The sequence below is a fragment of the Clostridium sp. ZS2-4 genome (genome assembly GCF_026719745.1).
Taxonomy (GTDB): Bacteria; Bacillota; Clostridia; order Clostridiales; family Clostridiaceae; genus Clostridium_H.
This window is the reverse complement of the sequence record NZ_JAPPRQ010000129.1, coordinates 1-44,675: the sequence shown is the minus strand read 5'-3', so window position 1 is coordinate 44,675 and position 44,675 is coordinate 1. Positions and strand designations below refer to the sequence as shown.

At 30.6% G+C, this 44,675-nt stretch carries 41 protein-coding genes, 6 tRNA genes and 4 other annotated features; of the genes, 36 read left to right on the top strand and 11 right to left on the bottom strand.

Annotated features, from left to right (window positions below; translation table 11 throughout):
- The first annotated feature begins 213 nt into the window (after window positions 1-213).
- From OIO11_RS14760 to OIO11_RS14750, 3 genes are all read left to right on the top strand, one after another.
- Window positions 214-1,041, top strand: coding sequence for a hypothetical protein (locus OIO11_RS14760; RefSeq protein ID WP_268072205.1), 828 nt, complete (start codon window positions 214-216; stop codon window positions 1,039-1,041).
- 128 nt (window positions 1,042-1,169) lie between these two features.
- Window positions 1,170-1,383 (top strand) — a binding site (T-box leader).
- Window positions 1,384-1,441: 58 nt separating this feature from the next.
- Window positions 1,442-4,081 (top strand): valine--tRNA ligase, encoded by a 2,640-nt coding sequence (locus tag OIO11_RS14755; RefSeq protein WP_268072204.1) that lies wholly within the window; start codon window positions 1,442-1,444, stop codon window positions 4,079-4,081.
- 142 nt (window positions 4,082-4,223) lie between these two features.
- Window positions 4,224-5,540 (top strand): bifunctional folylpolyglutamate synthase/dihydrofolate synthase, encoded by a 1,317-nt coding sequence (locus OIO11_RS14750; RefSeq protein ID WP_268072203.1) that lies wholly within the window; start codon window positions 4,224-4,226, stop codon window positions 5,538-5,540.
- Window positions 5,541-5,564: 24 nt separating this feature from the next.
- On the opposite strand, the gene OIO11_RS14745 is transcribed toward OIO11_RS14750, so the two are convergent.
- A complete protein-coding gene (locus OIO11_RS14745; protein ID WP_268072202.1) occupies window positions 5,565-6,674 on the bottom strand; it encodes an AI-2E family transporter in 1,110 nt (369 codons plus the stop codon).
- Between the two features lie 545 nt (window positions 6,675-7,219).
- Window positions 7,220-7,468: a TIGR03905 family TSCPD domain-containing protein gene (locus tag OIO11_RS14740; RefSeq protein WP_268072201.1), complete on the bottom strand. Its 249-nt coding sequence runs from the start codon at window positions 7,466-7,468 to the stop codon at window positions 7,220-7,222.
- Between the two features lie 171 nt (window positions 7,469-7,639).
- On the opposite strand from OIO11_RS14740, the gene OIO11_RS14735 reads away from it, so the two are divergent.
- The gene (locus OIO11_RS14735) at window positions 7,640-8,524 is read left to right on the top strand and encodes a YncE family protein (RefSeq protein ID WP_268072200.1); all 885 of its coding nucleotides are present in this window, start codon (window positions 7,640-7,642) and stop codon (window positions 8,522-8,524) included.
- Here OIO11_RS14735 and OIO11_RS14730 read toward each other — a convergent pair.
- Entirely contained in the window at window positions 8,521-9,045 is a 525-nt protein-coding gene (locus OIO11_RS14730; protein WP_268072199.1) for a DUF4364 family protein, read from the bottom strand. The two genes, OIO11_RS14735 and OIO11_RS14730, sit on opposite strands and share 4 nt — an antisense overlap.
- A gap of 115 nt (window positions 9,046-9,160) precedes the next feature.
- The gene (locus OIO11_RS14725; protein WP_268072198.1) at window positions 9,161-9,394 is read right to left on the bottom strand and encodes an alpha/beta-type small acid-soluble spore protein; all 234 of its coding nucleotides are present in this window, start codon (window positions 9,392-9,394) and stop codon (window positions 9,161-9,163) included.
- A 179-nt stretch (window positions 9,395-9,573) separates the two neighbouring features.
- Between OIO11_RS14725 and pdaB the strand changes: the two genes are divergently transcribed.
- The 3 genes from pdaB (at window position 9,574) to OIO11_RS14710 (ending at window position 11,793) form a co-directional block, all read left to right on the top strand.
- Window positions 9,574-10,344 carry a polysaccharide deacetylase family sporulation protein PdaB gene (gene pdaB / locus OIO11_RS14720; protein ID WP_268072197.1) on the top strand — a complete coding sequence of 257 codons (771 nt, stop codon included), beginning with the start codon at window positions 9,574-9,576 and terminating at the stop codon, window positions 10,342-10,344.
- A gap of 174 nt (window positions 10,345-10,518) precedes the next feature.
- Window positions 10,519-11,037, top strand: a complete 519-nt coding sequence (locus OIO11_RS14715) for a hypothetical protein (RefSeq protein ID WP_268072196.1) — start codon at window positions 10,519-10,521, stop codon at window positions 11,035-11,037.
- Between the two features lie 87 nt (window positions 11,038-11,124).
- Complete coding sequence (locus OIO11_RS14710; protein ID WP_268072195.1) at window positions 11,125-11,793, top strand: single-stranded DNA-binding protein; 669 nt, start codon at window positions 11,125-11,127, stop codon at window positions 11,791-11,793.
- A 42-nt stretch (window positions 11,794-11,835) separates the two neighbouring features.
- Here the strand turns inward: OIO11_RS14710 and dapD are convergent, their stop codons facing one another.
- A complete protein-coding gene (gene dapD / locus OIO11_RS14705) occupies window positions 11,836-12,546 on the bottom strand; it encodes a 2,3,4,5-tetrahydropyridine-2,6-dicarboxylate N-acetyltransferase (protein ID WP_268072194.1) in 711 nt (236 codons plus the stop codon).
- A gap of 202 nt (window positions 12,547-12,748) precedes the next feature.
- Here dapD and OIO11_RS14700 point away from each other — a divergent pair, with 202 nt between their 5' ends.
- Window positions 12,749-13,909 carry a pyridoxal phosphate-dependent aminotransferase gene (locus OIO11_RS14700; protein WP_268072193.1) on the top strand — a complete coding sequence of 387 codons (1,161 nt, stop codon included), beginning with the start codon at window positions 12,749-12,751 and terminating at the stop codon, window positions 13,907-13,909.
- A 93-nt stretch (window positions 13,910-14,002) separates the two neighbouring features.
- Here OIO11_RS14700 and dapB read toward each other — a convergent pair whose 3' ends face one another.
- The 3 genes from dapB to OIO11_RS14685 are packed head-to-tail and all read right to left on the bottom strand — an operon-like array spanning window position 14,003 to window position 16,665.
- Complete coding sequence (gene dapB / locus OIO11_RS14695; protein ID WP_268072192.1) at window positions 14,003-14,755, bottom strand: 4-hydroxy-tetrahydrodipicolinate reductase; 753 nt, start codon at window positions 14,753-14,755, stop codon at window positions 14,003-14,005.
- Window positions 14,756-14,771: 16 nt separating this feature from the next.
- Entirely contained in the window at window positions 14,772-15,650 is an 879-nt protein-coding gene (dapA, locus tag OIO11_RS14690; protein WP_268072191.1) for a 4-hydroxy-tetrahydrodipicolinate synthase, read from the bottom strand.
- A 22-nt stretch (window positions 15,651-15,672) separates the two neighbouring features.
- Window positions 15,673-16,665 carry an aspartate-semialdehyde dehydrogenase gene (locus tag OIO11_RS14685; protein WP_268072190.1) on the bottom strand — a complete coding sequence of 331 codons (993 nt, stop codon included), beginning with the start codon at window positions 16,663-16,665 and terminating at the stop codon, window positions 15,673-15,675.
- A gap of 282 nt (window positions 16,666-16,947) precedes the next feature.
- Between OIO11_RS14685 and OIO11_RS14680 the strand changes: the two genes are divergently transcribed.
- The 14 genes from OIO11_RS14680 to OIO11_RS14615 all read left to right on the top strand — a co-directional run bounded on the left by OIO11_RS14680 (window position 16,948) and on the right by OIO11_RS14615 (window position 26,187).
- Window positions 16,948-17,217, top strand: a complete 270-nt coding sequence (locus OIO11_RS14680; protein ID WP_268072189.1) for a small, acid-soluble spore protein, alpha/beta type — start codon at window positions 16,948-16,950, stop codon at window positions 17,215-17,217.
- Between the two features lie 114 nt (window positions 17,218-17,331).
- Complete coding sequence (locus OIO11_RS14675) at window positions 17,332-18,072, top strand: class I SAM-dependent DNA methyltransferase (protein WP_268072188.1); 741 nt, start codon at window positions 17,332-17,334, stop codon at window positions 18,070-18,072.
- Window positions 18,073-18,088: 16 nt separating this feature from the next.
- Window positions 18,089-18,967, top strand: a complete 879-nt coding sequence (hslO, locus tag OIO11_RS14670; RefSeq protein WP_268072187.1) for an Hsp33 family molecular chaperone HslO — start codon at window positions 18,089-18,091, stop codon at window positions 18,965-18,967.
- Window positions 18,968-19,306: 339 nt separating this feature from the next.
- The gene (locus tag OIO11_RS14665) at window positions 19,307-20,953 is read left to right on the top strand and encodes a peptide ABC transporter substrate-binding protein (RefSeq protein WP_268072186.1); all 1,647 of its coding nucleotides are present in this window, start codon (window positions 19,307-19,309) and stop codon (window positions 20,951-20,953) included.
- 232 nt (window positions 20,954-21,185) lie between these two features.
- Window positions 21,186-22,136 carry an ABC transporter permease gene (locus OIO11_RS14660; protein ID WP_268072185.1) on the top strand — a complete coding sequence of 317 codons (951 nt, stop codon included), beginning with the start codon at window positions 21,186-21,188 and terminating at the stop codon, window positions 22,134-22,136.
- Window positions 22,137-22,150: 14 nt separating this feature from the next.
- On the top strand, window positions 22,151-23,068 hold the full coding sequence (locus tag OIO11_RS14655) for an ABC transporter permease (protein WP_268072184.1): 918 nt from the start codon (window positions 22,151-22,153) through the stop codon (window positions 23,066-23,068).
- 12 nt (window positions 23,069-23,080) lie between these two features.
- On the top strand, window positions 23,081-24,106 hold the full coding sequence (locus tag OIO11_RS14650) for an ABC transporter ATP-binding protein (protein WP_268072183.1): 1,026 nt from the start codon (window positions 23,081-23,083) through the stop codon (window positions 24,104-24,106).
- Entirely contained in the window at window positions 24,099-25,091 is a 993-nt protein-coding gene (locus OIO11_RS14645) for an ABC transporter ATP-binding protein (RefSeq protein ID WP_268072182.1), read from the top strand. Before OIO11_RS14650 ends, OIO11_RS14645 begins: the two co-directional genes overlap by 8 nt.
- 537 nt (window positions 25,092-25,628) lie before the next feature.
- Window positions 25,629-25,704 (top strand) — tRNA-Val (locus tag OIO11_RS14640).
- A 6-nt stretch (window positions 25,705-25,710) separates the two neighbouring features.
- Window positions 25,711-25,787 (top strand) — tRNA-Asp (locus OIO11_RS14635).
- A gap of 2 nt (window positions 25,788-25,789) precedes the next feature.
- A tRNA-Phe gene (locus OIO11_RS14630) sits at window positions 25,790-25,865 on the top strand.
- Window positions 25,866-25,871: 6 nt separating this feature from the next.
- A tRNA-Gly gene (locus OIO11_RS14625) sits at window positions 25,872-25,946 on the top strand.
- 15 nt (window positions 25,947-25,961) lie between these two features.
- Window positions 25,962-26,035, top strand: a tRNA-Cys gene (locus OIO11_RS14620).
- A gap of 78 nt (window positions 26,036-26,113) precedes the next feature.
- Window positions 26,114-26,187 (top strand) — tRNA-Cys (locus tag OIO11_RS14615).
- 313 nt (window positions 26,188-26,500) lie between these two features.
- Here OIO11_RS14615 and OIO11_RS14610 read toward each other — a convergent pair.
- Window positions 26,501-27,208: a DUF6873 family GME fold protein gene (locus OIO11_RS14610; protein WP_268072181.1), complete on the bottom strand. Its 708-nt coding sequence runs from the start codon at window positions 27,206-27,208 to the stop codon at window positions 26,501-26,503.
- A 164-nt stretch (window positions 27,209-27,372) separates the two neighbouring features.
- Here OIO11_RS14610 and ytxC point away from each other — a divergent pair, with 164 nt between their 5' ends.
- The 12 genes from ytxC (at window position 27,373) to OIO11_RS14550 (ending at window position 40,640) form a co-directional block, all read left to right on the top strand.
- Window positions 27,373-28,272 (top strand): putative sporulation protein YtxC, encoded by a 900-nt coding sequence (gene ytxC / locus OIO11_RS14605; protein ID WP_268072180.1) that lies wholly within the window; start codon window positions 27,373-27,375, stop codon window positions 28,270-28,272.
- A gap of 59 nt (window positions 28,273-28,331) precedes the next feature.
- Window positions 28,332-28,561 (top strand) — a binding site (T-box leader).
- 92 nt (window positions 28,562-28,653) lie between these two features.
- The gene (thrS, locus tag OIO11_RS14600; protein ID WP_268072179.1) at window positions 28,654-30,567 is read left to right on the top strand and encodes a threonine--tRNA ligase; all 1,914 of its coding nucleotides are present in this window, start codon (window positions 28,654-28,656) and stop codon (window positions 30,565-30,567) included.
- Between the two features lie 40 nt (window positions 30,568-30,607).
- Window positions 30,608-30,738: a sequence feature (ribosomal protein L20 leader region), on the top strand.
- Between the two features lie 72 nt (window positions 30,739-30,810).
- Window positions 30,811-31,305 carry a translation initiation factor IF-3 gene (gene infC, locus OIO11_RS14595; protein ID WP_268072207.1) on the top strand — a complete coding sequence of 165 codons (495 nt, stop codon included), beginning with the start codon at window positions 30,811-30,813 and terminating at the stop codon, window positions 31,303-31,305.
- A gap of 19 nt (window positions 31,306-31,324) precedes the next feature.
- Complete coding sequence (gene rpmI / locus OIO11_RS14590) at window positions 31,325-31,522, top strand: 50S ribosomal protein L35 (RefSeq protein WP_268072178.1); 198 nt, start codon at window positions 31,325-31,327, stop codon at window positions 31,520-31,522.
- Window positions 31,523-31,556: 34 nt separating this feature from the next.
- Window positions 31,557-31,916, top strand: a complete 360-nt coding sequence (gene rplT, locus OIO11_RS14585; protein WP_268072177.1) for a 50S ribosomal protein L20 — start codon at window positions 31,557-31,559, stop codon at window positions 31,914-31,916.
- 79 nt (window positions 31,917-31,995) lie between these two features.
- Window positions 31,996-33,351, top strand: coding sequence for a TrkH family potassium uptake protein (locus OIO11_RS14580; protein ID WP_268072176.1), 1,356 nt, complete (start codon window positions 31,996-31,998; stop codon window positions 33,349-33,351).
- Window positions 33,352-33,363: 12 nt separating this feature from the next.
- Window positions 33,364-34,026, top strand: coding sequence for a potassium channel family protein (locus OIO11_RS14575; RefSeq protein WP_268072175.1), 663 nt, complete (start codon window positions 33,364-33,366; stop codon window positions 34,024-34,026).
- 13 nt (window positions 34,027-34,039) lie between these two features.
- The gene (locus OIO11_RS14570; RefSeq protein WP_268072174.1) at window positions 34,040-34,831 is read left to right on the top strand and encodes a TrmH family RNA methyltransferase; all 792 of its coding nucleotides are present in this window, start codon (window positions 34,040-34,042) and stop codon (window positions 34,829-34,831) included.
- Window positions 34,832-34,939: 108 nt separating this feature from the next.
- Window positions 34,940-35,155, top strand: a binding site (T-box leader).
- A gap of 51 nt (window positions 35,156-35,206) precedes the next feature.
- A complete protein-coding gene (gene pheS / locus OIO11_RS14565; protein ID WP_268072173.1) occupies window positions 35,207-36,226 on the top strand; it encodes a phenylalanine--tRNA ligase subunit alpha in 1,020 nt (339 codons plus the stop codon).
- Between the two features lie 31 nt (window positions 36,227-36,257).
- Complete coding sequence (pheT, locus tag OIO11_RS14560; protein WP_268072172.1) at window positions 36,258-38,636, top strand: phenylalanine--tRNA ligase subunit beta; 2,379 nt, start codon at window positions 36,258-36,260, stop codon at window positions 38,634-38,636.
- 93 nt (window positions 38,637-38,729) lie between these two features.
- Window positions 38,730-39,323 carry a cell division protein ZapA gene (gene zapA / locus OIO11_RS14555; RefSeq protein WP_268072171.1) on the top strand — a complete coding sequence of 198 codons (594 nt, stop codon included), beginning with the start codon at window positions 38,730-38,732 and terminating at the stop codon, window positions 39,321-39,323.
- Window positions 39,324-39,500: 177 nt separating this feature from the next.
- Window positions 39,501-40,640 (top strand): aminotransferase class V-fold PLP-dependent enzyme, encoded by a 1,140-nt coding sequence (locus OIO11_RS14550; RefSeq protein WP_268072170.1) that lies wholly within the window; start codon window positions 39,501-39,503, stop codon window positions 40,638-40,640.
- Between the two features lie 146 nt (window positions 40,641-40,786).
- Here the strand turns inward: OIO11_RS14550 and OIO11_RS14545 are convergent, their stop codons facing one another.
- A complete protein-coding gene (locus OIO11_RS14545) occupies window positions 40,787-41,029 on the bottom strand; it encodes a DUF3343 domain-containing protein (RefSeq protein ID WP_268072206.1) in 243 nt (80 codons plus the stop codon).
- A 191-nt stretch (window positions 41,030-41,220) separates the two neighbouring features.
- On the opposite strand from OIO11_RS14545, the gene OIO11_RS14540 reads away from it, so the two are divergent.
- On the top strand, window positions 41,221-41,670 hold the full coding sequence (locus tag OIO11_RS14540; protein WP_268072169.1) for a hypothetical protein: 450 nt from the start codon (window positions 41,221-41,223) through the stop codon (window positions 41,668-41,670).
- 114 nt (window positions 41,671-41,784) lie between these two features.
- Here the strand turns inward: OIO11_RS14540 and OIO11_RS14535 are convergent, their stop codons facing one another.
- Entirely contained in the window at window positions 41,785-42,642 is an 858-nt protein-coding gene (locus tag OIO11_RS14535) for a hypothetical protein (protein ID WP_268072168.1), read from the bottom strand.
- Window positions 42,643-43,043: 401 nt separating this feature from the next.
- On the opposite strand from OIO11_RS14535, the gene OIO11_RS14530 reads away from it, so the two are divergent.
- Window positions 43,044-44,456 carry a hypothetical protein gene (locus tag OIO11_RS14530; protein WP_268072167.1) on the top strand — a complete coding sequence of 471 codons (1,413 nt, stop codon included), beginning with the start codon at window positions 43,044-43,046 and terminating at the stop codon, window positions 44,454-44,456.
- Window positions 44,457-44,675: the final 219 nt, after the last annotated feature.

Sequence of the window (44,675 nt, the reverse complement as noted above, 5' to 3'; positions counted from 1 at the left end):
TTTTAGCACTATAGTTTCCATATAAAATCCTCACATAAATTCTTTTTTCTATTATTTTGGATTTTTATATAGGTTTATATTAATGGTATTTTAATACATGTATTTTCTAAAGTGAAACTTATATATTAAAAATATTTTTAGGAAGGTTTATTTGATAAATTAACAAAACAAAAATACATTTCATATAATGATACTAGCAAGGAGGTGAATTTTATGGATTATTACAATAATAGGTTACCCCTTTTTTTGATTTTAATAAAATTATTATCTGATGTATTTGAAGAAGTGGGGTTACAGAATAAGTGCATATCCAGAGCTTCTGTTAGCTCTAAGGGGAAAAAAAGTGATGGGTTTAATAAAGGTTATAAAACAGGCAAGCGTCCTGGAAATTCAGTGAAAAATTACAAAAATAAGTACAAAGATAAATTAATATGCGAATGTGCAACTGAATTATCTGGTAATTGCAAAACAGATAATTCTGATACAAAAGAAATTAATAACATAGGGTCTGATTCTGATAAAGATACTACATTGGAACTAACTGAAAACAACAAAAAAAGTATAGATTCAAGAGAACATTGCCGCATTGAACCAATGGCAAGAGTGTTGTATGTATTAAAGATTAAAGGATTAATAAAAGTAGACATTCATTTTGTAGACGGACAAGAATTTGAGGAAAATGTAAATATTGTAAGCGTTAATAATTATTTAGTTGAAGTTTTCAATCCACTAAGTGAGGAAAATATTATTATTGGAATTGATAAAATTGCAGCGGTACGTACAAAATCAGGGTCAACTCCTTCAATACCCCAAAATGCTTTGATAGATATTGAAACAAATGAAATTAATTGTTGTGAAGGTACGCTTAGTGAATTTTTAAGAAATAATATAGAAAATAAGGTTGTTGTTCAAATGTTTGGAGATTTGAATAATAATAGAGAGGAAATAACAGCGGTTGGAAAAGGAATAGTCGTATTAAATTATGATTTGGCAGTATCCACTTCTAAAATAAGAGCTGTTAAAATATATCCTCAAATATAAAAAAAAATAATTACAAAACATATTTATAAAACATATTTTTAACTGATGTATATGTATGGCAGAATTTAAATAAGTCTTGACAGTTTATGAAATAAAGTTATAATAAAAAATATATATTTAAATCTAATATAAAAGCTAAGAAAAAGAGGAGTAAAGATAGAGGAGTATTAAGAGAGGAAAGTTTATTAGCTGAGAGACTTTCTATACAAATTATCTTGAAGGTAGCTTTGGAGCTTCTCTGCTGAAGTAGTAGTAAGTAGAGCCGGTGGTCACATCGTTAATTTAAATGAGAGCCTGTATTATTCAGGAATTAAGGTGGTAACGCGCACTGTCGTCCTTTACAAGAGGATGTCAGTGCTTTTTTGTTGTCAATTGTCAAAAAAAATGGGAGGTAATATAAATGGCAGAAGTAAATATCGCTAAAACATATGATCCAAAAGAATTTGAAAATAAACTTTATAAGGAATGGGAAGGGAAAGGCTACTTTACTCCTAAAGTGGATGAAAATAAAAAACCATATACAATAATGATGCCGCCGCCAAATATAACTGGACAGCTTCATTTAGGGCATGCTCTTGATGGAACACTACAAGACTTCCTTATAAGAACAAAAAGAATGCAGGGATATAGCACTTTATGGCTTCCAGGAGAAGATCATGCAAGTATTGCAACTGAAGTAAGAGTTGAAAAGGAATTATTAACTCAAGGATTACATAAAAAAGAAATGGGAAGAGAAGCTTTCCTTGAAAAGGTTTGGGAATGGTCTGATACTTACAGAGAAAGAATTAAGACTCAGTACAAGAGATTGGGAATTTCAGCGGATTACACTAGAGAAAGATTTACAATGGATGAAGGTTTAAGTAATGCTGTTAAACAGGTATTTGTTGACCTTTATAATGAAGGGCTAATATACAGAGGAAATAGAATAGTAAACTGGTGTCCAAAATGTCAGACAGCTATATCAGATGCAGAAATAGAATATGAAGAACAAAATGGACATTTCTGGCATATAAAATATCCAGTAGTAGATAGTGATGAATATTTAGAAATTGCTACAACTAGACCTGAAACTATGCTTGGAGATACAGCTGTAGCTGTTAACCCAGAGGATGAAAGATATAAGCACTTGATAGGCAAAAAATTAATTTTACCATTAGTAGGAAGAGAAATACCAGTAGTTGCTGATGACTATGTTGGTATAGATTTTGGAACTGGAGCAGTTAAAATAACTCCAGCTCATGACCCTAACGATTATGAGGTAGGAAAGAGACATAATCTTCCTGAAATAGTTATTATGGATAAAAAAGGTGCCATAGTAGAAGGATATGGACAATATTCAGGAATGGACAGATATGAAGCAAGAAAAGCTATAGTTAAAGATTTAGAAGAACAAGGATATCTTGTAAAGATAAAAGATCATGCTCATAATGTTGGAACTCATGATAGATGTGGAACTACTATAGAACCTATAACATCCAAGCAGTGGTATGTTAAAATGAAACCTCTTGCAGAACCAGCAATAGATGTAGTAAGAGAAGGAAAGATTAAATTTGTACCTGACAGATTCTCAAAAATATATTTCAATTGGATGGAAAACATTCAAGACTGGTGTATTTCAAGACAGCTTTGGTGGGGACATAGAGTTCCAGTTTGGTATTGTGCAGATTGCGGAGAAATAACAGTATCAGTAGATGAACCAACAAAATGTAGTAAATGTTCAAGCGAAAATTTAAAACAGGATGAAGATGTTCTTGATACATGGTTCAGTTCAGCTTTATGGCCATTTTCAACATTAGGTTATCCTGAAAAAACTGATGATCTGAAATATTTCTATCCAACAGATACTTTAGTTACAGGATACGATATCATATTCTTCTGGGTAGCTAGAATGATATTCTCTGGACTTCACAGCATGGGTGACATACCGTTTAAGACAGTATTAATCCACGGAATAGTTAGAGACAGTGAAGGAAGAAAGATGTCTAAATCTCTAGGAAATGGTGTAGATCCATTAGAAGTTATAGAAAAATATGGTGCTGATGCCCTAAGATTTATGCTTATAACAGGTAATGCTCCAGGAAATGACATAAGATACTATGAAGAAAAAGTTGAAGCAGCTAGAAACTTCGCAAATAAAATATGGAATGCTTCAAGATTTGTTATGATGAATCTTGATGAAGGGTTAATGGATAAGTATAAAGATTGCAGAGAATACACTATTGCTGATAAATGGATATTATCAAGATTAAATACATTAGTTAAAGAGGTAACAGAAAATATTGATAAATTTGAATTAGGAATAGCTTCTCAAAAGGTATATGATTTCATGTGGACTGAATTCTGTGACTGGTATATTGAGTTAGTAAAACCTGTTTTATATGGAGAAGATGAAAAGGCTAAAGGAACAGTACTAAATGTTTTAAATGAAGTATTAACAACAGGATTACAACTACTGCATCCTGCAATGCCGTATATTACAGAAGAGATATATACTAATCTTCCAAATACAGATGAATCTATAGTTATATCTACATGGCCAACATATAGAGAAGAAGTGGAAAATAAAGAAGCAGAAGAAAATATGAATTATATAATAGAAGCTATAAAGGCTTTAAGAAATGTTAGAACTGAAATGAATGTTCCACCTTCAAGAAAGGCTAAAGTAACGATTTTTGCTGTAGAAGGCAGAGAAGCTTTTGAAGAAGGAAGAATTTACTTTGAAAAGCTTGCTTCTGCATCAGAAGTAGCTATTACTGAATCAAAGGATGAAATACCAGATAATTCAGTTTCTGCACTTACAAAAGGAGCAGAAATGTATATGCCTCTATTAGACTTGGTAGATATAGAAAAAGAGCTTGAAAGATTAAATAAAGAAAAGGAAAAGTTTCAAAAAGAAATTGAAAGAGTAGAAAAGAAACTTTCAAATGAGAAATTTATAAGTAAAGCTCCAGAGGCTGTTGTAAATGAAGAAAGAGAAAAAGGCAAAAAATATAAAGAAATGTATGATGCTGTTTTAGAAAGAATAAATAATTTAAAATAATTTTATGAAACATCTGCTGAAAAGCAGGTGTTTTTGTTTTGTGGACTTGATAAAAAAAATTGATAAACTTGTTGAAGTTTGATAAAATAAGCACTAAAGTTTAACTTATAAGAAAAATTATTTTAGATTGGGGAGAAGTGAATTGAATTATTCAGATGCAATGAAATATATAGAAGAAACAGCTAAATTTAGTATAAAACTGGGGCTTTCAAGAACAGAAAAAATACTTGAACTATTAGGTAATCCTCATGAAAAATTAAAATGTGTACACATAGCTGGAACTAATGGGAAAGGTTCTACTACTTCTATGATAGCTAGTATTCTTAAAGAAGCTGGTTATAAGGTTGGAATGTATACTTCTCCATTCATTGAAGAATTTGAAGAAAGAATACAGATAAATGGAGTTAATATAGATAAGGCTGAATTGGCAGAAGTTATTACTAAAGTTTCTAAAGCAATAGATGAGGTTGTTGAATTGGGATATGATAATCCAACTCAATTTGAGATAATAACCTGTGCAGGATTATTATATTTTTATGAAAAAAAAGTTGATTTTGCAGTTATAGAAGTAGGACTTGGAGGAAGACTAGATTCTACTAACGTAATAACTCCCATATTAAGTGTAATTACTTCTATTAGTTATGATCATATAGATATTCTTGGAGATACACTGTCCAAGATAGCATCGGAAAAGGCTGGAATAATTAAAGAAAATGTTCCAGTAGTATTATATCCTCAAGAAAGAGAAGCTGAAGAAATAATTCAAAAGGTTTGTAATGATAAAGATTGCCAACTCATAAATGTAAAAAAGGATTATGTTAAATTTTTAGGATGCACAGAAACAGAAAAAGATGGTGAATGTAAAATTCTTCAAAATATAACTGTTCAAGGGCAATCTGATGTATATGATATTAGTCTATCTTTATTAGGTAAGCATCAATTACTGAATTGTGCAGTTGCTATATACGTCATAGAAGCTTTGAAGCAGCAAGGAATAGCAATTGATAAAATGCATATTATTAAAGCCTTATCCAAAGTAAAGTGGATGGGAAGATTTGAAATAATGAAAACTAATCCTATAGTTGTAATAGATGGAGCACATAATATTGATGCAATATTAAAGTTGAAAGAAAGTGTAGAAGCTTATATAAAATATGATAGCTTAATTTTAATATTAGGAATACTTGCAGATAAGCAGGTGAAAGACATAGTTAAAACCCTTGCACCAATGGCAAAAAAAGTTATATGTGTGACTCCTCACAGTGATAGAGCAGAGATTGCAGATAAACTTAAGTTAGAAGTAGAAAAATATAATATACAATGTGAAGCTGTTGAAGATTATTCAGAAGCATATAAGCTTGGGCTAAAATACTGCAGTAAAAATGACTTATTATTAATTTCAGGATCATTATACATGATAGGAGATATGAGAAAAATAGTCAGTAAAAATGAGGATTAGCTTAGCTAGTCCTCGTTTTTTATTTTAAAGTTCTTTGATATTTTTATTTTTTAATCTCTTAGAAACAAATCTTTGCAGAGAGGTTTTTATAATAGCCATAATAGGTACTCCTAAAAACATACCAAGTACTCCAAAAGTACCACCACCAATAGTTATAGCTAGTATTATCCAAAAAGGACTTAATCCTACCTTATCTCCAAGTATTTTAGGACCAAGGAACCAACCATCAAATTGCTGCAGAATTAATATAAAGATTAGTACCCATAAAGCTTTTATTGGGCTATAGAATAAAGTTATTATAACAGCAGGTATCATTCCGATAAAAGGTCCAAAATAAGGTATCATATTTGTAAGACCAACTATGAAGCTAATAAGTAAAGCATATGGCATTTTTAATATGGTTAAGCCTGTAGCGCATAGTAGTCCTATTATTAATGAATCAATAAATTTACCAATTATATATTGAGAAAATAATATATTAACTTCATCTCCAAATATAAGAAAAGCTTCTACTGATTCTTCATCAAAAACAGCATACAAAAACCTTTTAATATTTTTCTTAAATATCTCCTTATCTTTCAGTATATAAATGGATATTATAAACCCAAAAATCATTTTAAGAAAGGATGAAGTAAAACTAATAGCTTTAGTAAGTACTGCATTAACTCCAGTATTTAAAACAGCTGTTAATTTATCCAAGGATGTAGTTAAAAAGTTGGTTATCCATTTTACCACATCGGAGTTATTTACTAAATTTAGTTTTGTCATATTGGCATTGAACCATGCTTCTGTTTGTCTGGCGTAATCTGGCATATTATCTACCAAATCACCTACATTGCTAGCTATGGTAGGTGAAACTATAGTTACAGTAAGAGTTATTAATCCTATAACTATCATATAAACAAGCAATATACTTAAGGATCTTTTAAATTTAAACCTTTTTTCAATATGAACCATAAGTGGATTTAATATATATGCTATTGAAAAAGCCCAAAAAAAAGGACTAAGTATTGAAATAAGAACCCAAAAACCTTCTGCTAAAAATTCAATATTATTTATAGCCTTAAAAAGCAAGAATGCAATTATTAAAATAGGTACTAAATCTAAGTGTGGAAATTTTTTGTTTTTAAACAAGTTTCGGTCCTCTCTTTCACATAGGTTATCAGCTAGATAGATTATAACACCAAATTATTCATCATTCTAGTATTTTTGACATTAATAAAAAATTTTAAAACTATATACATGAAAAATTAAAAGTTTATACATAGTTTTTATCCTAGGACTGATAATGCAATATTCCCTATTTAAAAATAGAGTGATTTTGAACTAGTAAAGCTCCTATAAATACTAAAAAAATGCGGTATATTTATAAAATATACCGCATTAACGTTAATTTTTATATGTGCTAGCAGCAACAACAGCAACAAGAAGGTAATGCACAACCTAATCCAGCGCCGCCGCCTAAGCCACAACAGCCTAAGCCGAATCCGCAGCCGCAGCAGCACAATATGACAATTAAGATGATAATTAATAATCCATCATCGAAAGAGCAGCCAGAGTAACCCATAAACAAGCCTCCCTTCATAAGGAGTTGACAGGGACATGCAGCTTGTCCTCTATCAATACTAGTATATGTGAAACTCATGAAAAATGTTTTTGTTTTTTGAAAAAAATAAAATTTACTTATTCAAAGTCAACTCTTCCAGTGCTTTAGAAAGTTGGTCAGGGCAAGAAGTAGATTTGCTTCCGCAGTTTATTCCTTTAAGTCTTTTAATAACTTCATTTATGTCCATTCCTTCTACCAGGCTAGAGAGTCCCTTTAAGTTTCCAGAACAACCACCAACAAAAGAAACATTTTTTACTTTATTGTTTTCAAAATCAAAGCTTATTTGTTTAGCACAAACTCCTTTAGGATTATAAGAATACATAAAATTCGTCCTTTCTTCAATAAAAATTACGTACTATTAAAAATTATAAGATATTAATTTCTTTTATTCAACTAAACAAAAACTAAATTTTGTTAAAAGTTTAGTTTCCGATATATATTTTATCTCAAATTTCAACTTCATCTCATATTATACTGTGAGGGGGTGAAAAAGATGAACTGGTTATATGTATGTAATACTTCTTCAGATAATATATCTGTGGTTGATGCAGAAAGTTTTGAAGAAAAATTTAAAATTCCTTTGAACTTATATACTATGGATAGGATAGGACCTCATGGAATATGTACCTATAAAGGAAAACTATTAGTTGCTAACAACTATAGTAATACTCTTTCAATAATTGATACCGAATTAAATAAAGAAGTACAAAGTCATTTTATAGGTATGCATTGTAATGATGCAGCTGTATATAATGATAATGCATATGTTATTTGTGGAGAGTCCAATTACGTTGCAGTTTTTAATTTGCTTACAAATAAAATCGATGAAGAGATCCCCTGTGGTAATATGCCGCATAGTATACAAATAAATAAACAAAAAAAGCTTATGTTAATATCAAATTTTGAAAATGACAGCATAACAATTGTAGACTTAGATGACAAAAAGAACATAAAAAATATAAGAGTTGGGGCATATCCTACAAAGGCATTATTCACAGTGGACGGAAATTGTGTTTTAATTTGTGAAAGTAATATAGGTACGGATACAAGAGGAAGTATCAGTATATTGTCTTTAAAAACTTGCAGGGTAGTAAATAAAATATTAGTGGGTAAATATCCTGTTGATATGTATGCAGATACGTCCTGTTGTTTTGTATCAAATTTTGGTGAAGGAAGCATTAGTATAGCCGATATAAATTTGTATAAAGAAATAAAGAAGATTAATGTTGGAGGAATGCCTAGAGGGATTATGAAAATGAGAGATTACATTTATATAGGGGATAATTATAGTGACCTGCTTATAAGAGTTCACATACAAAATGAAAATAAAAAAGTCATATCCATAGGGGGTGAGCCTACTGGAATGACAGTTGTTTAGCTATCTATAAGTATTTGTAATAACTTATTGTAAATTTCAGAAGAATTATTCTTCCATTTTGTGCACAAATCTTTTGCTTGCTTATTTGAGGCTACATTTAATTTCAAATCAATTAGTATGGAGTTATTTTCAATTGCTTTCAAATTAACAATATAATTATTGCCTTCAATTGTGTAGTCTGCAGATATAGCAATTTCTTTTTTTATACTTTCTATTTGCTTTTTCAGATAAGAATCTATTGCTTTAATTTTAACTTCAGATATTCTATTTCTAAATAAAGATAAAACCTTCAAACCACTATCAGATATAACAATTCTATGTTTACCTTCTTGTTCTATGTCATTTACAAAATCGGCATTTACCAATTCTGTTATGTATTGCTGGAGAGTGAAGTAGTTAATAAAATTATTTTCTAATATAATTTGAGTAATTTTATTATTTGAAATAGGAAGTTTAATTTTATGTAGTAAATAAAGCAAAAGAAGTTTATCTTCAGCTAATTCAGAGGTGCTACTATACATTGCCTCCACTCCTTTTATCAGATTACATAGAATATTATATCATAAAGTGAAACTTAATTCAGCTGAATTTTAGTTATATAATAAAAAGCACCGAAATGAATCGGTGCTTTTGTTTTCAAGCTTTTTTACCATTTACAAGCTCTTGTTCTGCTAAATTAACAAGTCTTTTAACCATTGTTCCTCCAACTCTGCCACAATTTTTGGCAGATACATCTCCCCAATAATCTTCTGAGCCTTCGTGAACTCCTAAATTTAATTCTTCAGCTATTTCATATTTCATTTTATCTAATATTTTATGGCAGTCAGGTACTACTTGAGTTCTACCACTGCCAGATTGTCCTAAAGCCATTAGTAAATCCTCCTTTATGTATTATTTGTATTAATAGTTTGTCTTGGAAAGGTGCTTTTATACTAGCGATATACAGGTAAAGGTGATGATTTCTGGTAAAAGTATAAGATTATTTTAGTAATATTTATGAAGTTATTTATATATAAATTCAATAGAGTAATTTTAAATTTGGAGGAGTTATGAAAGTACTAATAATTTTAAAAAGGAATAAGGTTAAAAATACTTTAAGAGTGATTATAGGACTTATAATAGTTGGACTTATTGCCGCTATGATTAATTATGGAAGTATAGGAGTATTTACAAAAGGTAAAAAATTACCTATATATTGTGTAGATACAAATGAGAAAAAAATAGCAATTTCTTTTGATGCTAGTTGGGGAGCAAATAATACAATTAAAATATTAGATATTCTAGATAAATACGATGTGAAAGCTACATTTTTTTTAGTAGGAAGGTGGGTCGATGAATTTCCAGAAGAGACAAAAGAAATTTATAAAAGGGGACATGAAATAGGTAATCACTCAAATTCTCATCCAGATATGACTACATTGTCAGATGATAGAATAGTTAAAGAAATAGCCGCAACAGATGCAAAACTAATGCAGCTCATTGGAACAGATACAAAGTTATTTAGGTTTCCATCAGGTTCTTATGATGATAGAAGCATACAAGCGATAGAAAACACTAATCATCGCTGCATACAATGGGATGTAGACAGTATAGACTGGAAAGAACAAGGTGCTGAGAAGGAGTATGGAAGAGTAATGAAAAAGGTTAAAAATGGATCAATAGTTTTGTTTCACAATGCAGCAAAATATACTCCAGAAAATTTACCAAAAATAATTGAAAAATTAAAATCAGAAGGATATCAATTTGTAAAAATATCTGATTTGATTTATAAGGAAAATTATCATATAGAGCATACAGGAAAACAAATATTAAATAATTGAAAAAAAACATTGAAATTTAACTCATAAATGTATTATAATGGAAACAAGACCAATTGAATTTTTGGAATATATGTAGGTAAATTGCTTTAAATATGGATACTCATAAAATTTTACTATCTGCTCAAACTATATTTAAGTAATTACATAAAATATTCTAAAGTTGGAGTTGGTTAAATGAAAACAATTGCATTTGTTGGTGAAAACAATGATAAGGTTTTTAAATCCAACCTGTTAGACCTTGTTGGGGATTTGGGACTTGAATATAAAGATATCAGTAGAGATGTGTTATATGATGAGAAATATAGTGACTATATTATTATAAATTCCTATGTTGATACAAAATCAATTAGGTTAAATTGTGGGTATTGTTTAGCTAATATGGATAATTTGTTTAAAAACCATATTAGTATTCATGGAAATTTAATTACTTATGGTTTTGGAGCTAAGAATACTGTAACTATTTCAAGTGTAGAAAATGAAGAATTTGTTTATTGTCTTCAAAGATGTATAAACATAAGCAATTCACAAGGTATTGAGCCACAAGAAATACCAGTAGCAATAGAGTTTCAACAACAGAAAGAGTTATATTTATATATGACGGCAATAACTATATGTTTAATAGAAAATGTAAATATTAAAAAAGTTATAGAAAAAAAATCAAGAAAATATTTATCTACAACAAATAATTTTTAAAAATGTGTTATATTTTTAAAAAAATGTGAATATTTATATTTCAGTAAGATAAATAAAAAAAGAAAACTAAGGGAGAGAGGGGTTACAATGGATAATTTAATGTTAAATAACAAAATTTATTTGGAAGGTACTTGTGTATCTGGACTAGAGTTCAGTCATGAAATGTATGGTGAGGGCTTTTATAGTTTTAAAATTGAGGTAAATAGACTAAGTGATGCTAAAGATATTTTGCCTATAACTGTTTCAGAAAGATTACTCACTGAAATAGATATTAAGATAGGAGCTGATTTGGTTATTGAAGGACAACTTAGATCCTATAATAAGTTTGTAGATGGTTCCAACAGATTAATACTTACGGTATTTGCAAGAGATATTCAACCTTGTATAGAAAGAAGTAAAAATCCAAATCAAATATTTTTAAATGGTTACATTTGTAAAGAGCCAGTTTATAGAACTACTCCATTTGGTAGGGAGATAGCAGATATATTACTTGCAGTTAACAGACCATACAATAAATCGGATTATATACCTACTATATCATGGGGAAGAAATTCAAGATTCTGTAAAACTTTAGGCGTTGGAGATAATATAAGAGTTTGGGGAAGACTACAAAGCAGACAGTATCAAAAAAAGGTATCAGAAAATGATGCAATAACTAAAACTGCTTATGAGGTTTCTATTTCAAAATTAGAAAAAGCAACAGATGGTGAAATAGAATCAGATGAAATTAATAATTGTGAAGATATAGCTGAATAAAATAAAACGTACTTGGCAATGCCAAGTACGTTTTATTTTATTCTATTTTCTTAAATCATCCATCAACTTTGTTTTTTCTTTAGTTTTAAGGTCTACATGTTTTATTATTTTTGCCGGGCTACCAGCCACAACAACATTATCAGGCACATCTTCTACAACAATGGAACCAGCAGCAACTACAGAATTAGGGCCAACCTTTACTCCTTCAAGGATAACGGCATTGGCACCTATCAATACATTGTCCCCAATTTCGCAAGGAGATTTACTTGGTGGTTCTAGTACTCCTGCAACAACAGCTCCTGCACCAAGATGAACATTTTTACCAAGTTTTGCACGAGCGCCTAATACAGCATTCATGTCTACCATAGTTCCTTCGCCGATTTCACAGCCTATGTTTATTACAGCTCCCATCATAATAACTGCATTTTTACCTATTGAAACTCTGTCTCTAATAATTGCACCAGGCTCTATTCTAGCTTCTAAATTCTTTATATCTAATAGAGGAATTGCAGAATTTCTTCTATCATGTTCTATTCTGAATTTTTCAATTTTATCTTTGTTATTTTCGATAAATTCTAATATTTCAATGCTTTCACCGAATAAAACATAGAAAGTTTTTTCACCAAAGTATTCTATATTGTTAAAATCACAGTTTTCAAGATTTCCACGGATGTATACTTTTAATGGAGTCGACTTTTCAGCTTCTTTTATGTATCGTGCTATTTCATATGGATCAGTAAAATCATAATTCATAGTTTAACCTCCCGTAAAATAATTAAATATAATCTATATTATAATAGATATTATCATCAAATCAAAGTAAAAATATGTTAATATGGAATAAAATTGCGCAGTAATTTTATTCCAAGGTACGAGCAATTAATTTTTAACTGGACATATAACCGTGACGTGGAGTACAATTTAAAGTAAAAATAGTTTACGAGGGGCGATATAAGTGAATAACGTAATTTCTAGAAATGTTCAGAACATAGAAATTTCTGGTATTAGAAAATTTTTTAATAAGGTATCTAAGGTTGATGGAGCAGTATCTCTTACTTTGGGACAGCCTGACTTCAGCGTGCCAGAAAGAATAAAGAAAGCTATGATAAATGCAATTGAGGAAAATAGGACTGGATATACATCTAATGCTGGTATAGAAGAACTAAGAATTGCTATATCTAATTATTTAAGCAAGTATTTTAATATAAATTTTGATAAAGACGAAATATGCTTAACAATAGGAGGAAGTGAAGGACTTTTATCTACCTTTACCGCTCTTATAAATAGTGGAGATAAGGTGTTGATACCTACCCCTGCATATCCAGCTTACGAGAGTTGTGTAAAGCTTCTAGGGGGTACGGTATTAAATTATTGTTTAAAAGAGGATTTTTCCATTGATTTTAATCAACTTGAGGATATTATTTTAAAAGAGAATCCTAAAATTATGGTTTTATCATATCCTTGCAATCCTACGGGTGCAGTATTAACGAAGGAAGATAGAGATAAATTATATACGCTGATAAAAGATAAGGATATTATGATTATATCTGATGAAATATATAGTTCTCTAGTTTTTGAAGATGAATATTATTCAATAGCTCAGTATGAAGATATTAAAGATAAGATTATACTTGTAAGTGGTTTTTCAAAGATGTTTTCAATGACAGGGTTAAGATTAGGTTATATTTGTGCATCACCTGCTGTAATGGAAAATATTATGAAAGTTCATCAATATAATGTATCTTGTGCTCCTTCTATTGTACAATGGGGAGCTTATGAGGGTATTAAGAGCTGCTTGGAAGATGTAGAACATATGAAAAGTGAGTTCATAAAAAGAAGAGATTATCTGTATAAAAGATTACTAGCATTAGGTTTCCAAGTTAATCTACCTAAAGGAGCATTTTATATTTTCCCGTCTATTAAGAATTTTAATATGAGTAGTGATGAATTTTGTGAGAAAGCTTTACATGAAGCTAAAGTAGCGATGGTGCCTGGATCTGCCTTTGGTAGTGGGGGAGAAGGATATATTCGTATATCTTATTCCTACAGCATGGGAGAACTACAAGAATCACTTGACAGATTGGAAAAATGGATTTTAAAAATTAAGGAGAAATAAGGGAATAAAGAAAAATATATATAAGAGATGAAAAGAGGAACAATTTAGCATGAATTGTTCCTCTTTTATTAAAACTTCTTTTCTTTATTTTTGTTATTTATTAATAACGTTGTCCATAGAGTACATGCCTTTTCCTTTTCCGTACATAAATTCACAAGCTTTAAGAGCACCTACTGCAAAAACTTCCCTTGACAAGGCTGAGTGTTTTAATTCAATAACTTCTCCTTGTCCTGCAAAAATTACGTCATGTTCTCCAACAATACTTCCACCGCGCACAGCATGAATACCTATTTCTTTATGTTCTCTTTTAGCTATACCATCTCTGCCTTTAGTATATATTGTTTCAGATGGAATTGCTTCCTTGATAGTATCTGCTAAGAGTAAAGCTGTACCACTTGGAGAATCTACCTTTTGGTTATGATGCTTCTCTATTATTTCAATGTCATAGTTTTCATAGAGCATAGCACTAATTTTCCTCAGAATATTATTTATAACATTAATACCTATTGACATATTAGCTGAGCGGAAAACAGGTATTTCATTACTGGCTTCTTCTATTAAAGCCAACTCCTCTTGTGAATATCCAGTTGTGCATAATACAAGAGGTGTATTTTTTCCTTTACAATATTGAAGTAGTGAGGACAATGTTTCCGGTCTTGAAAAGTCTAATACTACATCAGCTTCAGTGCTGCATTCTTGTATGCTTTTGTAAATAGGATATTTTACGGCAGCATCTTCATTTTTATCAATTCCAGCTACTATAGATAAGGATGGAAAATTTGATGCACTTTCTGAGATTACTTTTCCCATTTTCCCTAAGCAGCCACTTAGTATAATTCTTACCATGAAAATTAATCCTCCTTTATTTTTGAGTGTATTTTTCTAATTGTTCCTTTAAGATATTTAGATTGCTTTGTTCCATTTCACATAAAGGCAATCTTAAGTTTCCAACTTCCATATTTAAAACATTCATTGCAGTTTTAACAGGAATAGGATTAGTTTCTATAAATAGTGAATTTATTAAAGGAAGCATTTTTAATTGTAACTTTAAAGCTTCTGCATGATTTCCATTCATATAAAGCTGACAAATATCGTGAACATCTTTTGGAAATAAATTTGCAGCCACAGAAATTACTCCGATTCCTCCTAGAGATAATATAGGAATGATTTGATCATCATTTCCAGAATAAATATCTATTTTATCACCACATAATGCTTTCATTTCTACTATTTGGCTTATGTTGCCACTAGCTTCTTTTATAGCTACAATATTATTTAATTGGCATAGTTTAAGTAGTGTCTTAGGAGCTATATTTAACCCAGTTCTTCCAGGAACATTATATGCAATTATTGGTATGTTAACATTACTATCAATTGCTTTAAAATGCGCTACAATTCCTTTTTGGGTGGTTTTGTTATAGTAAGGAGTAATCACTAAAAGACCATCCACTCCTATACTTTCAGCCCACTTGCTCATACTAATAGCTGAAAGTGTATTATTGCTTCCTGTACCAGCAATTACAGGTATTCTTTTATTTATAACATCTACTGTGAATTTAATAACTTCTTTTTTTTCAGATTCTGACATGGTAGAAGCTTCACCTGTTGTACCACATATTATAATAGCGTCAGTGCAAGATTCTACGTGCCATTCTAAGAGTTCTTCTAATTTTTTAAAATTCACCTTGTCGTTAGTGAAAGGAGTAACTATTGCAACCCCAGACCCTTTAAATAATGTCATTTTAAATCCCCCTTAGGAATAATTATTTATTTTTTATAATATATTCTGCAATTTGAACAGCATTAGAAGCTGCTCCTTTTCTAATGTTATCAGCTACTACCCATAAGTTTAATCCTTTTTCAGTACTAAAATCTTTTCTTATTCTTCCAACATAAACTTCATCAGTACCCTCAGCATCAATAGGAGTTGGATATACTAAATTTTCAACGTCATCTTTTAAGATTACTCCAGGAGCGCTTTTATATAGTTCAAAAATATCATTCAGTTCAAAATCTTGTTCCAATTCTACATTGATACTTTCACTATGACCGTAGAAAACAGGAACTCTTACCGTAGTTGCGGTTATTTTTAAGGAGTCGTCATGAAGGATTTTTATGGTTTCATTTATCATTTTCATTTCTTCCTTAGTATATCCATTGTCTAAAAATACGTCTATATGAGGCAGTACGTTACCAGCAATAGGGTAAGGGAATTTTTTAGGTTCTGATCCATTGTATCCTTCCTGTAAGTCGTTAAAGCCTCCTACTCCAGCACCAGAAACAGCTTGATAAGTAGAGTAGATAATTCTATTAATTCCATATTTGTCGTGTAGTGGTTTTAAAGCAACTACTGCTTGAATTGTGGAACAGTTAGGGTTAGCAATTATGCCTTTATTCCATGCTATATCTTCAGGATTAACTTCAGGCACAACTAAAGGTACATTAGGATCCATTCTCCATGCACTACTATTATCTATAACAGTAGTATTATACTTTGCAAAAATTGGAGCATACTCTAAACTAATACTTCCACCAGCTGAAAATAGAGCAAAGTCTATTTGCTTGTTTTTAATATTTTCTTCTTTTAATTCTTCTACAATAACATCTTGTCCTTTAAAAGAAAGTGTTTTCCCCGCAGATCTTTTTGAAGCAAATAAATAAAGATTTTTAATTGGAAAGTTTCTTTCTGCCAAAACTTCTAAAAACTTATTTCCTACCATTCCGGTAGCGCCTACTACAGCTACATTATAAAACATCACAAATCCTCCTATAACAATTTATATTTTATTTACTACAGTTCAATTCAACAAATATATATTTCTTATAATTATATATCCTATACTACCGCAACACAATTTTTTTTTTTTGCTTATAGGTATTTAAAATTTAGTACTATACAATCATAATATGCAGATATTGATGAGATGATAAAATAATATGGTGCATTTTATAATATAAAACTTCTTTCCGTTTTGTTTTTGTATAAAAATCATAAATTTGAGGAATATATTATATATCAAGCTTTGGGAGGGTGAAAAATGGGGAAAACTCCACTGAAAAAAGTAATAAAATCAAAGTTGAAATCAAATAAAGAACTTAGTCAGTTAGAGCAGCTTAGAGAAAAAATGAAATATGAGATAGCAAAAGAATTAGGACTAAATGAAAAAGTGGATAAAGTAGGATGGGGAGGATTAACAGCAGAAGAAACAGGAAGAATAGGAGGAGTAATGACAAAAAGAAAGCGAGAATTAAAAATTCCTAAAAATGATGTTATTTTAGATATAAACCAAAAGAATATAGAAGAATGAATGATATAATATACTAATTCAGGTTGATTTTTTATAGCAAAGTATATAATATATTGTTTTGGGTATTGTTTTACATAAAATTTATTTAAAGTGTGGCTGAATGGGGGGGAAGCTATGAAGTGTTACAAAGATTTTGCAAAAATTTATGATCAGCTTATTTATGAAGATATAGATTATAAAAGCTTCGGCGAAGCAATAATCAAGATATGTAATGAGTATAATGTTGATAAAACTAATTATTTGGATTTAGCCTGTGGTACAGGTAATGTTACAAAAGAGGTAGGAAAAGAATTTAAAAATATTTGGGCAGTAGATTTGTCATATGATATGCTGACAGAAGCAGAAGAAAAGTTAAGAGAAGAAAAGTTAAAGGCAAAATTCATATGTCAAAATATGAGTGATTTAAATATAATGAAAAAATTCAATCTTATTACTTGTGTTCTTGATTCAACTAATTATATACTGAATGAACATGATCTGGAAAAATATTTTAGAGCAGTATATGAACATCTGGATGATAATGGCATATTTATTTTTGACATAAATTCTTATTACAAATTAACTCAAATTTTAGGAAATAATATATTTAACTATGATAATGAAGAGATAGTTTACATATGGGAAAATGTTTTAGAAAATAATATTGTTGATATGTACTTGACCTTTTTTATAAAGGATGGTGAAGTATATAGGAGATTTGATGAAGAGCATAAAGAAAGAGCTTATGAAGAAAAATTCTTAGACAAACTTTTAAATGACACAGGATTTGAAGTAATTAAAAAGTTAGACAATTATAAAGAAGAAAAAATTACATATGAAACCGAGAGAATAGTATATATTCTAACAAAAAAATAACTTGGGGGGAATAAAAATGAAGGATAAATTAATAAGAGCTATTGCAAAGGATGGACAGGTTAGAATTTTAGTAGCTACTACCACAAATATGGTTAATGAAGGTGTAAAAATACATAACTGTGCTCCGACTGCAGCAGCAGCATTAGGAAGAATGTTAACAGCTGGAAGTTTGATGGGTGCCTTGTTAAAATCTGATAAAGATGTGGTAACTTTAAAAATTTCAGGTGGTGGTCCAGCAAATGGAGTTACTGTTACTGCATATAGCAATAGTCATGTAAAAGGGTATATAGGAAATCCAACGGCGGATTTACCGGCAAATAACCTAGGTAAGCTGGATGTAAGTGGAATAATAGGAAAAAACGGCAATTTGTTAGTAATTAGAGATATGGGATTAAAAGAACCGTACGTAGGCCAAGTTCCTATTTATACTGGAGAAATTGGAGATGATATTGCTTACTATTTTACAGTGTCAGAACAAACGCCTACAGCAGTTGGGTTAGGAGTACTTGTAGATAAAGATTTAAGCATAAAACATTCAGGCGGATTAATTATACAAATGATGCCTGGTGCAGATGAAATGCTGGCGGATTTGATAACTTTCAGACTACAGGATATGGGTTCTATTACTAAGTTTATGTCAGAAGGAAAAAGTGCAGAAGATATATTAAATTTCTTGTTTGATGATATGGACTTAAAAGTATTAGATACTACAGAACCAAGATATGAATGTGACTGTTCAAGAGAAAAAGTGGAAAGAGCATTAATCAGCATTGGGAAAGAAGAATTGCAGAAAATATGTGATGAAGAGAAAAGTGAACAGTTAAAATGTCATTTTTGTAATAAGACCTATGAGTTTAAACATGATGAAATAAAAAAAATGATAAAAGAGTTATAATTTTGTTCATAAAAAAGAAAATATTTTATGTTTATTATCTTGAAAAGTATTCCTAAACATGGAACAAAATGGAATAAAATGTTTGACAAAGTTCAGGAAATATGCTAACATGATGAAGATTACGCAATTGTTAATCCTATGTATTTTTGGTTAAATTTTGATTAATATATCTTGTGAAAATTTAAAAAAGTTATTATTATAAATCATGTTGATTAAAAGATACTTAGTTATTAAAAATATACATATAAAATATTAGGATAATATACATATAAATCAGGATAATAAGTTAAACTTATTATATATAAACCATAAGTAAAATGATAACAAGGGGGAATTTCAGTGAAAAGGAAAAGAATACTAGCTTCACTTTTGGCGTCTGCAGTAGTAATGACTACATTATTATCTGGATGTGGAAAAAAAGAAGATGCCAAAAAAGGTACGGTTTTAAATTTAGACCTACCGGCTATAAAAACATTAGACTCAGCATTGGCTACTGACACAGCGTCATTTTGTGCTGTAAATGCTTGTTTTGAAGGTTTGGCTAGATCAAACAACGACAAACCGGAACCAGCAGGGGCTGAAAAATGGGAAGTTTCAGAAGATGGAAAGGTTTATACTTTTACTTTAAGAGATCAAAAATGGTCAGATGATAAGCCAGTAACAGCTAAGGATTATGAATATGCATGGAAGAGAATTTTAAATCCAGATACTAAATCAAACTATGCATTCTTCATAATGGGAATAAAAAATGCTTCAAAATACTATGAAGGAAAAGCAAAGGCTGAAGAGGTAGGAATAACAGCAGTAGATGATAAAACATTGAAAGTTGAACTTGAACAGCCAATACCATATTTCTTGCAATTAGTTTCTTTCCCATTACTTGTGCCACTAAGACAAGATATAGTGGAACCGCAAGGAGACAAATATGGAACTGATATAACTAAGATGGTGTTTAATGGACCATTCATAATGTCAGATTATCAAAAAGATGCAAAGCTTACTGTAAAGAAAAATGATAAATATTATGATGCAGCAAATGTAAAGTTAGATACAGCTAACTTTATGGTTATAAAGGAAATGCCTACTAAATATCAAATGTTATCTGGTGGAGAATTAGATGCTGTAAAGTTAACGGGAGAATATGTAGAAAAAGCTAAAAAAGATTCAGAAGCAGGAAAGATTGCGTTATTGAAAGAAGCAGCACCAACAGCTTTTTACATGGAATACAATTATGAAAGTAAAAATAAATTACTTACTAATCCAAAGATTAGACTTGCATTATCTTTAGCTATAAATAGAGAAGATTTTGTAAACAAGATTTATAAAAGCGGTTATGTGGCATATGGTCTTGTTCCAATGAAATTACTATGTGGAGACAAAGAATTCAGAAATGAAGTTGCAGAACCATTAAAAGCACTTGTTGATGAAAAGAAAGATCCAAAAGCTTTATTTGTAGAAGGACTAAAAGAACTTGGACTTGATCCGGATCCATCAAAACATACTATAAGATATTTACCACAAGACAGTAGTGCGCTAGAAAGACAAATAGCTGAATTCTTCCAAAATACTTGGAAGCAAAAAATAGGTGTAAATATTACTCTTGATTCAGCAGCTAACTTTTCAGATTATTTAGGAAAGATGCACACTGGACAGTTTGAAATAGGAATGTCAGGATGGGGTGCTGACTTCAATGATCCTGATACATTCATAGGTTTATTCCAAAAAGATAACGGAGCAAACTATGGAAAATATAATAGTCCTAAATATGAAGAAATTTTGAAGAAATTAAGTGGAGAAACTGATAACGCTAAGAGAATGGAATTATTCAAAGAAGCTGAAAAAGTACTACTTATTGAAGATGCTGGTATAGCTCCAATATACTACCAAGATAAAGCATATGCTACACAAAAACGTGTTGAGGGATTACAATACCCATCATTTGGTGGAAGGTTTGAACTTAGATGGGCTTCTGTAGGAGAAAAATAATTGTTTTTAAAGTAAATATTGTTACTAAAAAACAAATACTACAGCAGGATTTTCCTGTTGTAGTATTTGTATGATTAATGATATTATACATAATGTGCAATTAAAATTTAAAAATAAATTTTTGAGTTTAATTGCTGAAAGATTTTTATCTCATAAATTATTTATATATTAATTTTATGATACAACAGAGAAAACTCTGTTGTAGTGTTATTTGTAAGAAAGGAGGACAAACATGGCAAAGTATATACTTAAAAGAATAGGATATATGATATTAACATTATGGGTAGTTGTTACAGTGACATTTTTCTTGATGAACTCCATGCCAGGAGATCCTGTGACTCTTCAAACTCAAAAACTACCTGAGCAAATGCAAGCAAGTTTAAGAGAAAAATATGGTTTAAGTAAACCAATACAAGAGAGATATGTTATTTATTTAAAAAATATTATTAAAGGTGATTTGGGGGATTCCTTCGTAACACCAGGTTTTACAGTAGGAGATACGATTAAGGATAAGTTTCCAACTTCGGCAAGACTAGGATTTCAAGCTGTATTTGTTGGAGTTATAATCGGTGTAGTTTTAGGAATTATTGCTGCATTTAAAAGAAATACGAATGTAGACTATATAGTAATATTTTTGGCTATAGCAGGAGTATCAATTCCAAGCTTTGTACTTGCTGCTTTGCTTCAAAAGGGGTTAGGTGGAAAAATGGGATTGCCTATTGCAGGATGGTACAGTAGAGGGGACTTTTTTGGAGGATTCAGATATACTGTTTTACCAACAGTAGCTTTGTGTTTCAGCAGTATTGCAACTTATGCAAGATACATGAGGACTTCAGTTTTAGATGTAATCAGCCAAGATTATATTATTACTGCAGAGGCTAAAGGAGTATCAAAAAAAGCTATAGCTTGGAAACATATTGTAAGAAATGCTATTTTGCCTATTATAACAATATTAGGACCTCAAATTGCAGCTATTTTGACTGGTTCTATTGTTGTAGAAAGAATTTTCTCAATACCAGGACTTGGTAACTCTATGATTGATGCTATTATGACAAATGATTATAATATCATAATGGGACTTACAATTTTTTATTCTAGCTTATATATTATTTCATTATTAATAGTTGATATAATGTACTCTTTGGTAGATCCAAGAATAAGGCTAACTGGTGAAAAAAGATAGGAGGGCGCAAAGGAATGGCTGAATTAAATAAAGATATGTTTGAAATTATCGGTTGTGACAATCAAGATTCCGATGCCATAGTTAGACCTAATATTACCTATTGGCAGGATGCTTGGAGAAGATTAAAGCAAAACAAAGTTGCAATATTTTCTATGATTTTGTTGGCAATAGTAGCTGTTATGTGTGCTATTGGACCTTATATTACTAAGCACCCTTATACTCAACAAAACATGGATATGGTTAATGCTGCACCTAACTCAGAATACTGGTTTGGAACAGATAACTTAGGAAGAGATTTATTTTCAAGACTATGGATTGGTGGTAGAGTTTCTATAGCTATTGGAATAGTAGGAACTATAATTGAAGTTGTAATTGGATGTTTATATGGTGGAATTAGTGGATATTTCGGTGGAAGAATAGATAATATCATGATGAGAATAGTTGAAGTTTTAATGAGTATTCCATACATGATAGTGGTTATAGTTATCTCAGTTGTTTTGGAACGTGGAATAGTATCCCTGTTATTAGCGTTATGCTTGACAGGGTGGACTGGAATGGCTCGTATGGTTAGAGGGCAGGTTATGCAGTTAAAACAGTCAGAGTATGTACTTGCAGCTCAAGCTCTTGGAGCTAGTTCAAGCAGAATAATATTAAGACATTTGATACCAAATACTATAGGGATTATAATAGTTTATATGACTTTTGATATTCCAGGATTTATATTTGCTGAAGCATTTTTAAGTTTTATAGGATTAGGCATACAGCCTCCTAACACAAGCTGGGGAGCAATGTGTTCATTTGGGCAGGCTGTTATGGATTTTTATCCTCATGAGCTTTTATTCCCAGCAGCTGCAATATGTTTAACAATGCTAGCATTCAATTTACTAGGCGATGGTCTAAGAGATGCTTTAGATCCAAAGCTTCGTCAGTAAGGAGGGTAAGATATGACTAAATTACTTGAAGTAAACAATTTAAGAGTTTCTTTCCACACATATGCTGGTGAAGTTCAATCAGTTAGAGGAGTAAGCTTTGATTTAGAAAAAGGAGAAACTTTGGCTATAGTTGGAGAATCAGGTTGTGGAAAAACAGTTACGTCTAAAAGTATAATGAGATTAATTAAGATGCCTCCAGGAGAAATCAAGGAGGGTTCAGAAATATTATTTGAAGGAAAAGACATTGTAAAAATGTCAGAGGAAGAGTTGAGAAGTGTTAGAGGTGGGGAAATAAGTATGATTTTCCAAGATCCGATGACTTCTTTAAACCCTACAATGAAAACAGGAGATCAAATAGCTGAAAGTTTAATTATTCACAGAGGAATGAAAAAGGAAGAAGCTTTAAAAGAAGCTGTTGAAATGCTAAGGTTAGTTGGTATACCTAATCCTGAAAAGAGAGTTGATCAATATCCACATGAATTTTCAGGTGGTATGAGACAAAGAGTTATGATAGCCATAGCGCTTGCTTGTGATCCTAAAATATTGATTGCAGATGAGCCTACTACAGCTTTGGATGTTACTATTCAAGCACAGATAATGGATTTGATGAATGATTTACAGAAAAAATTAGGAACAGCCATTATATTGATAACTCATGATTTGGGAGTAGTTGCTAGTGTAGCACATAAAATACAAGTAATGTATGCAGGACAAATAATAGAAAAGGGAACTACCGATGAAGTGTTTTATAATCCTAAACACCCATATACATGGGCATTACTTCAATCTGTTCCTAGATTAGAAACAAAAAATAAAGATGCACTATATTCATTAAAGGGAACACCGCCAGATTTAATTAAGCCGCCAGTAGGATGTCCATTTGCTTCTAGATGCGAATACTGTATGAAAATTTGTAGAGAACAGATGCCAGAAATAACAAAAGTAAATGATATACATGAAGTTAGATGTTGGCTGCAGCATCCAATGGCACCAAAGGTTAAGTCACCAGTTGTAAGTGGAGGTGCACATGATGAATAAGGATAACTTAAAAAATAGGGTTAAAGATGAAGCTTTTATTGAAGTTAAAAACTTAAAAAAATATTTTAAAGTAGGAAAAAATGCAATATTAAAAGCGGTTGACGATGTTAGCTTTAGTATAAAAAGAGGAGAAACCTTAGGGTTAGTTGGAGAATCAGGATGCGGTAAGACTACTTGTGGTAGAACTGTTTTAGGACTTTATGATGCAACAGAAGGGGAATCATTATTTGAAGGTGTTGATATCCATAAATTAAAGGGTAAAGACAAAAAAGAGTTTAGTAAGAGTGCTCAAATAATATTTCAAGACCCATATGCATCATTAAACCCAAGAATGACTGTAGGAGACATAATTTCAGAGGGAATAGATATACATGGTTTGTATACTGGTAAGAAAAGAACGGAAAGAATATATAAGCTTTTAGAATTAGTAGGACTCAACAGAGAGCATGCTTCAAGATTTCCGCATGAATTCTCAGGTGGTCAGAGGCAAAGAATAGGTATAGCTAGAGCTTTAGCTGTAGAACCTAAATTTATTGTTTGTGATGAGCCAATTTCGGCTCTAGATGTTTCTATACAAGCACAAGTTGTAAATCTACTGATTGAACTACAAGAAAAACTTGGACTAACATACTTGTTTATAGCTCATGACTTATCTATGGTTAAACATATATCAGATAGAGTAGGGGTTATGTATTTAGGAACAATGGTTGAGTTAGCTGCTAGTGGAGAGTTATACGATAATCCACTGCACCCATATACTCAAGCATTACTTTCAGCTATTCCTGTTCCTGATCCGAATGTGGAAAAGAGTAGAAATAGAATTATGCTTGATGGGGAAGTACCAAGTCCAATAAATCCTAAGCCAGGATGCAGATTTGCACCAAGATGCAAGTATGTGAAACCTATATGTTTGGAACAAAGACCAGAATTCAAAGAAGTTGAAAAAGATCACTTTGTAGCTTGTCATTTGTTTAATGATAAATAAAAGTTTTTATGAAAAAGATAAAGCTCTGAAAAGGGCTTTATTTTTTTTTATAATATAAGAATGTTGCGAAGCAACATTCTTATATTCCCCAGTCGCCAATCACCAATCCCCAGAGTAAAGAAAAAAGATAAAAACAATTAAGAACAATTAGATAAAAATAAATCAAAATAGACTTAAAGATAGATTATATCTACTTTAAGTCTATTTTGATTTATTTTTATTTTAGTTTTGCATTAGCAAAACATCCTTCTCTGGTGACTGGGGATTGGGGATCGGTTAATAGAATAAAAATGGGTATATAAGAAAAAATGAGAATAATGAACCATATAAAAGCAAAACACAGATAAATTCACATAATTATGGTTTGAAGTGTTGACATTTATAGTGGAATTTTATATTATATTAATGCGCCAGGGAGTTACAGAAAAAACTTCCAAGGCAAAAGAGTCAAGAAAACAATCGAGAAAAAGATTGATAAAAAAAGTCTTGACAAAGTGGTTTGGGAGATGTATAATAGTACTTGTCGCTGTAAGATATGGGCGCATAGCTCAGCTGGGAGAGCACCTGCCTTACAAGCAGGGGGTCACAGGTTCGAGCCCTGTTGTGCCCACCATATCATGGCCTAGTGGCTCAGTTGGTTAGAGTACCGGCCTGTCACGCCGGGGGTCGAGGGTTCGAGTCCCTTCTAGGTCGCCAATGGCTTCATAGCTCAGTCGGTAGAGCAGAGGACTGAAAATCCTCGTGTCACTGGTTCGATTCCAGTTGAAGCCACCATAAAATGCGGGAGTGGCTCAGTGGTAGAGCGTCACCTTGCCAAGGTGAACGTCGCGAGTTCGAATCTCGTCTTCCGCTCCAAAACTTAATAAATGAGGCGCTATAGCCAAGTGGTAAGGCATGGGCCTGCAAAGCCTTGATCCCCGGTTCAAATCCGGGTGGCGCCTCCAAAAAAATAAATTGTAGAACAATTATGTGATTTAAATAATCCTTTTTAGAGGGTGAAACAAAAAAAGTTCATATTATATGGCGCTATAGCCAAGTGGTAAGGCATGGGCCTGCAAAGCCTTGATCCCCGGTTCAAATCCGGGTGGCGCCTCCAAAAGAAACACCTTAGTGGAATGCTGAGGTGTTTTTCGTTTGTTACAAAATACAAAAATGTTGCAACGCAACATTTTTGTATTCCCCAGTCGCCAATCACCAATCCCCAGAGTAAAGAAAAAAGATAAAAGCAATTAAGAACAATTAGATAAAAATAATTTAAAATAGACTTAAAGATAGATTATATCTACTTTAAGTCTATTTTGCTTTATTTTAATTTTAGTTTTGCATTAGCAAAACGTCATTGTCTGGGGACTGGGGATTGGCAACTGGTTAGTAGAATAAAATTGCTTCGCAATTTTATTCTACTATTCCTAAACTTCAATACTCAACAAGCTTCCTCTGTCAGTTAATTTTCCTTTTTTCAAAAAATAAGGCTCGACTTTATGCTTTTTCAAAAAAGATAGCACTTCTTTTCCGTAGGCATAGTGGTTCAGTTCACCAAAAAAAGCTAAGAGGTTATCTTCTATTAAGCCGCAGCAGCCTCCAATAAAACCATAATTTAATCCAGGAAGCTCTATATCGCCTGGAGGAAGTAGGAGAACATCAATATTTTCCTTATATAAGGCTTTTGCTATTCCTTTGTCGCTGGTCATTATTGCGTTAGAATTTACTATTGCAGTAGAACATTTAGTATATCCTTGTTTAATATTTATTAATTCCTTTCTTTCACTAACAAAGCTTAATAGCGTTGAATCGGTGTATTTCAAATAGTGCATAAAAAAGGTTGGGGTACTTACACCATTTAGAATTATATTTAGGGGGTAAGAAGAACCTAATTGTGATGAGGACAATATAACATTAAGGGATAGTTTTTCTAATTGTTTAATAAATTCAGTTTCCATGTCTTTATGAACTATGATATTTTTATCATCAATGATGTGTAATAATATATCAGGATGACCGCATACAGCATTGTACAAACTAGAGCATGGAGGACATATCAAATATTCATGCCCTAAAGTTAAAATTGATAATCTTTCTTCTTCAGATGTTCTATAGTCTATGAAAAGTTTTTTCAAATATATCACCTTATTTCTAATGAATGATTAAGTTTACAGCATAAATATAACATTTTAACAATATAGAGTCTAGAGATATTCAGGATAGGGTCGCTAAAAAATAAATATATTTTGCATATACATTTATTTTAAACACATACTATTTTCAGGAAGGAGTGAATAGTGTGCTACTTAAAACTATTGTTTATGAAGACGAAAGAGATGACGTTATAAATGAACTAAATGAAATAAAACAATATTTTGAAGTGAAAGATATTTCTATTGGTATATCTGAATCGATAAATGATGGTTTTCATTTTGTAAAGATATTTTGTAATGATTTAGATTTGAATGATAATTTGGTAAGTAAATTCAGCCTATACTTGGCTAACATTATATATAAAATAGTAGTTGAGGAATTTTGTTATGAAGAAATACAGAATTTCTTAAATGATACGTATTTTTTTCTGAAATATGAAGATATGAAAGAAATAGCAGAAAGAAGCCTGAAAATATTAAAGAATGAAGACAAAATATTGGATGAAGATGCTATTTATTATATGAATAAAAAGAATGATGTATTGAGCAGAATAGGGGAATGTATAGCAGAAAATGATGAGATAAATATTAGAGGATTTATGACCTTTAGAATGAAGGGATTAGTAGCAGAATTAGAAAGTATTATTAATAAAATTGCAGAACGATATATGGTGGAGAAAGAATACAATGAATTTATAAAGCTATTAAAATATTTTGTTGAGGTTCAGGAAAGTAAAATTGAAGAGATAAATATAATAATTAAAGAAAATGGAGAATATATAATACAAGATAAAAATGGCAAGGATATAATGGATGAAATATTAACAGATTTATTGGATGCAAAATATGCTGGGTCTGTAAGTACAGATGATTTAATCATAAGTGGTCTTATAACATATTGTCCTGAAAATATAATAATACACTATCCTGATAATTGTATGAACAAAGAAATAATTGATACAATTGAAAAGGTTTTTGAGGAAAGAGTAAAATTATGTCAAGGATGCAGTAAATGTAATAAGATAAAAAGTACTTTAAAAGTATAATAACAAAAAGGTATTGACAGAAAATCCTATAAAGAATATAATTTATGAAAAAGAATAGTTTAAAAACAATGAAAAGGAAGAGTAAACAGAATTCTGTTCTAAGAGAGGAGAACCTATTAGCTGAAAAGTTCTCTGTTCAAGAACTGTTGAAAACCACCTTTGAGTTGAGTATTGAATTTAGTAGATATTTTCCGCTTGCTGGCGTTATAGTTAATGAGATGACAATAGATGAAATTTTCATTGTTCTATTGTTAATTTGGGTGGAAACACGATGATACTCGTCCCATTATGGGAGGAGTTTTTATTTTTTTGAAAAAGATTAAATTTGTAAAAATGTTATACATAATAATAACTTAACATAAAATAAAGGGAGGATAACCAATGGTTAAAGTAACATTAAAAGATGGAAAAGTTTTGGAGTTTGAAAAGGGAACAAAGGTTAGCGAAATTGCTTTCAGTATCAGCCCTTCTTTAAGAAAAAAAGCTTTAGGTGCTAAGATAAATGGAGAAAGAGCTGAACTTATGACTGAGGTAAATGAGGATTGTGACTTGGAAATCCTAACTTTTGAAGATGAAGATGGAAGATGGACATTAAGACATACAGCTTCTCATATACTTGCACAAGCAGTTAAAAGATTATATCCAGATGTTAAACTTGCAATAGGGCCAGCTATTGATAATGGTTTCTACTATGATTTTGATGCTGATTTTTCATTTACACCTGAAATGCTTAGCAAGATAGAAAAAGAGATGGAGAAAATAGTTAAACAAAATCTTGAACTTGAAAGATTTGAACTTTCAAGAGAAGAAGCTATTAAGCTAATGAAAGAGAAAAATGAAGATTATAAGGTAGAACTTATAGAAGATCTTCCAGAAGACGCAATAATTTCTTTCTATAAACAAGGGGATTTTGTTGATTTATGTGCAGGACCTCATGTGCCTTCAACAAAAGAAGTAAAAGCTCTAAAATTATTATCAGTTGCAGGAGCATATTGGAGAGGTAATGAAAATAATAAAATGCTTCAAAGAATATATGGAACAGCTTTTACAAAGAAAAGCGAATTAGAAGAATATATTCATATGCTAGAAGAAGCTAAAAAAAGAGATCATAGAAAATTAGGAAAAGAATTAGAATTGTTTGTAATTCCAGAAGAAGGACCAGGATTCCCACTATTCTTACCAAGAGGAATGGAACTTAAAAATAAACTTTTAGAATATTGGAGAGAAGTTCATAGAAAAGCTGGTTATGTAGAAGTAGAAACTCCTATTATACTAAATAGAAAACTTTGGGAAACTTCAGGTCATTGGTATCACTATAAAGAAAATATGTATACAGTTCAGATTGATGAACAGGATTTTGCAATAAAACCTATGAACTGTCCAGGTGGTATGCTTGCTTACAGAACAAAGATACACTCTTATAGAGATTTTCCTATGCGTGTTGCAGAATTAGGAAGAGTTCACAGACATGAACTTTCAGGAGCATTACATGGACTTATGAGAGTTAGAGCATTTACTCAAGATGATGCACATATATTCATGCTTCCTGAACAAATAAAAGAAGAAATAATGGGAGTTGCAAAACTAATAGATGAAGTTTATAAAACTTTTGGATTCAAATACCATGTAGAATTATCAACAAGACCAGAAGATTCTATGGGAACTGATGAAGAATGGGAAATAGCTGAAAATGGTTTAAGGGAAGCTCTAGACGGTCTAGGACTTGATTATGTAGTGAATGAGGGAGACGGAGCTTTTTATGGACCAAAAATTGATTTCCATCTACAAGATTGTATAGGAAGAACATGGCAATGTGGTACTATTCAATTAGATATGCAGCTGCCTCAAAGATTTGATTTAACTTATATAGGTAAAGATGGAGAAAAACATAGACCAGTTATGGTTCATAGAGTTGCATTTGGTAGTATAGAAAGATTTATAGGAATTTTAATTGAGCATTTTGCAGGAAGATTCCCATTATGGCTTGCACCTGTTCAAGTTAAGGTGCTTCCAATCTCAGATAAGTATATGGAATATGCAGCTAAAGTAAAGGATGTTTTATTTGAAAAAGGAATTAGAGTGGAAATTGATGATAGAGCAGAAAAAATAGGATATAAGATTAGAGAAGCTCAACTTCAAAAGGTTCCATATATGTTAGTTTTAGGTGAAAAGGAAATGAATGAAAATACTATTGCAGTAAGAAGTAGAAATGATGGAGACCTTGGAGCGATGAATTTAGATGAGTTTGTACAAAAGTTAGCTGAAGAAATCCAAGAAAAAACAAATAATTTATAAAAAAATGTTGACAACATTATATATTGATAGTATAATACTATATGTTAAGAAGAAGCGGCTGTTTCTCACCTTACAGCACAGCTAGTAAGGTATGCATTATCATGAACAAATAGATTGTTTGTTATTGAAATGTAAGGAACGGCTTAAGTCGTTCCTTTTTTATTTAGATAAATGAATTATAAATTTTTGTGTTTAAGGTTTATAATAATTCGGAGGTGAAGAAATATCAAAAAAGATAGTCTTATCAATGAACAGATTAGGGAAAAAGAAATAAGGGTTATAGATAGTGATGGAGAACAATTAGGCGTAATTAGTTCAAAAGAAGCTCTTAAGATTGCAGAAGAAAAAGAACTTGATTTGGTTATGATATCTCCAAGTGCAAAGCCACCTGTTTGTAAAATAATGGATTATGGTAAGCATCTATATGAACAGACTAAAAAGATTAAAGAAGCTAAGAAAAATCAAAAGATTGTAAATATTAAAGAAATCAGATTTAGTCCAACTATAGAAGAACATGATATAGTAATAAAAGCTAATAATGCTAGAAAGTTTTTATTGGCTGAAAACAAAGTTAAAGTTACAGTAAGATTTAGAGGAAGAGAAGCAGATTATTCTCATAAAGGACATAAAATTTTAAATGCCTTTGTATCAAAAATAGAAGATATATGTGTTATTGAAAAGCCAGCAAAGCTTGAAGGGAGAAATATGATATTAATATTAGCTCCTAAGAAAGCATAATTGAAAGGAGGAAATTGTAATGCCAAAAATGAAAACACATAGAGGTGCAGCAAAAAGATTCAAGAAAACAGGAAGCGGAAAGCTTAAAAGAGCTAAAGCTTTTAAAAGCCACATATTAACTAAAAAGAGCTCAAAGACAAAGAGAAATCTTAGAAAAAGTGGACTCGTGTCTGAGACTCAAGAAAAAGTAATTAAGAAATTATTACCATACGTATAATATATAATAAGGGTTACAGAAGGAGGTTCTTGAAATGGCAAGAGTAAAAAGAGCTGTACACGCTCGTAAAAAACATAAAAAGATATTAAAACTTGCAAAAGGTTATTTCGGAAGAAGAAGTAAGACTTTCAAAGCTGCTAATGAAACAGTAATGAGAGCTATGAGTTTTGCATATGTAGGTAGAAAGTTAAAGAAGAGAGATTTCAGAAGATTATGGATTGCTAGAATAAATGCAGCAACAAGAATAAATGGACTTTCTTATTCAAAATTCATGAATGGAATGAAACTTGCTGGAATAGATATGAACAGAAAGATGCTTTCAGAGATAGCTATAAATGATCCTAAAGCATTTGCTGATTTAGTAGAAGTAGCTAAAAAACAATTGAATGCTTAATATAAAATGCGGCTTAACAGCTGCATTTTATTTGTTTTGACAAACTTATTTTAAATGGTATAATAAGTTTATTAAATTCATGGATTTAGAGGTGTTTGAGTTGCAGAAAAAAAATAAAAGAAGGTTATCTCCTGTACAAATTTTAGCTTTAGGTTTTGCAATTGTTATTTTCATAGGTGCAAGTTTACTAACATTACCTATATCATCTAGAGATGGTAGTATAACATCTTTTATTGATTGTATTTTTACTTCAACTTCAGCAGTATGTGTTACAGGATTAACTACTTTAAATACAGCTGAACATTGGAGTTATTTTGGTAAAACAATTATAGTAATATTGATTCAGATTGGTGGACTTGGATTTATGTCTTTTGCCACATTGTTCGCATTATTGTTGGGAAAAAGAATAACTCTTAAAGAAAGACTTATAATGCAGGAGGCCATGAATTCGTTTTCTCTCCAAGGGCTTGTAAAATTAGCTAAATATGTATTGATATTTACTTTTTCAGTTGAAGGAGTGGGAGCTTTATTTTTAGCTACAAAATTTATTCCACAGTATGGAGCTCTAAAAGGAATTTATTTTAGCATATTTCACTCTATTTCTGCTTTTTGTAATGCGGGTTTTGATCTTACTGGAAATAGTTTAGTACCTTATGCTAATAATTTAGTTGTAATTTTAGCTATTTCTGCATTGATAATTATAGGAGGACTTGGTTTTTCAGTGTGGTCAGAAATATATAACTATAAAGGTGTAAAAAAACTTTCTGTTCATGCTAGACTTGTAATATTCATGAGCATATTGTTAATTTTGGGTGGATGGATTTTAATGTTTTTATTGGAAATGAATAATCCAGCTACTATAAAAAATCTACCTATAAAAGGTAAAATATTATCATCATTTTTTGCAGCAGTTACTCCTAGAACAGCAGGTTTCAATTCTATATCCACATCGGATATGACTGCCGGTGGAAAGGCTTTGACAATAATATTAATGTTTATTGGTGGTTCACCAGGATCTACTGCGGGTGGAATTAAGACTGCAACATTAGGATTACTTTTGATGACTGCAGTTTCAGTAATAAGAGGTAGAGAAGATACAGAAATGTTTGAAAGAACAATAAGTAAGGAATTGGTATATAGAGCCTTTGTAATAACTATTATAGCAGCAGGAGTTGTAATTGTTACTACTATTCTGTTATCAATTACCGAGCCAGGGGCTTCGCTTGAATATATTTTATATGAAGCTACTTCAGCTTTTGCTACAGTAGGACTTACTTTAGGACTTACAACGAAGCTCAGTATTATAGGAAAAATTATAGTTGCTTTAACCATGTATATAGGTAGGGTTGGGCCTTTGACACTGGTTTTAGCTTTAGCAAGCAAAAAGAATGGAAGTTCGATAAAATATCCAGAAGGTAAAATATTAGTTGGTTAGAGGTGATTTTTTATGAAAAAGAGACAATTTGTAGTAATAGGTCTTGGAAGGTTTGGAAGCTCAATTGCAAAGACGCTTTATTCTTTAGGAAATGATGTATTAGCTATTGATGCTGATGAGGATGTTATTCAAAATATAGCAGATAGTGTAACTCATGCTGTTCAAGCTGATGCAACTGACGAAAATACTCTTAGAACTCTTGGAATAAGTAATTTTGATGTAGCAGTAATAACTATAGGATCAAATGTGCAGGCTAGTATAATGGCAGCTCTACTAGCAAAAGATCTGGGAGTAAAATATATACTAACTAAAGCTCATAATGAATTACATGCTAAAGTTCTTAAAAAAATTGGTGTAGACAGAGTTATTTTCCCAGAAAGAGATATGGGAGTTAGAGTTGCACACAATTTAGTTTCAACTAATATTTTAGATTATATTGAATTATCTTCAGACTACAGTATTGCTGAAATCGCTAGTCCAGAAGACTGGTATGGAAAAACATTAAATCAGCTTAATATGAGATCAAAATATGGAATAAATATAATGGCCATAAAGAAAAATAATGAAGTTAATATATCACCTTCAGCAGATGATACTGTTGAACAAGGAGATATAATTGTAGCTATGGGTGGAATTGAAGAATTAAATAAACTTGAAAATGAAATTAATAAATAAAGGGTGAATTTCCTTGAATAAGATTGAGAGTAGAGAAAATTCTCTAATAAAAGATATAAAAAAACTTCATAAGAAAAAATATCGAAATGAAAAAGAACAATTTATTATAGAAGGATTTAGATTTGTTAGTGAAGCACTGCAATCGTCCTTTCAGGTGCCATATATTCTTATTAGTGACAGTGGCATTGATAGATACAAAAATTTTAATATTGAAGAATTACTTCAAAAGGATACGGTGGTTTATTATACAAAAGACAACATACTAAAAGAATTATGTGATACAGATAATCCACAGGGTATTTTAGGAATAGTTAAGAACAAAAAAGTTGATACTGTAGATAGAGAGGGATTCTATGTTTTGGCTGATAAAATTCAAGATCCGGGAAACATGGGAACTATAATAAGAACTGCCCATGCCAGCGGTGCTCTAGGAGTTATATATACAAAAGGAACTGTTGATGTGTATAATGATAAAACCTTAAGATCAACAATGGGTTCTATATTTAAAATACCGGTAATAGAGGATGAAAATCTTGAAGTAGTTAAAGGGTTAAGAGAAAAAGGATTTAAGCTTATAGTTAGTTCTTTGGATACTGAAAAAAATTTTTATGATATAAACTTAACTAAAAAGAGTATAATTTCAATAGGAAATGAAGGTAATGGAATAAGTGACGAGGTATATGCACTAGGTGATGAAAAGGTAAAAATACCAATGCCAGGTGAAGCTGAGTCTTTAAATGCGGCGGTAGCTGCCAGTGTAATGATGTATGAAGCTGTTAGGCAAAATGATATTAAAAAAAAGTAAAAAAATAGATACAAATGTTAAGGATAATATGTAAAGAAAATATTTGAAATTTTATTTTAACATAGGTATAATAGTATGTAAGTTTATTTACATAAAAACAAATAAATAATTTAAACTATGATGGAGAGAGTAGGTATAGGAATTTTTATAGGGAGAAAAAGCCTCAGACTGAAAGCTTTTTTAAGAAGAAATATATTGAAGTTCACTCTGGAGTTCTAATTGTGAAAATAAGTAGCAATTAGCGGTATGAGCCGATATTTAAATGAGAGAGCTATATTATTATAGTTAATCAGGGTGGTAACGCGGATATACTTCGTCCCTTTATTTGGGATGGAGTTTTTTTATTATGTAAATACAAATGAAAGGAGCAGTAAAATGAAAGAAAGATTAGAGGCAATAAAGAACACCGCTTTAGAAGAATTAAAGAAAGCTTTAAGTAAAGAAGAACTTGAAGCATTAAGAGTTAGATATCTTGGTAAAAAAGGTGAACTTACTCAAATATTAAGAGGTATGGGAAAACTGTCAGCAGAAGAAAGACCAGTTGTAGGTAAGATTGCTAATGAGGTAAGAGAAGCATTAGAGGAATTCATTACTTCTGCAACAAAAGATATTAAAAACAAAGAAAAAGAAATGAAATTAAAGAGTGAGGTAATAGATATTTCTATGCCTGGAAAAAAGCAAACAATTGGAAAGAAAAATCCATTGGAATTAACATTAGAAAGTATATGTGATATTTTTATCTCAATGGGATTTTCAATAGAAGAAGGACCAGAGGTAGAAAAAGATTACTATAATTTTGAAGCGTTAAATATTCCTAAAGATCATCCAGCTAGAGGTGAGCAGGATACTTTTTACATAAATGACGATATAGTTTTAAGAACTCAAACTTCACCTATTCAAATAAGAACAATGGAAAATGAAAAGCCACCAATAAAGATGATTGCTCCAGGAAAGGTTTATAGATCAGACGCCGTAGATGCTACACACTCACCAATATTCTATCAAGTTGAAGGGCTAGTTGTAGATAAAGGAATAACTTTTGCCGATTTAAAAGGAACCCTTGAAATGTTTATAAAGAAAATGTTTGGAGATGAAATGCAAACTAAATTCAGACCACACCATTTCCCATTTACAGAGCCTTCAGCCGAAATGGATGCTACTTGTTTTGTGTGTGGGGGTAAGGGATGCAGTGTTTGTAAGAATAGTGGATGGATTGAAATTTTAGGCTGCGGCATGGTTCATCCTCAAGTTTTGAGAAATTGTGGAATAGACCCAGAAGTGTATAGTGGTTTTGCTTTTGGATTTGGTTTAGACAGAATGGTTATGCAGAAATATGGAATAGATGATATAAGATTATTATATGAAAGTGATATGAGATTTTTAAATCAATTTTAGTAGATAAGATAATATAAGGGAGGAAGTTTTAATGAAGGTACCAGTTAGTTGGCTAAAAGATTATATTGATATAGATTTGTCTCCGCAAGAACTTGGAGATGCATTGACACTGTCAGGTTCTAAAGTGGAAGAGGTTATTGTAACAGGGGATATAATAAATAAGGTTGTTACAGGTAAAATCATAAAAATCGAAAAACATCCTGAGGCAGAAAAATTATCTATATGTCAGGTAGAGATTGGAGAAGCAGAACCAATACAAATAGTTACAGCAGCTACAAATATGAAAGAAGAAGATATAGTTCCAACTGCATTACATGGTTCTATTTTAGCTGATGGAACTAAAATCAAAAAAGGAAAATTAAGAGGGGTAGTTTCCAATGGTATGTTCTGCTCAGAAGAAGAACTAGGGATAGCTGGAGATGAGCCAGTTGTAGGACTTATGATTCTTCCAGTAGACACACCAGTAGGAAAGGATATAAAGGAAGTTATAAATCTACAGAAGGCTATTATAGATTTTGAAATAACTTCAAATAGACCAGATTGTTTAAGTGTAATTGGTATAGCTAGAGAAACAGCAGCTACTTTAGGAAAAGAGTATAGAATCCCAAACATGGAATTTAAGGCTGCTTCTAGCAAAAATATAGAAGAAAGCTTAAAAGTTGAAGTCCGTGATCCACTATGCAGAAGATATATGGCAAAAGGCATAACAAATGTAAAAATAGAGCAATCACCACAGTGGATGCAAGAAAGATTATTAGAAGCTGGAGTGAGACCAATAAATAATATAGTTGACATAACGAATTTTGTTATGATAGAACTTGGTCAACCAATGCATGCCTTCGACAGAAGACAGATAGCTTCTAATACTATTGTAATAGAGAGAGCAAAAGAGGGAGAAAAGTTTACTACTTTAGATGAGGAAGAGAGAATTTTAGATTCTGAAATTCTAAACATTAAGGATGGAGATAGAACTATTGCCCTTGCTGGTATTATGGGTGGATTAAATTCAGAAGTTAAAGAAGATACTACAGAAATAGTTTTTGAATGTGCAAATTTTGATGGAACAAATATAAGAATTTCTTCTAAAAAATTAGCATTAAGAACAGAAGCATCAGGAAAATTCGAGAAGGATTTAGATCCTAATGCTGTAGAAATTGCTATGAACAGAGCATGCAGCCTAATAGAAGAGTTAGGTGCAGGAGAAATCATGGAAGGAATTATTGACATATATCCTGAAAAACTAGAGTCTCATACTTTAAATGTGGATTCAAAATGGATCAATGAATTCTTAGGAATAAATATATCAAAAGAAGATATGAAGATGTATTTGGACAGATTAGATTTAAAGACTGATATAGAAGGGGATACTTTAGTTGTAAATGTTCCTACATTTAGATGTGATATGAACATACGTGAAGATGTTGCAGAAGAAATTGCAAGAATATATGGATATAATAAAGTTCCATCAACAATTCCAGCAACTCAGACTTTAAAAGGAGGAAAAAGTGAGAAGCAAGTTCTTCAAACAAAAGTTATTGATACTTTAATAGGAAGTGGACTTAACCAATCAATAGCTTATTCCTTTGTAAGTCCTAAGGTTTTTGATAAAGTGCTTATACCACAGGATAGTCATCTTAGAAATGTTGTAACTATAAAAAATCCTTTAGGTGAAGATTATAGTATAATGAGAACAACTTCTATACCTTCAATGATGGAATCTTTAGGAAGAAACTATTCTAGAAACAATGATATAGTTAGATTGTTCGAAATAGGTAAGATATATATTCCACATGAGGATATGAAAGAACTTCCAGAGGAAAGAAACTTAGTTACTTTAGGTATGTATGGAGAAGTTGATTATTTTGAGCTAAAAGGAGTAGTTGAGAATATATTAGACTGCCTAGGAGTGAAAAAGGCTAAATTTATAAGGGAAAGTGAAAATCCAACCTTCCACCCAGGCAAAACAGCAGCCTTATATATAAAAAATGAACTTGCAGGTATACTTGGAGAAATACACCCAGATGTATCAGAAAACTATGGAGTAGAAGAAAGATGCTATATTGCAGAGCTTAATCTGGATATATTGTTTAAACATTCAGATATAGAGAACAAATATGTACCTCTTCCTAAATTCCCAGCTGTTACAAGAGACCTTGCTGTTTTAGTTGATGAAGAAATTTTAGTTCAAGACATTGAAGAAAATATCAAAAAACAAGGTGGAAAAATACTTGAAAGCTTTAAATTATTTGATGTGTATCAAGGAAAGCAAATTCCAGAAGGTAAAAAGAGTATAGCATATGCATTAATATACAGAGGTGAGAATAAGACTCTAACTGATAATGAGGTAAACAAAGTACATGATAAAATTGTTAAAACTTTAGAATTCAAGTTGGGGGCTGAACTAAGATAAAGAGTTAATGGATAAATTCATATTTCATATACTCAGAAAATGTGTTAAAATATAAATGAGAATTTTCTTGAATTTATCTAAGAGGGTGTTCAGATGAATAAAGTAACTGTAAAGATAAACGGTTCTGAATATAATTTAAAAGGTGAAGAAAAAGATGAATATTTACATAAAGTAGCAGGGTATGTAGATAAAAAAATTGTTGATATATTAAATATGAATAATAGATTGAGTATATCAGATGCCTCTGTTTTAGCTGCCGCTAATGTTGTTGATGAAATGTTTAAGAGTGAACATAAGAATGAACTTTTAAATAAAGAATTAGAAGAAGCAAAAAAATCAGAGAAATCACTGCAAATTCAAGTTGAAGACCTAAAAAAACATATTAAAAATTTAGAGGAATATAATATCGAGCTCCAAAATAAGCTGGAATATAGTAAGAGTGGAGAATATTTAAAGCAGTTTGAAGAAGAAAATAAAAGATTAAGTGAAGAACTGGAAATTTTAAAGGAAAGTGCTAAACAATATTTAAAAGAAAAGAATCAATTAAAGTCAGAGAATAAAGACTTAAAATTCCAAGTTCAATCCTCTAAGTATAAAATAATGGATTTACAAAATAGATTAATAGAGAATCAAATTGATCTTGTAAAAATTAAAAAACAGGAAAATCCATTATTGAATGTGAAATAATCAAAATATAAATAAAAATACCTTATAGCTTAAACTATAAGGTATTTTTATTTATATTTTAAAATTAAAACTTTTAAGTATGGTATTTTAAAAATTACTTATAAAAAATAGTGAAATTTTTTATAAAAGATTAATAGTATATTAGTAGAAATAATTAAAAAAGTTTTAGGAGGATACATGATATATTTGGATAATGCAGCAACTAGTTTTCCAAAGCCGCAGCAGGTTTACGATGAAGTACTTAATTGTATGAAAAATTATGCAGCAAACCCTGGAAGAAGTTCTCATGATATGGCAATTGAAGCTGAGTCTAAAATTATGGAAGCAAGAGAGGAAATAAGTAGGCTATTCAATATAAAAAATCCACTTAATATAGTTTTCACAAACAATGCCACAGAAGCTTTGAATATAGGAATAAAGGGAATATTAAAAAAAGGGAATCATGTTATAAGCACTATTATAGAGCATAATTCAGTATTAAGACCATTAAGCAGCATGAGCAGAAATGGAGTAGAAGTTACTTTCCTTGGAGTTAACCAAGAAGGATATGCTGATTTAAAGGCTATTAAAAAAGCTATAAAGAAAAATACCAAAGCAATTATAATAAATCATGCATCTAATGTTTTAGGTACCATTCAGCATATACAAGAAATAGGTGAAATAGCAAAAGAAGCAGGAGTGATTTTTATAGTTGATGCTTCTCAGAGTGCAGGCGTTATTCCCATAGATGTAGTTAGAGACAATATAGATATTTTAGCTTTCCCTGGGCATAAAGGGTTATTTGGACCACAAGGTACTGGTGGATTATATTTAAACAAAGACATTACTCTAAGCTGTTATACTGAAGGGGGAACTGGAAGCCAATCTAATCTAATAAATCAGCCAGATTTTTTACCAGATAGATTTGAAAGTGGTACTAGAAATACTCCAGGTATTGCTGGACTCTGTGAAGGAATAAAATTTATAAAAAATGTGGGTATGAAAAATATTAGAGAACACGAAAATATGTTGGTAGAATATTTATTAGAAGAATTAAGAAAAATTCCACAGGTAAAAATATATGGAGGAACTAGTTATAAGAATAGAGCTTCAGTAGTTTCTATTAATATTGAAGGAATAGATAGTTCTGACGTAGGGTATTTTTTAAATGAAAAAGGAATTGCAGTAAGGACAGGATATCACTGCGCTCCGCTGATTCACCCAATAATAGGGACAGTAAATAGAGGTACTGTGAGAATAAGTCCAGGTTATTTCAACTCTGTGGAGGATATTGAGGAGTTGATTAAAGTATTAAAGCAAATAATTAAGAATAATTAAAGTATAAGCATACAAGATTGTAAAGGAATACACATATAGTCTTGTATGCTTATTTAGTTTTATTTTATTCTTTGTCATATAAGATACTGTTAAAAGGTAAAAAAAGAGCCTGTAAATATTTTTGTGAATTTTTACATACAGGTATATTATAAAAGTTTAGTGTAAACAACTCTATAACCACTGAAAGTTTTTTTATACATTCCATATATTGATACATTATTATCCAGTATTTCTTTCTTGATAGATTCTAAATCACTCTCCTTAAATTTAATAGCTCTGGCACATCCACTGGAGATGCTGCAGGGAGCTGAAATTACCTTTACATCATAACCTTTACTCCTAAGGATTTTAAGCAATAGCATACTTTGACTGGTAGATTTAAAAACAATTATATAAGCTTCTTGCTTTTTTATGGCAAATCACCTCTTTGGATAAAGTTTAGTATTTTAATATACCTTTATCTATTATATAAATATGAAAAATATTTAAATTTTGTTCAATAGAAGACATTATACAAAATGTAACAACTAATTAATTGGTTACATAATATAATACTGAATAAAGTAAAAGGAGGGATTTTATGTCACTACAATTAGCCTTAAGTAATGGTAGACTTTTGGATTTTAAATATTTGAATAGTTCAGAACAAATAGAAACAATAACTAGCAGTAACCCACAGGAAAGTATTGGAAGTTTGAATCTTACTTTAAAATCAAATTCTAATGCAGTATATTTATCAGGTGTTGTATATTTGCTGGATAGCGGTTCAGTTGCAGGTATGGTAGCTTTACAGATAAAACGTAATGGTACAGAAATCTTTTCTACTAGTCCTGTAGATGCTAGACCTAGAGTAAGATATTCTTTAGATGAAATAACTCCTTTCCCATTTGAATATGTAGATGTACCTTATCCTGCATGCTGTTCAAATAATGTAACTTATGAGTTTATATTAATAGGAATTGATATAAATGGTGCAATAATAGATACTATAGGCACACGTACAATAACTGCATCAGAAATTAATATTTAGTCTATATTATAGTAATAAGGACTGTTGATAAATTCAACAGTCTTTTACTTAAGTTTAAATTTTAATAAAAATAAATACCCCCATGTTATAAAACACAGAGGTTTTGTTAAGTTACTATTCAAGTGGAGCAGGACATGCTGGATCAAAATCCTTAAATGGGAAATCAAGACTGTTGAAGAATTCGCATGGATCATCAGAGATATCTTGACAAGGTTCTTCTTCTATTAGACAATCTCCATTGGTTTGTACTAACATATTTACAATTCTATATGTTTTTATGATGGCAAATAGTCCTATTGTAGCATTTATTACTTGTGTTGTTGGAGATACCCCTGGACCCTGACCTAGTTCAAGCTGTAGTAAGCAAGCTTCAGATTGTACTAGAGCAAATGGTTTTTCATTTGAATAAGGACCACAAGGGTCGTACAAACTATTACAGAAAGCAATATCCACAGTGTTATCATCACATTTACAAACCTGTCCTCCAAACAATACTACAGTCTTTTGGAAAATAGTACATGCACATATGCTAGATTTAGGTACAAAGCTGCCTCCTACTTCTTCTTCTAGAGGAACTTCTACATCGCCTCTAAATAATTTAATTGGATAACAGAACTTAAATCTTATAGTAACTTTCCAATAGCCTTGTCTGCTGATTCCGCATCCACCTACTGGTTCTATACTGAGTATTTTACACTCACTTACAGTAAATTTACCTGCTAATCGTACAATATTAGCGTTAAGAGGCACTTGAATTATATCTCCTGGATCAAATACTAAAGCTGGGTTATTATCAATTCTAATTTTATTTTCCTCACATGAACGTGCAGGATCTACTAGTCTGCTATTTTCTGACTCTATAGGACTTAAACAATCACGTTGAGTACAAAGATCACATACCTTTTTAGCGATAATACATTGAGATGTAGGGTCGCACTGGCTAACGTGGTTTACTTGAAAGTTATTCTCCATAACCATCCTCCTCTATATAAAGATTACACACAAAGTATTACTTCACATTAATATACTATGTGATGTACTAATATGTGTGATTATATTTTATAGTAAAATTTTTATTTTTGATTTCTGTAATATTTAAAGTATTAAGTGACATATTTTTATATAAGAAGCAATTTAAATGAGAAGGGATAGTTATCATATTAAATGAAAGAAATTTTTATATAATTAAACAATCCGATAGTACTACATGGAATTTTCAATTTGATGAAAGTATTGGATTAGTTTATAGAATACTAAGAAATAATAAATGGTCCAACTACAATGTAATCAGTAGAGAAAGCAATAAAAATTTTTCAGTAGTACTGCTGCCAAATGATAATATATATGTTTTATACCAAAATTTAAATAATGACATGATATTGAGTATGTACGATGGAATTAAGTGGAGTGAACGAAAAATTTTGAAAAACTCCCAAAGTAATATGCTGGATATTTATTTCAAGGCTGTTTTAAGGCAAAATCAGCTGAATATTTTTTACAGTATATTAAACAAAAAAACTAAAATTACAACATTTTTTCATCAAACAGTTGATAAAGAATTTAAGTTGTCAACACCTAAAGTAGTCGATAATATTAAGTCTAATGATAATATGCCTTTTATTATTCATACTGATAATAATAATATGCTTATTTTGTATCAAAAATTAACAGATAAATATGAAATTGGATATAAACAGTTAATTGATAAAGAGTGGTCCAATTTTTATACAATAGAAAGAAATACGTATCCGTATACTGATTATTCTTTATTATATATTAAAGATATTTTACATTTATTATATGTAAAGAATAATAAAAACAGTAAAAGTCTAATGTATTTCAGGGGGCAATATCCTAACTTCTACCATAATGAGCTATTTCAAAGTGCAAATATAGATTCATGTTCATTATTTATGCTTAAGAATAATATTTGGATTAATTGGATAGATAATAACACTATTTACAGTAGTTTTTCCATAAATAATGGAGAAAAATTCAGTATCCCTCCTCATCATGAACTTATAACATCACCAAATATTATCAAAGCTATTTATATTTCGAATTTTTCATTGGATAAGGAATATATTGTAATACATGAGTTATATATTGATAATCAGGAGAATTTAACTTATTTAATGATTCCTAATATCTATCCGTATATAGTAGGCATGGAGAAAAATGTATCAGATAAAAATTATAACAGCTATTGGATATATATTAAAAATTACATGAATAAAGCTTATGAAAAAATATTAAATGTTGAAAAATTACTTAAACAAAAAGAAATGTTAATTACTGAACTTAAATATACTTTGAAAGACCAAAAAGTAGAAATGCGGACATATGAAAACAAATTTAATGATATCAATAAAAAATATGTCCAGTGTGAAGATGACAAAGAACTATTAAATGAAAATATAAATTCTCTTCAGGAACTTTTAATATCCAGAGACAGACAAATTAATGAATTAGAAAATGTGAATTTAGAAAAAGAAAATCAAATTATATCTTTAAATAATAAGATTACTGAGCTTGAAAAAAATTTTTCTTATCTTAAAAAAGATTTTATAGCTCATAAAGATAAAATTGCTGAATTAGAATATACTAGTACACTTAAAGAAAATGAGATATTATCTTTGAAAAATAATATTAACTTACAGAATAATAAAATTATGTATTTTGAAACAGAATCAGAAAATCTAAAAAATCAATTATGTGATTTAGAATCTAAGTTTAATTCTTCCAATTTATCTATATTTAAGAAAATATTTGGCAATAATGAATAAATAGTAAAATAGCGTGTAGGATTAGTTTAAAGTATTTTTATTTCAATCTTACATGCTATTTTATTTAATTTTTTATATATTTAAAACATTGGTTAATTACCTAAGTTTCGTACAAATATAAAACTTATATTTGTACATAATTACCTGTTATTATTATCTATAATATTCCTTCGACTTCCAATCTTTTAGGCGGAGCCTTCTGGAATAATATACTAAATT

Coding starts and splice junctions, on each gene's coding strand:
- OIO11_RS14760 (WP_268072205.1), top strand. CDS start 214: ATGGATTATTACAATAATAGGTTACCCCTTTTTTTGATTTTAATAAAA.
- OIO11_RS14755 (WP_268072204.1), top strand. CDS start 1,442: ATGGCAGAAGTAAATATCGCTAAAACATATGATCCAAAAGAATTTGAA.
- OIO11_RS14740 (WP_268072201.1), bottom strand. CDS start 7,468: ATGTATTCTTATAATCCTAAAGGAGTTTGTGCTAAACAAATAAGCTTT.
- OIO11_RS14735 (WP_268072200.1), top strand. CDS start 7,640: ATGAACTGGTTATATGTATGTAATACTTCTTCAGATAATATATCTGTG.
- OIO11_RS14730 (WP_268072199.1), bottom strand. CDS start 9,045: ATGTATAGTAGCACCTCTGAATTAGCTGAAGATAAACTTCTTTTGCTT.
- OIO11_RS14725 (WP_268072198.1), bottom strand. CDS start 9,394: ATGGCTTTAGGACAATCTGGCAGTGGTAGAACTCAAGTAGTACCTGAC.
- pdaB (WP_268072197.1), top strand. CDS start 9,574: ATGAAAGTACTAATAATTTTAAAAAGGAATAAGGTTAAAAATACTTTA.
- OIO11_RS14715 (WP_268072196.1), top strand. CDS start 10,519: ATGAAAACAATTGCATTTGTTGGTGAAAACAATGATAAGGTTTTTAAA.
- OIO11_RS14710 (WP_268072195.1), top strand. CDS start 11,125: ATGGATAATTTAATGTTAAATAACAAAATTTATTTGGAAGGTACTTGT.
- dapD (WP_268072194.1), bottom strand. CDS start 12,546: ATGAATTATGATTTTACTGATCCATATGAAATAGCACGATACATAAAA.
- dapB (WP_268072192.1), bottom strand. CDS start 14,755: ATGGTAAGAATTATACTAAGTGGCTGCTTAGGGAAAATGGGAAAAGTA.
- dapA (WP_268072191.1), bottom strand. CDS start 15,650: ATGACATTATTTAAAGGGTCTGGGGTTGCAATAGTTACTCCTTTCACT.
- OIO11_RS14685 (WP_268072190.1), bottom strand. CDS start 16,665: ATGTTTTATAATGTAGCTGTAGTAGGCGCTACCGGAATGGTAGGAAAT.
- OIO11_RS14680 (WP_268072189.1), top strand. CDS start 16,948: ATGGGGAAAACTCCACTGAAAAAAGTAATAAAATCAAAGTTGAAATCA.
- OIO11_RS14675 (WP_268072188.1), top strand. CDS start 17,332: ATGAAGTGTTACAAAGATTTTGCAAAAATTTATGATCAGCTTATTTAT.
- hslO (WP_268072187.1), top strand. CDS start 18,089: ATGAAGGATAAATTAATAAGAGCTATTGCAAAGGATGGACAGGTTAGA.
- OIO11_RS14660 (WP_268072185.1), top strand. CDS start 21,186: ATGGCAAAGTATATACTTAAAAGAATAGGATATATGATATTAACATTA.
- OIO11_RS14655 (WP_268072184.1), top strand. CDS start 22,151: ATGGCTGAATTAAATAAAGATATGTTTGAAATTATCGGTTGTGACAAT.
- OIO11_RS14650 (WP_268072183.1), top strand. CDS start 23,081: ATGACTAAATTACTTGAAGTAAACAATTTAAGAGTTTCTTTCCACACA.
- OIO11_RS14645 (WP_268072182.1), top strand. CDS start 24,099: ATGAATAAGGATAACTTAAAAAATAGGGTTAAAGATGAAGCTTTTATT.
- thrS (WP_268072179.1), top strand. CDS start 28,654: ATGGTTAAAGTAACATTAAAAGATGGAAAAGTTTTGGAGTTTGAAAAG.
- rpmI (WP_268072178.1), top strand. CDS start 31,325: ATGCCAAAAATGAAAACACATAGAGGTGCAGCAAAAAGATTCAAGAAA.
- rplT (WP_268072177.1), top strand. CDS start 31,557: ATGGCAAGAGTAAAAAGAGCTGTACACGCTCGTAAAAAACATAAAAAG.
- OIO11_RS14580 (WP_268072176.1), top strand. CDS start 31,996: ATGGATTTAGAGGTGTTTGAGTTGCAGAAAAAAAATAAAAGAAGGTTA.
- OIO11_RS14575 (WP_268072175.1), top strand. CDS start 33,364: ATGAAAAAGAGACAATTTGTAGTAATAGGTCTTGGAAGGTTTGGAAGC.
- pheS (WP_268072173.1), top strand. CDS start 35,207: ATGAAAGAAAGATTAGAGGCAATAAAGAACACCGCTTTAGAAGAATTA.
- pheT (WP_268072172.1), top strand. CDS start 36,258: ATGAAGGTACCAGTTAGTTGGCTAAAAGATTATATTGATATAGATTTG.
- zapA (WP_268072171.1), top strand. CDS start 38,730: ATGAATAAAGTAACTGTAAAGATAAACGGTTCTGAATATAATTTAAAA.
- OIO11_RS14550 (WP_268072170.1), top strand. CDS start 39,501: ATGATATATTTGGATAATGCAGCAACTAGTTTTCCAAAGCCGCAGCAG.
- OIO11_RS14540 (WP_268072169.1), top strand. CDS start 41,221: ATGTCACTACAATTAGCCTTAAGTAATGGTAGACTTTTGGATTTTAAA.
- OIO11_RS14535 (WP_268072168.1), bottom strand. CDS start 42,642: ATGGAGAATAACTTTCAAGTAAACCACGTTAGCCAGTGCGACCCTACA.
- OIO11_RS14530 (WP_268072167.1), top strand. CDS start 43,044: ATGATATTGAGTATGTACGATGGAATTAAGTGGAGTGAACGAAAAATT.